The organism is Azonexus sp. GW821-FHT04F04 (assembly GCF_059420025.1).
Genome location: NZ_JBWKSX010000012.1, coordinates 55,305 through 111,850, shown reverse-complemented (window position 1 = coordinate 111,850; position 56,546 = coordinate 55,305). Strand labels below are relative to the sequence as shown.

Here is a 56,546-nt window from a genome sequence, read left to right as displayed (position 1 = left end):
TAGCCGTTCGTCGCAACGTTTGAACAACCGCTCAGGAGCCCCTACGTGCGTCTCATCCTTGCCCTATTTCTGCCTTGGCTGACCTTCTTCACGATCGGTCGGCCCTTCGCCGGCATCGCCTGCATCATTCTTCAATTCACCCTGATCGGCTGGCTTCCCGCGACCATCTGGGCCGTCTATGCGCTTGGTCAATACAAGACTGACGCCAAGATCGAAAAAGCCCTGCAGGAGCGTCGTAAATGAACCTCGCAAAAGTGAGACCGGCCGTCTGGATTCCCGTTTGCTTGGCCCTGGTCGCCGCTCCAGCAATTGGCGGTGAATCCTTCTGGACCAACCCATTGGCTGCTCTGCTGATGAAGAAGGACGCTTCCGAATTTGCCGGGAAAATGGCGGCAAGCATCCGCAATCGCTCCGACTGCATGCGTTTCAAGGATGAAATCCTGCGCCAAGGAAAAGGTAGCCCGTACGAGGGCAAAACCATGTATGCCATAAACAAAGCAAAAGCCGACGCCCGCGCCGTCGGTTGTACGACAGACTGAACCCCATTCACCCAAGAGCCAATCATGAGTCTTTTCGCAGCATTCAAAGGCTGGTTCGGCGAATCAGCGGTTTCGTTTGCCACGTGGCTGTCTCTGGATTCCGAGGTGTATTTCCCGGTCAACAATGTGACGATCGGAACGAGCAACGGTACCACCCAGATCGACCACATCATCGTCTCGCGCTACGGCATCTTTGTCATCGAGACGAAGAACATGGACGGCTGGATCTTCGGCGGAGAGAAACAAGCCCAGTGGACGCAATCAATCTACGGCAAGAAATTCCGCTTCCAAAATCCGCTGCATCAGAACTATCGCCATACCAAGGCGCTGGAAGAGTTTCTCGGACTCTCGTCCTCGTACTTCCATTCCGTGGTCTGCTTCGTGGGCGACTCCTGCAAGTTTAAGACCGAGTTCCCGTCCAACGTCATTTGCGGAGGGCCACTCCGCTACATCGATTCGAAGACGGAAGTGCTGTTGTCAGACGACCAGGTAGCTAACATTGTCGAAGCCATCCAGTCCGGAATGCGACCGAAGGGATTCCTTGGATTAACGACGGCGGAGACAAAACGCGAACACTTGGCCTCGTTAAAGGAGCGGCACGAAAGCACAACGACGTGCCCGAAGTGCAGTTCGGATCTTGTCCTGCGAACCGGAAAACGTGGTGAGCGAGCCGGCAAGAAATTCTACGGCTGCTCGACATTCCCGGCATGCCGATACATGCGTGACGTGGATCCAGCATGACGATCCAGTCCGTCCGATATCTCCCCGAGGACAAGGCAAGGGACTTCGAACCTGGGCCTGGCCACGTGCTGATTTCCATCACTGAGCCGGGCAGGGCGGCCACACTTCGACCCGGCTGGCGGAAAATTATCCGAGCCCGGTTCGTCGATACCGAATACGACGAACGCTCTCTCGCGTTCGCCGGAATTGACTGGTGGATTTCGAGCGGGGCAATCAGCCCGATACAGGCCTGCGCGCTGCGCGCCGACATCAGCGCCCTGGCGGCAGTGTCCGACCAGCTGGATATGGTCGTTCATTGCCACGCCGGCCAGAGCCGCTCGGCGGCCGTTGCTCACTTTGTCGCCGACGTCTATGGCGCTGCGCTCCCGCAAGGGCGATCGCCCAAGGCCAACAAAACCGTTCTGGCCCTTTTGCACGATCCCTGGTGTCTGATTTCGGAAGCGGATTACGAGCGCGTGATGTTTTCTTTCTGGCAACGGCTCGGGCGCTCTATCCGTCGGGCGCTTGGACGTAAAAACGCAGGCATTTGAGCGTTTCAACGCGCTCGGGGCTATCATTCCATCCGACTAAACGACAGTTCCGCCCAAATTAATGAGCCTCAACCTCACGACTATCGCCGGCGACAGCCGATTCTCGCTCGTACGCCTTATCCTGGTGGATTCCTACACGGAGGGGCGGATTACCGAATTGCCGCTGCAGGGTGGTACCGCGATCACTGGCCGAAACGGGCGGGGCAAGACATCCCTGTTGCAGTTGATACCTGCTTTCTACGGCGAGCGGCCTGATCGCATCGTGCGGCCGGTCAGCAACAAGAAAAGCTTCGCTCGCTACTATCTCCCACGGTCCACATCCTTCGTCATTTTTGAGTACCGTCGCGACGACGTATTCTGCTGTGCCATCCTGTTTGCGGATGAATCCGGCGAGGCCGTCCACTACAGGTTCATGCGCAGCGCCTACCGGCGAGATCTATTCGTCCTCGAGGACGAACGGTCGCTAGTAATGAGTGCAGGACTTCCGGAACGGATGAAGATCAAGGGTGTGACCGTATCCCGGAAAATGCCGCTCGACGAATACCGCGCGGTCATCCAAGGGAAGATGGGGCACGGCTCCGATCGAGCCAAACAGCGCCAGCTGATCGCCGATTTCAGTTTCTGCCCGACCAGCCATCCTTTGCCGCACATCGAGCGGATCGTCTCGGGCATGTTTCAACGCAAGACCAACTTCAACGACCTGCAGCGCATGGTTGTCACCTCGTTGCCTGGGGGCGGGAACCAGATCGCCCTGGGGGCGGAACGCAAGAAAATCGAGGCCTGGCCCGATGTCTATGACAGCTACACCGCGGTGATGGCCGATGCTGCCCGGATGGAAAACGTCCAAGGTGCATACGAGGCGGTACTGGCGGCCGAGCAGGAACTGCGGTGCATTCACGCGCGTTTCGTATTGCTGGACAGTCATCTAGCAGATCAGCACAGCCAGACCAAATCGGCACATGGGCAGGCCGTTGCCGCCCTTACCGAGGCGGAACAGGCCCACGATTCGGCACTACGAGCACTACAGGAAACGATTCAGGCGCTGGACCGTGACATCCGCTTCACTCAGGAGGAACTTGAGCGGCTGAAGCGGGAAAAGACCGAATTCGAACACCAGAATGTCCAGGCAAAAGCTGACCTGCTGGAAAGAGAAGAGCAAATCCAGCAAACCAAAGCGCAGCTGGAAGCGCGCAGGACAATCCTGATCGGCCAGCAGGCCGATATCGACCGTCAGTATCAAGAATTGCTCAACACGCTGGAGCGCGACCATCTGAGGCGAATGCCTAGCTTCAACGACCAACGGTCTAGACTGAATGATGGCTTCCGGAACCGCTGCCAGGCGCTTGATGCGGACCGAGAGCGGGATCAAGCGAACGCAAGACTGGCAGCGAAGCCGGCCATCGATGCCGCGCAGGAACTGGTCGACCACGCGAATCAGGCGATCGGAGCCACGAAGGCCAACCTCGCCAACCCACAACCCGATCCGGCGCTCGTTGAGGAACAGGACCGCCAGGCGAGCAAGGTCACCGCGGCGAGGAGCAAGTGGCAGGAGTCGGTCGACGCTCAACGTGCGGCGCAACAGCAATACGATGAGGCAAAGGCTGCCTATGGCCTGGCAGAGCGGCAGTTAGCCAATCTCGTTAGCGAATCCGAGCGCTTGGATCTTGAATTGAAGCAGCTCCGGGTGCGTGCCACCCCCGGCGAGTCCAGCGTTCTGTACGCTTTGCGCCTGAACAGGCCGGACTGGACCCAAGACATCGCCAAGGTGATCAGGGAGGACCTGCTGGTCCGCACTGACCTTTCGCCCGTGGTCAGGGAAATTCAGGAAGGGATTTACGGCCTGCAGTTGGATCTCGACCGCCTCGATGCGCCACTGGCCGCAGATGAAGTAGCGTTGCGCCGTGAGATCGAAACACGGGAGGAGGCGTTACAGGCATTGGCCCGCCGGATTGAAGATCAACGGATCTCGCTGGAACAGGCCGGCGAGCGGCGCCAACGAGCGAACGAAAACGCCGAGGTAAAGGGGCGCGAACAAGCCAACGCGAGAACCGCACTGGCGTCAGCCGAAACGCTGGAGAAGAGCGCCCGGCAGGCGGTAAAGCACAGCCGCGACAATGCGAAGACAAAAGCTGAAGCCGCACACTCAGAAGCGCAGCGCCACGCGCGCGAAGCCCGGGGCTTGCTCGAGCAAAAGAATCGCGACCTCGAACAAGCGCTTGCCGCATGCATGGCCGCCCATACGCAGGCCACGGCCGCCGCAAAGATCGCCCTTGATCAGGAGTTGGCAGAGGTCAAACGAAAAGAAGGCGAGGCCAAGGGCGAGTACCAACGTCAATGTCAGACGATCAATCAGGAACGGGCCGACAAGCTCAAAAGTACGGGCGTCGACACAGAGGCATTGCAAGAGCTTGAGCGGCAAATTTCGGTGGCCGGCCAAGAACTGGAAACGATCGCCGGCGCCCGGAACCTTGTCGCTCAGTGGCGCCTATGGCTGTCGTCGCAATGGTCGCGATTGCCCGGACTTGAAGCCACGCTGGCGCAAAGCCGGAACACGCGAAAAGTGAAGGATGACGAACGTCAGGCCAGCGAGCGGACGTGGAAAACCGTCAAGGCTGCCAAGGTAGAAGCGATTGGTAGCCTTTCGTCCAAATTGACCAACATCGCGGCGGAAAGAGAACGCGTCGAATCGCGCCGGCGAACCCTGGAAGGGCATGAGCCGGATGGCGATACCTTGGGCCAGGACTACGATCCCGCGTGGAACTTCAACGCTTTGGTCTCCCAGGCAAACGCTCAACTGCGCGTTGCCAAGGAACAGGATGCCAAGCTCGCGGACGACATTCGGGCAATAAAGGCAAACTTCGTATCCCGGCGCGGCACGCCGCCTGAGCATTTCTACGACACCCATCGTCAGCAGATGGGTCCGGACAAAGCGGAACACGCCAGAGAGTGGGTGCCGGTCTTCAAGGCCTGGTATTCGACCGAGCATGAAACCTACCGGAATCTACTCCGCGTTGAAGCCAGAACCATCGCCGAGGCAGTAGGAGACTTTCACGGGCGAATGTCGCGTTTTCACCGTGACGTCGCCTTGTTCAATCGCTCCCTCCAGGACAGCCTGAACGCCAATCTCGGTTTTGAGAGCATCTCAAGCGTCAGCGTGGAAATCGTGTCGTCAATTCGAGAACTCGATTACTGGTCGACCATCGAAAAAGTGGCCGATTCCCGGGTCGTGTGGATGGGAGACTCGTCGACCATGCCGCCCCCAGAGTTTGCCGCTTCGTTGCGGGAGTTGCTGGAGCATTGGCAAATCAAGGAAGGTATCCGTGCAGAATTGACCAACCTCATCCGGATCCAGGGCGAGGTTGTAGAAAACGGTACTCGGCGCCCATTCAAGAAGGCCGAGGATCTTGAAACGATTTCGTCGCATGGCCTTTCGTACATCGTGCTAGTCCTGATCTTTATTGGCTTCATCAATCGCGTCCGTGGCCCTGCACCGGTCAACGTAGTCTGGGCACTCGACGAAATTAAGGATCTCGACGTCGGCAATGTCGAGTTGCTGATGGATATCCTGGCCAGGAACAACATCACCTTGGTATCAGCCTGCCCAGACCCCGATCCGGACGTCCTGGCGCTGTTCAAGAACCGCTGCTCAATTCGGGCTGATCGTTGCATCTACGACACCGCCGGCGCCGCAGTCGAGGCCGAGGATAGCTCTTTGGGTGAGGAAGAAGCCTATGTTTGAACAAGCGATGAGCCTGCTGCTATCGGGGGAGTTTATCTGCCCGATTCGTTACCCCGATGCTTACCGCTACCTCTCGGAAGAAGCACACCAGAAGGACGTAACCGCCTATCTGGCGAGAATCGGACGGAAACTCTCGGTGACCGGACTTGGGGGCGGCTGGTATATGTCCTTCGACCAGATCGGTCAGGATCAGCGCCGTTCCGTTCGCGATGAGTTCTCCCGGATCAAACTCGACCTACGGTTTCTGGTGGAATTCTTTGTCAAAGCGATGCGCGCCTCGGAGCGCGAAGAGTTCTATTCGCGTGGCGACAAGATCGAGGCGCATGCACTGATGGCCGCCATTGATAGCAATCCAGGGCTTCGGGCGGAATTTCAGGCGTTGGCGACCGTCGGCAGGGGTTCCGGCGCTGACGGCAAGCTCAAATCCAACCTTGATCGACAACTGAAATACCTGCGGGACGAGGGTTACCTTGTCCTCTCCAATCCGGAGCGTGAAATTTATCAGGTCACCGGAAAGATCGAATATCTCTACGAAGTCGTGCAGTTCCTGATGGGCATCGACGGCATTGCCGATGATGTCGACGAGGAAGGCCCGACTACACCGCAGATGTTCTAAGCCATGGCGACCAAGACAGACCTCGTAGAAAACCACCTGGTCAAACTTTTCCGTCACAAGGAACTGCTGGCCGCAGCGTACCACCGCGGCGTGGTCAGCAAAGCCGACGACAAATTTGACGGACGCGGGCTGTACGAATTGCACCAGGCTCGCGCTCTTGTTCCGTACGCCAACGAGACTTACCGTCTGGCCTCGTCGCTCGCTCGCCATCTCGACGAAATCCTGCAGACCGAACATCTCTATGCGGCAGTGGGCGCGGATGTTGGTGATTTGGCCGCGCGTCTTCCGCTATTGTCGGATGCCGTGGCCAAGGCCGCGATCGAAGGCAGGAATGAAGATGCCGACGAATATATCGACCAGTTCGACCGCGCAGTTTTTGAGCTGGCTGACAGCATTTCCGGAGCCTTGCAGTTCCTGCGCATCCTTGCGGACAACAAGTTTGCCAACGTGGCCACCTACGCCGAGAAGAAGCGCCAAAACGAGTTCTATCTCGAGCGCGTCAGAAAAATCAGCGATGCACTTGTTGCCATCCAGACCAGCGGCCTGATCGAATCCCTGGAATCCTCTCCAGAAGGCGAGCGCCTGTTGCTCTCCTACCGGTCCCAGATCGCCGATCACTTGCCCGAGTGGCGAGCGAACCTTCTGGACATCACCGCGATTCTTCGGGAGTACCTGTTCCGGACTCGCCAGATCGAGGCAGCAGCGCGTCGCTTTCGTGCCTTCGCGCTGTTTCTCAAGCGAACGCCGGAGTATGTCCCGCCGGACATTGACACTTTGGCGGATCTTCCGGATTGGGCCTGCCGAGCGCCCGGCTTTTCGCTTCGCAGCCGGGCATCCGTCCATGATCCAGCACTGGACGATCCCTTGCTGGAAATCGCCAAGTTGATTCCGGCAGCCAAACCGATCACTGTAGTAGTGCCCAAGGCCGGAACGCTGAAAGACGATCCTCCTGCCGCCCCCGGCGAGGAGACCGGCAAACCAAAACCATGGCAAGAGGCCATTCATAGCTTGATCACCACGGTCGGCACACAACCCGTTTCCGCTATGTCATGGAAGCTGCGAACTCCATCGCTCTCAGACCTGCCGAACGACATCTGGCTACTGTGCCTGCTGCATGAGGAATCCCTGCGCCGCCGGCGAACAGAAGGCATTCGATTTGAGCAGATTCTTGAAGCGGCCGAACCGCTTTCCGGAATGCTGAAAGTTCGAGACATCCTGGTGTCGAGAATCGACCAATGATGACCAAGCAACTGGCCCAGAGCCTTCTCCGCGTTGTACAGAGTCCGGAAGATAAGGAAGCCTTCGGCGCCTCGAAGATCTTGAGTGACTTCGTTCGGGAAAGCGGCATTGGCATAGTGCGCGGCTCCCAGATTCTTTTCACGGCTGCCCAGAAGGAACGTGTCCGTGCGTGGCTCCGAGCTGACAACATTGATCCGTTAGCGCCTCCCGACGCATGGGATGGCATCGGGCGCAGTGCGGCTCTGAATCTCGGCCCCGACGAAAAATGGGCGCAGAGTCCAGTACGCGCAAATCGCATTGCCTTCAAGACTCTTTATGGAAAGGCGCTGTTCGTTGATGGACGGCCGACGTTTTTGCCTCGACGGGCAAATCTTGAGTGGCTTGTCGAAGAGGCTGCAGGCAGCCTCAACCACGATTCGGTGATTGTCGTTGAGAATTGGGAGACCTTCGACCGCGTTGATGATCTGCAGGTCGATTTTGCCCGCGCTGGCCCGAATCCGCTTGTTGTGTGGCGCGGAGGCGGGCAGCGCTCAAGCACCGGAGCGGCAACGTGTTTCTTGGAGATGTTCGGGCGACCGGTCTGGTCTGCCCCAGACTATGACCCGGAAGGACTGGCAATTGCCTCTCGTCTGCCACACTTGGCGGGAGTACTGGCCCCACCTCTTGAAGTGCTACGGACACTCCTGCAGGAGTCGAAGTTGTCCGATCGTTACCGTCAGCAGTTGCCTGGCGCCATTCCGACATTGGAAGCTGCCGCACATCCGGATATCGTTGAGTTGTGGGCATTGGTTCGCCAAAGTGGCAAGGCACTACCTCAGGAAAAGCTTTGCCCAGCAGAGTGAAGATGCGTTGCGCCCCTCGGAAATTGGCAGTAGCATTCCAACCACGGTAGCTGGCGTTACCGACACACAAGCCAGCCAATGATCAATCGCCCTGCAACGGGGCACAGGTTTCGCGATCCGACCTAATTCCAGAAGGCCTTTGTCCAAAGCGGTCACCGTTTCGGAGAAAGTCGTTTGTCGCCGATCGCGAACCGATCCAAAAGTTTGTCTGGTGGAATTGATCCGCCGCAACAGTCGCTGACAGCCTGGGCATTTCGCCGAAGTCAGCATTCAAATCTCGGGCCGAAAGGCTCTCAACCCACGCGGGGCATTATCCCGGTGGGGATGGTGCATCCGCAATTCATCAAGGAGCACCATCATGAAAAAGCTGATCGACGTCATTCGTTCTATCGTTCTGGCCATGCCTACGAAAGTGCAGCTGACCCATACCGATCGTTACATCGACAACTCGCTTGTCGTCGTGGCGGCCTTCGGACTGGCTGCGGCCTACGTCATGACCCCCGATGGAAAAGTGACAACCGCTTGGCAAAAGGGCGACCTTACCGTTGCCCGTCGCTTCGGTTATGGCATGCACGAAACCCAGTTCGGTCGCTGGATTCGTGACGCCGGTTCTGACGAGTTGCTCTGCGTCCGTGATGCGGAAGCGGGCAGTTCCGTGCCCAATCTGTCCCTGATCAATGCCATCCAGCGTGAGTTGGATCGGCGTATCGGGTACCGGATTGCTGCGTAGGGGCTATCCATGACCACAAAGGCTGAACGCGAGCCGCTACTGCAAGGCCAGGACCTGATCACCAATGCCGTCATCAGCTATCTGCTGGCGCGAGGGTGGTCTGGCGATCGCATCTTGAAAAATGTGGCTCAGAATGTGTATTCGCCCAACCGTGCCCTAGTACGCGTCGAACTCGACTCGGAAAATCAGCAATACTGGGTCACCGGCGAATACGTCAGCATGGGTGAAAATGTTTTGAGCGGATGTTTCGCCTGTATCAAGGCGACAAGCTCGCTGGAGGAGATTGGTGCCGGGATGGAGCGCTTCCTCCAAGAAGCCGAAACCCGCATCGGTCAAAGTTTTGCCGTGCGTTTCCTCGGCGATAAACCGAAAGGCACGTCCGCAAGGATGTGAATCCCATGAAAAATGCCCCGTGCCCAGATAATTTCTGGCCGGGGCATTTTTTTCGTCCGTACGACCGGCGCGTCCTACTTCACTACGCGCAGCGCCGGCGTCTTCGATTGCCGGAAAAAGGCAAACAGCCGGGCGACAAGGCCACCACCAATGGAGCGCCCGCCGGGCAGCCGGCCGCCTTCATGGGCAGACAGGTGGCCATGAACCTTCACACCTTGGGCCTGGCGCTGCAGCTTTGCTTGGATTACTTGGCTTTCCCACATGATCTGATCTCCTTCTATTTGCCCTTTTATCAGAAGGAAGCGGCACTGCAAGGGGGTAATTTTCGGCCGACGATGACAAAACCACCACCCTGTCGACCGCTTTAGACACGCGACGTCCGAACGCCATGACCGAACAATGACAACTGCGTTGGTCAGGATCGACCAGCGGTCCGGTCATCCAGTTCATGAGGGCAACAATGTCTTATCCAATCCGCAATGCATTCGCCGGCGCCGTATCGGCGTTCATCGTCATGATGGCCCCGGCATCGGCCGAGGCCGCCTTCCCGGCTGACAAGCTGGTCGCGCAGGGGGACCTTCTCGGGCTATGCAACCGCTTCGCCGACAGGATCGACCAGAACATGTGCCAGTTGCGTGTCAGCGGCACACTGCACGGCCGCCGGGTGCCGCAACCCTCAACCATCGTGCCGGCCCAGCGCAGCAGCATGCCTCAGACGCGCTCCGGGGTGCTGTTCAATGAGGACGTCAATCGCCTGGTGGTTCATGTCAGCGAGGATCATGGCTTTCGCACCACGGTCCGCCTATCCAGTGGCGAAAGTTGCTCTGCATGGGCAGCTGATCCATACCTGACCCTCTCGGCTATCGACGACGTGCGGGCCATCGAGACCTTCCTGCGGGTCTACCTCGATGTTTCCAATGAGCCGCCAGCGACCAAGGTTGCCTTCATTGCCGATGCATTGAAGCCCGCCGTCTCATTCGAGAGCACCGGCGTTCGGGCCATCTACATTCGTGATCGCGCTGCTGATGCTGCCATTTGGGCAGCCTGTAGCGGTAACCAGTCGGACACCCTGGCCAAGGCATCCAATGCCTTCTTCGCTTCCATTGTCGGCGCAGCACGCCACTACTGAAAAGGCCCGGGCATGGTTTCAGAATGGATCAAATTCGGCTTGAAATGGGGCGTGTTGGCGCTACTTGGCTACGTGCTGCTCGTCCATGTTCGGCCGGTGTATTGGGAAGCGTGGAAGGCCAAAAAGGCCGCAGACACGGTTGCCATGCAGAGTGGCGGGAAAACGAAAACCGAAGTCCGCGATGATTATCTGGCGGGCTTACAGTCAGTCGGGGTGAAGAGTATCCGTGTCGAAAACATTGACGTCTCGCGGAACGGAAATCAGTGGGACGTCGGTGCCGAGTATGCGATCAAACGGAAACTGAACGACAAACTGACCCTGAGCTTCGATTTCTCGATTGCCTCCGATCGGAAATCATTCTGGGCCGACCAAGCCACCAGCCAATAGCGCCTGCAGCATTTCTACCAAGGGACATGGCGATTTAGTTCAGCGTCGTGGCGGCCGTAGCTTTTTATCATGGATGCTTCTCCAACCTCACGAAAGGATTGTCCATGAAGAAGCTCGTATTGGTCGCTATGCTGGCGACCGCCTTTGGTGCCGGTACCGCACTTGCAGAGTCCGGCGACGACAAACAAACCTCCCTGGACAAGGAAAGCGCGCCAAAGCCGGTCTGGGAAACCGACGAGAACCTGAAAAAACAGATGAAGAGCGGCAAGTTCTCTACCTGCACGCCCGACCCGTTCACGCTTTGCTCGCACCCGCGGCCAGGAAAGAAAGACCCGATGCGCAAGTGTTGGGATGAAGTTTGCGGCTAGCACTCTGGGGGGGCCAAGTAGCCCCCCGCAATTCCACTGAAAACCACCGTGTCGTCACTCAATGACCGAATTGCCCGAGAGCAGATAGTTCGGGCAGCAGAACTTGCTGCGCTTTGGATCGCTTTCTGCATGCGAAGCAAGCAGGTAATGACGGCCCACCTCCTTGCTGCTGTGGCCGGCAATCCACAACATGCGGAAGCGATGGGTCTGATTGGCGGCAACCTCGAAGACCTTGCCCGCGAAATTCGGACCTTCCTCGATGAGCGGACCCCAAAATTCTCCCACGCGGCCCTTCCAGAACAGACTCGCGGCCTGGTCAAGGCAACGCGCAGGATGATTGGCGGCGAATCATTTCCGTCAGTGCTTGCAACCGACGTTCGGTATCAATATCTTCAGTACCTTCTGCGGAAAACGGGCTTCGCCGCCTGCCTGCCTGCACCCTCGTATTCAATCAAGCAACACGCTGCTCGACTGATCGGCCGTTCTGCGACAGTGACTTAGATCTGTGTGCCCGAACTCGTTGCAACACCAACGGGTTTCCGACCAGAAATTCTAGAAGGCGGTAGGGCGAAATCAGGTGGCGCAACACAAGTCGCCCACGCCGCCCCCGCGGAATAGCGATCATCGGAAGAGCCCCCATTTGGACCAGGCGCCGCCAAGATACGTCTGGAGCCCAATCGCGGTACAGATCGACGATATTGAACCGCTTCTGCTCTACCAACCGGCGCTTGTAGGCCCGCAGACCTGCTACCTCGGCACGGTGTCTCGCCAATACATCTTCCTGACTGAGAATTAGCGGTACTGACGCCTCAACGGACATTGCAAGGGCACGCTCGTGGTCGTAGTTGTAGCCGGCGAGCCCAAGCCTCTCCCGGTAAGCTGTGCGCCTCAATATTTCATCGATCCGCCCCAGTTGGCCCTTGGCGACCGACAGCAACCCATACCTGAGGTAAAAGCGATACTCGATGCCCGCGAGGTGGTGCCCTTCGATCAACATGGGCTTGCGTGCATAAGGACCGTGCCACTCATCAACAAGGCGATCCAACTCGAATTCGAAAAACATCGCGGCGCCTTCCGGATCTACCGTGAAGATGTCTGCCGTATTCACGTCCATCACGGTACGTTGCTCGCCGCGGGTCTTGATCGTCCGGGTGCCGACGCAGCCGCCCCCATCGAAGCCGGCGAATGCCTCGGCCATGACATCGCGCAAGCCGGTGTATTGCCAGTCTTCCGACTGGTTCCAGGAAGACCCGACATGAATGAAACGGGCAGCAGGAATCGGCACTTTGGGGAATTCGGCCACGTCCGGTACCGGATAGCGCGCCCCACGTTCGATATCCCTGTAGTGCTTCAGGGCCGTGAAAGGGTAGGCAAACCCTTGGAGGCTCCAGTGGGCAGAAATTCCCAGAAGGCTTTCCATATTGATGATCTGGAAGCGCGGAGCAATGCCAAGTCGCTTTGCGGCTTCGCGCTCCTCGATATCGATAGTCAGCGCATATTTGAGCAGGTCCTGCAGTTGTTCAGGGGAATACCCGTCGACCGCAAACCGGATGTATCCGTTTTCGTCGATCGTTCGTCCCACCCACGTCCGGCGGGACAGATCGTAGTAGGTGTTCTTCAGGTAGCTGCGGAACTTTGCCAGCGGCCGCATGTAGGCATGCCTCGGCTCGGTCACCATCTGATCCATCGAGCGATCATCTTGGACTTGGAGGCAGGTCCAGCAGCCGAAGCGCGACTGGCAAGGCTTCGATGCTTTCGCATTGGCGTCATCGGAACTGAGCAATACACATTCACCCATTGCGTCTCTGTAGGTTTCGATGACGTCGGCCATATCGCTGTAGGTCTTCTCGATTCCGTTGCTGCACAAACCGAGGTAATCGAAAACGTCGTCCCAGCTCCAGTCGATGATCGGGGCTAGGGCGACATTGCCGTCCGAATTAGTTTGTACCACCTGCGTGGCCGACTCGCGGCGGAGGGCGAGATTCCCAGCCCTAACCGAACTTTCGCTTTTGCGCACACCGGTCACAGAAATAACGAATTGTCCGGCGGCAATGTTGTTGCTACCGAGCAGCTGCTTGCGTAACCGTGAGAGAGGCGATGACTTCCAGTCGCTCGTGCAATCTCGTTTGCCTCCGAACATGCTGGGCAGCGCCCGTCCACCAATCACGGCAACGGCGAACTGGGAGGCCAGATGAGGCGTGGCTACATGCGTGGTCCCCGGCAGCTTGTAGCGAGCAATCCACGCATTGACCTTGGCCGTCTCACGCTCCGCGAGAGCTTTTATTGATGGATTTTCGACGATGGTGTCAGCGGAAAGAACCACAAACGGTTGGACTATCCGTTGTTCTTTCACCAGTTCTGCAGCCGCAGCCATCGCCAAGCCCAAAGTTGTCGAGCTATCCTTGCCATACGACACAGAAAACGATGTGCGGTAGGTGGTCATGATCCACTTCAGAACCGCCTTCGCCTTGGCGATCTTCTCTCCGATCTCCTTCTCCGGCATGGATCGAATCTCGTCCGGTGCGTCGGCAAGCTCCATAGGTTCGAACGCAGGTTTCTCGGATGGACTATTGAATACCATCGGGATGGCTTGCGGAAACAGGTCAAGCTGCGGAGAGGCGGGAGGGCGCTTTGGGTTCATAGCTCGACGATACCGAGCATCAGCCTGGTTTCTAGCCCCCAATCAATAGCTTACCGATCAGGAACTCTTGCCATGATTCATCGGATGGCTTACGATTCTGAAACGGTAGCTGGCGTTACCGACACATAAGCCAGCAGCACATACGCAGTCTCTGCGCCGGTACGATCCGGACCATTTCCCCCTGTTTTCCCCAAGATACCTGTCCAGAGCTTGATGTTCCGGAGAGGATTCTTGTATTTCTTCGCGTCAGCGAGAAACGGTAGCTGGTCATTACCGGGCATTGCGCCAAAACCAGCATGAGCCACTTCTGGCTGAAAACCCTTTCGATCAGAAGGAACTGGCTCGCCGCATGTCGCGGCAACAACTGCAGGCCTGCAAAGGCTGCGCAATTCAACCCCCGCCGGGAAACCTTTTCCCGGGAGGGATGGGTGTTTCCGGCAATTCTGGATTTCCATCAAGGAGAACACCCATGCTTAATCAATCCACCGTAACAATGGCCCCCCAGGAAATTTCTGGTGAGGTGCTGCAAGAAAAGTACGCCAAGGGCAACGAAGTTTCTGTCCTCGATGTGCGCCAGCGTGTCGCAATGGCCGTGGCTTCAGCCGAGGCCGACGACAATTTGCGTTCCATCTGGGCCGAACGTTTCCTGTGGGCGCAGCAAAACGGCTTTGTTCCTGCTGGCCGGATCAATTCCGCGGCGGGCACGGCTCTGCAAGCGACGTTGATCAACTGCTTCGTGCAGCCGATCGGCGATAGCGTCCGTGGGCACGATCCGGTGACCGGCTTTCCGGGCATCTATCCGGCCTTGGAAATGGCTGCCGAAACCATGCGGCGTGGTGGCGGGGTGGGCTACGACTTTTCCCATATCCGTCCGAAGGGCGCTCGGGTCAAGACAACCCAATCTGCTGCTTCCGGTCCGATTTCGTACATGCGGGTATTTGACCGCTCGTGCGAAACAGTCGAATCGGCCGGTGCTCGCCGTGGTGCTCAAATGGGCATTCTCCGCTGCGATCATCCGGATATCGAAGACTTCATCCACGCGAAGGATGAAGGTGACCTGACAAACTTCAACCTCTCCATTGGAGTGACCGATGCCTTCATGGCCGCGGTCGAGGCCGATGGCGAATGGGAACTGATCCATGCTGCGGAACCGTGCAGTGAACTGAAGGATGCCGGGGCTTATCAACGCAATGATGGCAAGTGGGTCTACCGCAAGGTGATGGCTCGCAGCCTCTGGGACCAGGTGATGCTGGCGACGTACGACCACGCTGAACCGGGCATCCTGTTCATTGACCGCATGAACCTGGACAACAATCTGGGCTATTGCGAAAAGATCGAGGCCACCAATCCGTGTGCTGAACAGCCGCTGCCGCCGTTTGGCTGCTGCTGTCTTGGCTCCATCAACCTGGCGCTCTTTGTCCGCGACGCATTCTCCGAGAATGCCTCGTTCGATGAGGAAGCGTTCAAGGAAGTGGCGCGGGTAGCAACTCGCTTCCTCGATAACGTCCTGGCAGTTACGCCGTGGCCACTCGAGCAACAGAAGAATGAAGCGATGAGCAAACGTCGTATCGGGCTTGGCTATACCGGTCTGGGCGATGCGTTGATCATGCTTGGTTTGCGTTACGACAGCGCGGAAGCGCGTGTTGTGGCCGGCCATATCACGGAAGTCATGCGCGACACCGCCTACCAAGCGTCTGTCGATCTGGCGAAAGAGAAGGGTGCCTTCCCGCTGTTCAAGGCAAGGCCCTATCTGGCTTCTGGCACGTTCGCCAGTCGCCTGCCGAGCGCGATCAAGGCTGCCATCAAGAAACACGGCATCCGTAACTCGCATCTGCTGTCGATTGCTCCTACCGGAACGATCTCACTGGCCTTCGCCGACAATGCATCGAACGGTATCGAACCTCCATTCAGTTGGACGTACAACCGCAAGAAACGCATGGCCGACGGGTCTTTGAAGGAATATTCGGTGGAAGATTACGCCTGGCGCCTCTACAAGCATCAAGGGGGCGATATGGAAAACCTGCCGGCGTACTTCGTCTCTGCTCAGGACATCTCCGCTGAAAGCCATCGGCTGATGGTCAAAGCGGCGGCGCCGTTCATCGACAGTGCCATTTCCAAGACGGTCAACGTGCCGGCGGACTATCCGTACGAGGACTTCAAGAGCCTCTACCTCGATGCCTGGAAAGACGGGCTGAAGGGTATTTCCACTTATCGCCCGAATGCAACGCTTGGGTCCGTGCTGTCTGTTGGTACGGCATCTCCAGTGGCTTCTACTCCTGTCACACCGGCTATCGATGACGATCCGCTCTTCAAGCGTTTCGAAAAGCGACCCGCCGGCGAGCTGGATGCGAAGATCTCCAAGGTCGAGTATTGGACGCACGAAGGGAAAAAGACGGTCTACATCGCCGTTTCGTTCCAACGTGTTGCCGGCTATATCAAGGGGAAGCATTTGGTCATCGAACGTCCGATCGAGTTCTTTATGCCTGCCGGGCAGAAAGATCAGTCGCAGCAGTGGATCACCGCCTACATGCGCAGCCTATCGCTGGTTGCTCGTACGGGAGGCTCCATCGCCGAGGCACTGTCGGATATGCGTGAAGTGGTATGGGACAAGGGCCCGGTTCGCTGTGGAACCTACACCCGTGAAGACGGGGCGGAAGTTCCTCGGTTCCATGAATCGGAAGTGGCTGCTCTCGGGTATGCATTCCAGCAGATCCTTTATCGCAAGGGTTTCCTGGACTACGACGGTGGTCAAGTGCCGGTTCATGTCCTGGCCACCCAGTGCATGGGCGAAGCGGTTGTCGGACCTGAAAAGGTCGAGAACGGCGCCGTTGAGCTTCCACAAATTCCGGCCGCGACGGGCAAGAAATGCCCTGAGTGCGGGGCACACACCCTTCGACGCGTTGATGGATGTGAAAAATGTGTCGGCGGATGTGGCTACGTCGGAAATTGCGGCTAATCACAACGGCATACGCCAAAAAACATGTGTGTGGGAACCACCAATGTTTGCAATTCTGACCCCATAGTTTGCAATCGTTGACCCCATAGTTTGCAATTCGTACCCCAAAAGTTTGCAACGGGGGTAAAGCCGGCTTTTTCGGCAAGCCCTGGTGATCTTCGGATCCCAGGGCCTTTTTTATTGCAACTTCATTATTGTCACTGCTTCAGGATGCTTGGACTTCGTTTTTGGGTTGATCAAAATTCCCCGGAAGCCTCCTTCCCCATCGCTGCCTGCGTCATACCGAGCATCTGGCCCGCTGATTTCTATAACGTGATTCCAGAAGGTATCGCGCCGCAGGCGATTCTCTGGGTCATCGGCATCCTTTCTGGTTAGCGTGCCATACAGCTGAAGCCTTCCGTGCAGTTGGGCCGGCAAGGTGTGATAAATCAGCGACCAGGCTGCTGTCCCGACGCCGCGACCGCGAAGCCTGGCGGGAAGGATAAAGTCGGTGACTTTCATCTGGTACCACTCGGACAAATACCGCTTCGACCAGTTGTCGTAGTAAACGTAGGTGTCGCGTGCAGGTCCGTACGGGTAGCAATCGGTTGGAAAATTGAAGGTGAGCTTTACCTTCCCCGAAAATAGGGGGTCCGGCAAACCGTCATTTTCGTGCTCAAGGTGGAGTTCGGTAATTTCGCTCCCGCCATGATCGAGAAAGCGATAGCGTTGGCTGAATACCTTCTGCATCGAGCGTTGTCCCAAATCGAGGTTCGTCGATTATGCCCTATGGAACAGCCTTGTCATTCCCCCCGGAGTGGCGGTAGGATAGCCACACGGTAGCTGGCGGTACCGCTTTCACAAGCCAGCATTCAAATTCGGTGGCAAGCCACCGCAAATCCCTGCCTCGGAAAATCCTGCCCATAGGCCAGTTCGCCTGCGGAGAGGATTTTCATCGCCTGTGTGCGAGAAAAGGTAGCTGGGTTCACCTGGGCATTGCGTCCTCATCCAGCATTTCAAACTGCCCCATCGGGATCAAATCCCGGTCCGGGGTTCAGCATCTCAGGGGTTCCTTTCCAAGGGGAACCAAAGTGGAAAAAATCGTCGTTCTCAACGGCTGCCGAATCAAGATGATTCTTGAAAACGGTTGCTGGATCAACGTTTCGGTTACGCCGCTTCGCTGATCCAATGTTGTTCGCACTACGGTTGCTTCGGCAATCGGAACCATATCTAACCCTCTGGGGCTCTACCCAGCAGGGTGGCGCTCCAATAATTTGCAGGAGCACCATCATGATCAAAGCATCGTTTTTTGCAGCCAACACCGCCCCCGTAACTGAAGACGGCTCCGAAAAGGCACCCGGCCAATCCCTGACTTTCGAAGGGGGTCCGGCCAAGTCCTTCCTCGGCGTCGCCAAGGCCTTTGCTGAAAAGCATGGCTTGCTGCTGACCGACAAAGGACGTACGGAGTATTCGCCGCGCTTCCCGCACGTCGAGAGCTTCGGCATCCAGGGGTCTGGTCAACGCATGTTCGTTTGGGCTGGCGCCTAATCGATTGCATCACCCGGCGGGAACCTCCCGTCGGGTGGTTTCTCAACAACGCATTATTTCAACCCGAGCGGGTACTCTCCGCGCGGGGGTGGCTTGCTCGTTCAACAGGAGTCATCCATGAAAATCCTAATCGAAGTTCCCGACAACTTTACTCTGGAAGAGGGCGATGCTTTTGACGCTGTGCAAACGGCGCTGGAGCACTTTGAGATCCCGTCGGCGATGTTGGTGGTAACGGACGATGCTGAACGGAAACGTTTTGAATTCGCCGAGCAGGTTGCCAATCTCAAAATGTGGGATTACAGCAACGATTCTCCAGGTCATTTTGGCGAATGCACGCCACCGTCGGACGGTTACGACGATTCGCACAGCTGCCTGATGAAACTCATCGAGGAAGCGCGGGTCCTGACCGGTCAGGCCAGACGCCCGATCGTCAAGCCCGATGAGCCTGCTGATAACGGAAACGAGCTCGTTGCAGCCTCCTATCTTCAACAAGCCATGTCGATGAGTACCGATGAACTGGACGACTGGTACGAGCAGCAGGTTGGTTATAGACCGTCGCAAGACGATCCTGCCTTGATTGGCAACCCGGAGCACGCGTACCTGATCGCTGAGACGATGTGCCTCCGAGAGCATGGGCCGAAAGGAACCTACGGCGATCTTTGCGTGATGCTCGAGCAGTTGCGGACAGGTTCGACCGATGGCCGGCACGACAAGTATTTCCCCGCCCCCGTTGGCTTGATCAAGCGCTTGTCGCAACTCCCTGGTAAAACGCTGGAGTCCGACTTCAAGACAGCTGTTCGTCGGCTGACCTATCCGTACTTTGAACTGTCGCAGGAGCAATACGAGCAAGTTAAAGCTCTCGCCGGCGATTCCGATGTCCTGCTTTTCGACGGCACCACACAGGTAACGTTTGGCGGGGCGCCCGGCAAGTTCGGACTGATGCCACTGTTCCAACCTCTCTAAGCCTTTACGGCATGCGCCATCGTCCTTGCGGACGGTGGCGTTTTTTTTGCCGACCCGCTGGGGCTTGAATTGCTTGTGCCAATCAGAGATCAGCTATACTGGCGACTCTCTTTTGGCGCAAGCCAAGACGGTAGCTGGAAAACACCGGGCGACATGCCAGACCCAGCCTTATATCAACCCATCGGGGCCTCTCCCGAACGGGTAGTGGCTCCGAATTCTTTTGGAGTCACATCATGGCAGCATTAGCGACCTGGGTCGTCCCGCCGACATATGAAGCAAAACTTCTCGGCGTTTCCGCAGTAGTCATCTCCGCACGCAAGGTTCGCTTGGTCGATTTGGCCGGTCACGAGATTGCATCCGTCAATCATCGACAGCAAGACGGCATTTGCGATTCCAAACCGTTCAGCGAACTGGTCTCTTTTGTGCGCGGCAAGATCTCTTCATAACCCTCGGGGGCTCGCCCTCAAGGGCGGGTTTCTCCCACCTTTTCAGGAGAAACAACTATGTTTGATAAATTTGTAGTCCATTCCCCAATCATCGCTTCTCAAGACGCTGGCAACAGCTTCTGGTCAGGTAGCGACGGTTGGACGAACCTGGTTTGTGCAAAGGTGTTCGCGATCGACGAAATGAGGGCCTTCAGCCTTACAGAGACCGGCGAAAGCGATGCTAGCTGGATGCCAGTTGCGCATGCTTACGATCCGTCGTTGATCTCGCTCTGCGATATCTACGATATCGCCCCCAGCGATCTATTGAATGCTGACGGCCTGGAGGTTCAGGGGGTTCGAGATGAAGATGGAAACTGCGAAGTCTGCAACGAACAACCTCATTTCTTCTCGGCCTACATCCATCTAAAAACTGGCGGCTGCCAGTGCATCGGGGACTTTGGTTCCTTCAAAAAGGCCAAGGCGCACGCCGACCAACTCGCCCAAACGCACGGCTGGCCGGTGTATAGCTTCGTTCCAGAGCATTTCACGCACGCATAGCCAGATGGTCGACGCTGATACCCTTCGGGATATCAGCGTCTGGCTGACCAAGGCTGTTTTCCAATGGTTCTCATTGGAAAACAGTTTTTCTTTCGCGCAAGCGAGAAAACGGTAGCTGGACCTACCGGGGCATTACGCTCGAAACCAGCACTTCAAAACCCTCGCGGGGACATCATGTTCCCATCAGGGGCTTGGTGTCTCCGCACTTTTCATGGAGAACCAAGCAAATGCGACTCACCAAGGTCTCAGAAGCCTGTTTATGGCTACCTGGCTTTGCACCAGAAGACGATCCCATCGTCTCTCTGGGAACAATCCGGCCGCCGGTCATTGCCTCAATTACGCCGGTGGTGCCGGGCTTACACAAGCCAGCGCTTCCGCGTGCAGCAGTAACAGAACCTGAGCCGGAAAACATTCTCAAGCCAACGTGGCCAAGGCTGACAGCCGAAGCTATTGGGCCGTGGGGTGGAAAGGTCACCAAGTTCGAAAATAACGTGGCGGCAATCAAGCTGCTGCGTGTGCTGGAAACGGAAGATCGTGCCCCATCCGAAGTTGAGCGCCTGGTACTCCAGCGTTACACGGGATGGGGCGGTTTGCCCGGGGCATTCAATCCGGATCAGAACGATACGGTATGGGCTGCCCGCTCGGTCGAGCTGAAAAACCTGCTGACCCCGGAAGAATGGGAATCGGCAAGGGACTCAACACCCAACGCGCACTACACGGATATTCCGGTGGTAGACGCAATGTGGGCTGCTCTGCAGCATTTCGGTTTCACCGGCGGCCGCATCCTTGAACCGTCGTTGGGCGTTGGCAACTTCATTGGCGCCATGCCCAAGGAAATCGCGGAGCGCTCGGCTGTAACGGGTGTTGAATTGGACAATCTGTCCGGGCGCCTGGCCAGAAAACTGTACGGCCAATTCGGCGTGCAGGTGCTAATCCAAGGTTTCGAGAAATCGAAGCTGCCGGAGGGGTATTTCGATGTTGCAATTTCCAATGTGCCATTTGGTGCCTACAAGGTTCCAGACGGTCGGCACAAGGTTTACGCAACATGGAACATCCACAACTACTTTTTCGGCAAAGGGCTTGAGTTGGTCAGGGCAGGGGGGATCGTGGCATTCATTACGTCCACCAGCACCCTTGATCGGGACTACCAGGACCAGCAAAGCGCCGTCCGTCGCCATCTGAACGCCCAGGCCGAATTTCTTGGGTCAATCAGATTGCCAAGCGGTGCATTTGAGCAGATCGCCGAAACGAGCGTGACGACCGACATCATCTTCCTGCGCAAGCGCGCGAAGAAGGTGCTGGAGGAAGATGCGGAATGGATCAAGGTTGGAACGGCGCCGGCGGCGTTGCGGCAGGACTCTCTGCTCTACAAGCCGATGTCGATCAACTCCTACTACGCATCCAATCCGGAAATGGTGGTTGGAAAACTTGATTGGGTGAGCAATGGCTACGAGCGCGTGCCCGGGGTGAAGTATTCCGGAAACGATTTCGAAGCCGACCTGCTGACCGCAATATACCGACTGCCGGAAGGCGTCTATAAGGCGAAGACAAAGCAACAAACATCGGGAGCAAAGGATCCTGTCCGGATTCCTGCACCCGAGTACGTCAAGCCTGGCGCCTACGTTGTTGAAGGCGATCGTGTGATGGTGTCGGAGGGGGCAACCCTGATCGACGTGCACGATGATTTGAAACCGACAACGCGTGCGCGCATCGCCGGGATGGTAGAAGTTAGAAACGCCGCGAGGCGCGTGCTGGCCACACAGGTCAGTTCTGATGATGATGCCAAGCTAAAGGTCTACCAGGTAGCTCTCAACGCGACCTACGACCTGTTCGTGAAACGCCATGGATTCATTTCGGCGCGAGCGAACGCCCTGGCGTTCAAAGGGGACCCGGATCTGCCTCTTCTGCTCTCGTTGGAAATCTATGACGAGGAAACGGAATCGGCTGCGAAGGCGGACCTGTTTCACAAACGCACGGTCAGCATGCCGAAGGTGCCAACAAAAGCGGAAACGCCGGAGGAAGCCCTCGCTATCTCGCTGCAGCAGTTCGGCCGCATCAATCTCGATTTCATTGGCGGATTGGTGAGCCAGGCTGCGAAGGAGGTAGCAAGCAAGCTGAAAGCGGACGGCAAAATCTTCCTCAATCCAGAGACGGATGACTGGGAGCCTGCCGATGAATACCTGTCGGGACACGTACGGGAAAAGCTCGAGATCGCCAGAATGGCCGGTAGCGAGTTTGCCTTGAACGTGAAGGCGCTGGAGGAAGTTCAGCCGGTCGACCTGAAACCACAGGAAATCGAAGCGCGATTGGGCGCCCCCTGGATTCCCTCGAACGACATCAAGCAGTTCATCAAGGAAGTTCTGATGATTGATGCAGATTCGGTGGAATTTGTCCCTGAAAATGGTTCCTGGGAGGTGAAGTACAGCGAGTGGCAAGCCAATCAAAATACCGAATGTTCATCTACGTACGGTACGCGACGGGCCAATGCCATGCTTCTTGTTGTGCAGGCCCTGAACCAGCAAGTAATCACGGTTCGGGATCGCGACACGCGGACTGACAAGTATTTCGTCAACCCGCAGGAAACGATGGCGGCACGTGAGAAGCAAGCGAGACTGAAGGAGAAATTCAAGGACTGGATTTGGGAAGAAGAGTCGAGGCGCGAACGTTTGGCGCGAAAGTACAACGACGAATTCAACTCGACCCGGCCGCGAGTCTTCGATGGATCGCACCTGCGCCTTCCTGGCTTTACGCAGAGCATCACCTTGCGGAAGCATCAGCTGGATGCAATCTGGCGGATTATCGCAAGCGGCAACACGCTTCTGGCCCACGTGGTCGGGGCGGGCAAGACGCTGACGATGGTCTGTGCTTCGATGGAGTTGCGCCGCCTTGGCCTAAGTTCAAAACCGCTGCACGTGGTGCCAAATCACATGCTCGAGCAGTACACCGCTGAGTTCCTCCGCGCCTATCCGACAGCTCATGTGCTGATGGCAAGCAAGGAAGACTTGGCTGGTGATAAGCGGCGCGAATTCGTGGCCAGGATTGCGACTGGTGACTGGGACGCTGTAATTTGTACCCACTCCAGTTTTGAGCGAATCAAGATGAGTCCCAGCTTCATGCAGGATTTCATCGAAGAACAGCTCGCCGATCTGGAATCCGCGTTCATGGCTGCCCGCCATGATCGCAGCAACCGAATCGTCAAGGACCTGGCGAAAGCCAAAAAGACCTGGGCCGCACGCCTGGACAAGCTGGCCAACGAGTTCAAGAAGGATGATCTGATTACCTTTGAAGAACTTGGTATCACCAGTTTGTACTGCGACGAAGCTCATCTTTTCAAAAACCTGTTCCGCGTGAGCAAGATGGCCCGGATCGCTGGGCTGCCAAGCAACAACTCGGAGCGTGCATTCGATATGTTCGTCAAAACGCGCTACATCATGGCCAGGTACAACGGCCAGCATCGCGGCGTAGTGTTTGCGACGGGCACCCCCATAAGCAACAGCATGGGGGAAATGTTTACCATGCAGAGATATCTGCAGCCGAAGACCCTACAAAAGCACCTGGTCGAGAATTTCGACGCCTGGGCTGCCTCGTTTGGGGAAACGGTCACAGCACTTGAAGTGTCGCCGGATGGCGGCGGGTACCGCCTAAACAGCCGATTCGCGCGGTTTGTGAATCTGCCGGAGTTGTTAGGTCTGTTCCTGCAGGTCGCCGACGTCCGAACCAAGGAGATGCTTCAACTTCCAGTTCCGGAAATCGCCGGCGGTAAAGCTCAAACGATATCGGTCGAAGCAAGTGCCGAATTGAAAGAGTATGTCCAAGGTCTGGTCAAGCGTGCGGAAAACATCCGCAACGGTGTTGTACGACCGAACGAGGACAATATGCTTGCAGTTACAAACGACGGTCGGAAAGCGGCCCTCGACTTGCGGCTGATTGACCCGTTTGCATTGGATGAACCGGGCAGCAAGGTGAATGCCTGTTGTTCCAAGGTCTTCGAGATCTGGCAGCGCACCGCACCTTTCCGCGGGACGCAGTTGGTCTTCTGCGACCTATCCACTCCGTCACCCGACGGGCGCTTCTCGGTCTACAACGACCTGCGCGCAAAGTGGATAGCAAAGGGGATTCCAAGCCAGGAAATCGCATTCATCCACGAGCACGATACGGATGCTGCGAAATCCAAGCTGTTCAAGGCGGTTCGTGAAGGCAAGGTCAGGATACTGTTGGGTTCAACCTCGAAGATGGGGATGGGGACCAACGTCCAGACAAAGCTCTACGCACTCCACCACTTGGATTGCCCATGGCGGCCGGCGGACGTAGAGCAGCGTGATGGTCGAATTGAGCGGCAAGGCAACACCAATGCCGTGATCGAGATCTATCGCTACGTCACGAAGGGCAGTTTTGACGCGTACAGCTGGCAAACGCTGGAGACGAAGGCGAAGTTCATTGCTCAGGTGATGACCGGAACCCTCGGCGCAAGGTCTGTTGAAGATGTCGAATTGGCTGCGCTGAGTTATGCGGAAGTGAAGGCCCTGGCCAGCGGAAATCCGCTGGTGATGGAAAAGGCCGGCATCGATGCAGAATTGGCAAAGCTCTCGTTGTTGAAGTCCCAATGGCGCAGCACCCAGTGGGAGGTAAATTCCGAGGTGGCCTGGCTACCAAAGGAAATCGCAAAGCTTCAAGCCCGGATTACAGGGCTCGAGCAGGATGAGGCGCAGTTGGCCGCATTCAATGGGAAACCGTTTGCGATTACGCTCAACGGCGCAAAAGTGACGGATCAGGAGGAAGCAGGGAAGCGATTGCTGAACATCGCAATCAATGCCTTGCGAGAATCAAGAAAGAGTGAGTTGGACCAATTCGTTGGTGAATTAGGTGGCTTCAAGATCGGCGTCTATTCGTCGCCGTACAAGGAGTTCCCGAATTTCTACATCGATGGCAGCACAGTCCAGCACCACGCGAAAGAAATGAAGTCCGCGGGTTATATCATCGAAGCGCTTCTGGCTGCCTATCGGGCAATACCAGCGCGTCTGCAGGACGATGAAAGCCTCTTGGCTACGCGTGAGCGTCGGCTTGCGGGGCTGCTGACACAGGTTGGCCAGCCTTTCGAGTATGAGGATCGTCTGAACGAGGTCCTGGCACGACAGCAGGAGATTGATGCGGCCCTCGGGTTGCATCAGGACAACGCTGGCGCTGCTGATGCTCAAGAAGCTGATTCGGTAGTTTGTGCCTAAATATTTAGCCCCGGGGAAACCCGGGGCTTTTTTTACACTTGAGGCTGACCACTTTACTTACAAAGCAATGTTCCGGGCAAAGGCAAAAATAAAAAAACCATAATGCCATATAGAACCATACCCGCTAAAGCATGTGGAATATAAAGCATCCATCTTGCTTTGCGATCAGGCGGAAGATCAGGTTCGGCAATGGCAGTATCTTCAATGCGCGTATATTCGAGTATCGATATTGCAGCAATTCCGGTGGTGTTCACAACAATCATGACCATGCCGCAAGCAAAAAAAACAGTAAATATAAACACATCTAACCCAGTAAGCGCGTACTTGCCAAACAACACTATGCTGGCATTATTGCCAAGAAAATAATATACGGCATACGAAACCAAGAAAATAACGATAAAACCTAGAATGTTGAAAATAGATTGCTCACCGGCGGCATCCCAATATCTAGATCTATGCAATATCGTTAGATCGCTATATTCGCGAAAATTACGTTTTAACGAGCCGTTACGACCGCCGATGTACCACAGTGAATTTTGTACATATTGTCCAATCATCACTGATTGATCGTAAAAGTTTGACCCCCCATGAACGTCTATCCGCAGAACGGGCCATGCCAAGCAACCGATTATCCAAGACGGCATATACGAAAACGGAAGAGTCAACAAGCTAGTTCTGACAACACGCCACAAAAAAGACAAGAACGACGCCGGCTTATCTGAGGCCTTGTCTAGTAGGAATACAGCTTTAATTGCCCATGTCAATTGAACAGCCAAGGCTGCCGGGGCTACCGTTAACAATCCCCGCGTTACGTTTTCACAGAAGTGGCTTTCGAGCGTCGCAATGGTAAAGGCAAAGTAACCGTAGCTAAGAAGTTGAATTAAACTAAATGCGAATACCAGCGGATCACCCCACGCAGGCACAAATGCGCTTCGCAGACTTGGATACGGGTCAAAATTCAGATCAAACATTTCCGTATGATTCGGAACGTCCCAGTTTGCATGTGCTGATATTCTGCGCAATGGACTTTCTTTTTTGTTCATTTGAATGGCTCTTACTTTGCTACCTGATACATCGATTCAGCAAGCGCAGAAAGATTGCTCACCCGTTGAGTTTGGTCGTAAAAAACCTTCGTCAGCAAGGCCGCGGTCGGTGACGAAAACTGATTGGTAATTGAAGTAATCTCATCGAGCGATCCAGATTTATAGCGTAACTTGGTATCAAAGAGCCCCATGATTTCAGTAGTCTTTGCATACGCGCCAGATGTATAAATATTTTCCAGTTTGAGACTGTTCGCCGTTCCAGTGATAGCCTTTCGAATAGTGCCTACGGCAGCTATACCTTGGGCGCAATCGAGCGCCTTACCGATAGTCGAAGGCTTTTCGTTTTCCGGAGTGAAAGATATGAATTTCTTCGTATCGTCATTGATTGACTTCGAGAATTGCGCATTAGCAATGCTATAGCTGAATGCCTGCATATCGGCACAACGAGCTGCTCCGTCAAGATTACCAAAGAAAGGCATAAATGCGACGGCAGCCTCAGCCAACTTCGCTCTATTGCTCGCCGTTTTCAATTTATTTACATAGTCTTGGTCCTTCAGAATAGAGTCCCAATTTTGTGCGATAAACGAATTACCTATTACAAAGGTCCTCGAATAGGTGATTTGATTCTTGTTGTCGCGGCAGCTATAAGTTGCATATTCAAGCGCATCGCCGTGGCGCACTCGAAATGAGCGATTCGAACATGAGTAGCGGAACGATATAAAATTATTGTCTTTAGCAAGATCCTCTTGCGTGGTCAGGTCAATCGCAAGTTTATAGGCTCGGTTGTTCGAATAAAGTTTTTTCACAGCCGGCAGATCTGCTGACGCCAAAGTTCCATCCGAGTACAGGAAGCCCATTTTGTCGCCAAGTCGGATTTGGTTTGGCGCAACAGAATGATGTCCGCCAATACTCAAGCCTCCCAGCGAATTAGCTTCATACTTCAATGCCTCTTCGAATAGTGCATTTATATTCCGTACGATCCGTGCAGCTTCATAACGATATTGTTCCGGCTTTTCGAGGATCGGCATGAAATTCAACTGATTTAGATCGACTTTCGTTGGAGCAGAATCTGGATTGTGCAAAATAATTCCATCGGCGGATTTTTCCACGATGTACTTATTACCCAGGGAATCACGTACCGAATAGGCCGAACCTACTGCCATTGAGCCAAGGGCTGTTGCATCCAAGCGTTGTTCGGACGGGTTCGAGGTCCCCACAGAACCGAGAATCCCTTTTATGCCATCGCCTAATGCCGCCACCTTGGGAGCATCTCCCCAGTTTGCAGTAAAACCAGTCAAGACATCTGTAGCTTCAAGCATAAAGTCATCGATGGAGGCACGTTTCTTTTTATCTGTGCCGCTCGCCGAGTCGTCATACAGCGCGTTGGGAAGAAACACTCGTGCCCCTCCCGGCAAAGAACCGATCCCGTTTTTCGTTTTGGCGAGGTTGTTCACAAAGACTTCCGTACCTGCCAGTTGCTCAAGGCGGGCAGACGCCAGTTTCTTCGACAGGTGCCAAGCAACGGCAAACGCCTCGGCATCACCCTTGGCAACAGCCTCCGTGGCCTTCGTCGCGTAAAAGCCAATGAGCTTGTCCATTGCCTCGCCATCAGCACGGCTCTTCACCGTCAATCGGGATACGCCAGGGCCGAAGGTGTCGGCCTGAAGTTCCGAGACCAGAAGACCGTTCATGCGGAAACTATTGCCAGTGCCATAGAACACATTTTGGCTCGGGCCAGTGGTTGCACAACCAGTGAGAGCGGCAATAAGGATTGCTGCAGCAACAGGACGAAGGTGGAAGCGAGTAGTCATTTGGCGTTATTCGTTGTGATTGTCGATGTGTTAATTGTCCCGGAACGGACGCTGATTTCTAGTGGCAAAAACCGAACTAACTGCTCGGGAATTGTATTTCCCCGGTGAAATTGTTCGTTTTAGCTTCGAGACTCCGGGCCATTGCCGGAAATACATTGCTCCGATGCAAATATGTTCTCAGTCTCCCGCGCCAGGTGCCAATCTGTTGATCACTCGCAAGTTCCGAGAGTTGATCCTGCAATCGGTCAGTCCAACAGATACGGCGGCTGTGCTTCGGGCTGCTCCCACTCGGCGCCGCTACGTTTCCATCGATTTATCCGACGTGCAACTTCGCAACGCCCTGGAATCAGCAACGAAGCCATATTTGAACAGGCGAAATAACGCGCATCCCCCTGCGTTGGTTGGCTCCGCTCGCAAAGTTTTCAGTGCCATTGCTGAATACGAGCGCCGCACACAAAACCTTGATCTTTTCGAAGACCAGTAGGGGAATGCGATGAATTGGAAACTGAGTACGGATTTCAACCCTGCAGCTGCTTACAAGGCCCGCGGAAAACGGTTTGCGTGTTTCGTGGCTGCGAAGCTTGCGTTTCTACTATCCGTCGGAATTATGGCGGTACTGACCTTGATTGCGCCGCTTGGAGGGGAAGCCGTCTTTGCTGCATGCTATTCCGCTGCCATGTTTGTGGTCCAGGTCGCTGGCGTGGTGATGCCGTTTCTTGCTTTTGAGTCTCTCTATTGGTGGTATCGCCTACGGATGGAACGCCAGCAGAGCAGGGTATTGCCCGGCCAATAAAACGGTGCCATCATTCGCCTGTGGATTTCGGTAGCTGACAAAACCGGCTTGTAATAGCAAAGTCAGCCTTAAAAGACATCGCTCACTCTCGATTGCAGCGAACTGTTGCCCCTCCGGGGCAATTCCCATTGATTGTGCGAATTGGTGCGCTTTCCCAAGCAATTGTGCTTCGGAAAGCAGATCTTCTCGCCCTCGGGCAAAGCGGTAGCTGGATCTACCGGGCATTGAGCCGAAACCAGCAGTTCAATTTTCAAACCCTCGGGGTGTCCTGCACCCAAGAGGGGCAGGGCTTCCCCGTATTTATCCAGGAGAAGCATCATGCAAGAAATTTCGATCCCGCTGTCTCTCATTGTTCGTGGCCGTAACCCGCGTCAGTACTTCGACCCGGTGGAAATGGCCGAACTGGAGGCTTCGATCAAAGCCCAAGGTGTTCTGCAACCGATCCTCCTTCGCCCGATCACTGACGGCAAGTTGGAAATCGTCGCTGGCGAACGCCGGTGGCGTGCGGCGACGGCTGTTGGTTTGGCCGACATTCCCGCCATGGTGAAGGAAATGACCGACGCTCAAGTCGACGAAGCTGCTCTGACCGAAAACCATGAGCGAGCCGCGATGTCGCCAACGGAGGAAGCCGAAGCTGCAGCCCGCATTTTGGGCAACTGCGCAGGGAATCGCGAAGAAGCTGCGAAGCGTCTTGGCTGGTCACCTGCAACGCTTAAACAGCGCCTGGCGCTGATGAACTGTTCCGATAGCGTCCGCAAGGCACTCAACGAACGGAAAATCAGCCTGGGCCACGCCGAATTGCTCGCCGCGGTCACCCGTGAAAAGCAAGATGACGTGCTCGGCAAGTTGTTGGGCGCTCCGTCCATGCCAACTGTTCCGCAGTTGAAGTCCATGCTCGAGCAAATTGCGCAGAATCTTGACGTCGCAATTTTCAACAAGGATCAATGTGTGAATTGCCCCCATAACTCCGGGACGCAACAAGCACTGTTCAGTGAAGCGATCGCCGGCGCCAAATGCACGAACGGGACCTGCTACCAGCAGAAGACCGATGAGGCGTTGGATGCCGTCGCCAGCTCGCTGAAGGATGAGTACCCAACCGTTCGAATCGTGCGGCCAGGGGAAAACTTCACGATCCTCAAACTCGTCTCCGAAGGCAGTTGCGGCGTTGGTGTAGACCAAGCAAACCAGTGTCGTGCGTGTGCCAACTTCGGTGCCGCAATCTCCGCTGTTCCCGGGAAAATCGGGAACGTGTATCGCGATCAGTGTTTCGATCCAGCTTGCAATGCCACGAAAGTGGCCGAGCGCATTAAGGCGGAGAAAGATGCCGCAGCGGCAAGCGCGGGGGAGAGTGCGAAAGCCAAGGATGGTGAAAAAAAGCCGGCGGGCAAGTCGGCAGCTGCTGGGAAGCAAGCTGACACTAAAAAGGGAAGCTCGAAGTCGGCTGCGAAGGTCGAGGACAGCCAGCGTATCAAGGATTACCGCGTCAAGATCTGGCGCAAGGTATTCAAGCTGGAAGCCCAAAAACCGGCCGTCAACCAAGTGATCCTTTTGGCTCTCGCCTTGGAAGGAAAACTGGGCAAGATCGGCAGCAGCGCGCTGTGCAGTGCCTTCGGCAAAATCACCGGTGGAAGCGAAAGCAGCCGGATCAATGTCCTCGAGACTGCCAATGCTGTAGCTCAGGCAGGGGAAGAGGTTCAGCAACGGCTGATCGGTGGCTTAGCAGCTTCGTGTTTTGATGGTCTGGAAGAATCCGACATCAAGCGGCTTCTGACCTTCATGCAGGCCGATCTTGGCGCACATTGGGTACTCAACTCCGAGTACCTCGATTTGCTCACCAAGAGCGAAATGCAAGTGATTGCTGGTGAAATCGGACTCAGCGCCCACCTCGGCGACAAGTTCGGCAAGCTGATGGCTGGCAAAAAGGACGAAATCATCAAGTTATTGCTTGCAGTCGATGGCTTCGACTACAACGGGAAGGTGCCCGGTCACTTGCAATACGATCGCTAACCAACTCGGCCAGGCAACTGGTATGTGAAAAACAAGAAGGCGCCCTCGGGCGCCTTTTTTTTGTCCACAAATTTGCTGTGGCCAAACTTACGGAGCAGGTAGCAACTGCCTGAGGTTGCCATATACCTTCCCGGCGTAGTTCCACTTGAAGTCGGGGGTTTTTGAGTGGTAGGTGCCTACCGCCTCCCAAGTATTACCGTAGGAGGCTTGCCGCTGACGAAGAATCCATGCCCCGACAGCAATATTCACGCACGGGTCAAATAGATGCTCTTCGGAGATTCCGTACTTTGCCAATTCTGGAAGCCACAGACTGTTGATCTGCATGACGCCAATGTCGCGGGTGCCGTTTTTGTTACGGCGAACAGCGTTGGCCTTGAAATTCGATTCCGTTTTGGCAATCGCTGCCAGTAGATATGGATTGATGTTGTACCGATTTCCGATTTCTTCCCAGCAGGCATGTGCCGGAGATCCAACTGCCACGCCAATAACTACATAAAGAAGGAGGCGGTTGAATCTCGCGGCAGCCTTGATCATTTATTGCACCAGGAAGAAGAAAAGGCCAACACCTGCAGCCAGGCCAACAATAGCGGTTGCCACGCGGCCGGCGTTCTTGCCGAAACGGCCGATGGCTTCACGGCGCTTGAACAAGAAACGGCTGGCCACCTTGAAGTCATCGGCGGCGGTGGCACCACGACCAACGAGTTTGGCCACAGCAGTGAAGGCGGTGAACACCTTCACGCGAAGGCTCTTGCCCTCGATGTGAGCCTTGGCACTGCGACGGTCAGTAGAAGCGAAATCAGCCATGAAGAGAGAATTGGTGTTGCTGTTGCGGGTAGTCATTTTGGGTCTCCTGTTGATGTCTACATCTTCTCTTTTATCAGGAGACCCATCTCGTTCAAGCCCCCAAATTGGGCTCCGGAGTCACTGTTCCGAAAATGGCTGATAAATCGTCAGCCTCAAACTGAAGAGGTGCCGCTTCCACCGGCATCTCTGTTTCAGATGTCTTCCGAGCAGGTTTCGACACGGGAGCAGCCAAGGGGGCCATCGAAGCCGAGGCTGGCTGCTGAGCGAATACCCCGCCAACCATCCCACGTTCCGCGAGCAGCCCGAGGTAAATCAATTGCCGAACCCGGTCGCCTCGAGCATATGGATCTTCAATCGAAGACAGGAATGCAAACATCGGCCCGCCGTCGTTTTTGATCCGCAAATTCAGGTCGATGAACTCTGTTGACCGAGTCTTTGCCGCAGCGCTTCCTTTCTTCGTGGGCATTGGTTAGCTCCGCTTGCTCATTTGCTCAGCGAACTGCTGGCCAGCGCGCTGGAAGCCCCGAACATTGGCAAAGACCGGATCGCTCGTAGTGATGATCTCGTGGCGAGGGAACTTGTCGGCCAAGACATCTTTGAAAAACTCGGCACCGCCGCCGGCGAGAATAATGTTTGAGATGTCGAGGGCAGAGCCAACCTTATTCACCAGAACAGAAACGAACTGTTCTGCCTTGGCCTTGCCAAGTTTCTGATGTTCGGAAATGTCGAATGGCTTGCCGTAGAAGCTGGGATTGGTGCCGGTCCGAATGGCTTCCTCGAGGATGGAGAGGTCACTGATCTGCTCTCCGATCTGCCCACCGATGGCGTCAGCCATTGCGCGGATCACTGCAGACATCCCTCCGTTGTGCGCACCAGACCGCGCATTCACCATCTTGACGCCATCCGCCACCAACCAATCGAGGGTGTAGAAACCAATATCGATGAGCAGGTTCATCTGCGAACGCATGCGGTCGTAAGTGCGTGTCTTGGTCGCGTAATCAAAGAAGGCGCCAATTGGCTGCGGAATGACGCGGCAGTTCACCACCTCAATTTCGCGTTGGCTCATCGACCCATCCTTCTCACGGAAGGGAACCGGGTGTTTCCCGATAACTCGCTTCGCCAGTTGCACGTTGTATTTCTCGAACGTGTTGACCGGCAAGCCCAGGACCAATAGATCGATCTTTGGTTGCCCCATGTAGTAGAGCGCACCGCGAATCAACGCCATGTGGGAATCGGTCATCGAATAGTCGGGGTCAAGAATGCGGCCATGGCTGGCGTCCTGTGCCAGGCGAGCATCCTTGCCGACTTCGTATTTCACGCCGTCGACTTCGACGACAACTGTATTCCGGCGCTGCATCAGTCCTGCAGCGAGGTCCGGACCACTACTCGCCTGGGGGGCAAGGGAAGGGAAGATTCCACATTGAATGTCGTTGGAAGTGACCAAAGACAGGTACTTGGTGTTGCCATAACCGACATCGATAGCGCGGACGACAGGGCTCATTGCTGACCTTTCAGGGGAAGATTGATAAGACCAGGCAACGATAGCGATATGGCCGGCGGCAAACCACGTGCTAAATCGGCCAATACCGCGTGGGAAATGCACATATCCTGGATATGTCGGGCAAGGATAGCCACCAAAGGCAGGCCCAACATCATTGTTTGCGCACATATCCGGCATGGTGTGCCGATATACCGGGGATGGATGGCACGCGAACTGTCTCGCCACACTGAACAGGCGAACAATCGTCAATGTTCGGGAAACTGTTGGGGATGCGTGACGACTTCCGCCGGAGTTACTTCATATCTGCACGCCCGACGCGCGTTGAAAGGAGTCGATTCTGGGGTGATCGCATTCAGCACTACCGCACCACCCATCCAATCCAAGACAAAAGGACGGTTGCCAACCTGAATGACGGCAGGTTTCGTGTTGCTAAACACGAATAATTCGCCGGGGTTTTCGCTCGATGTCCAATTTGCTCTGTCCGAATTTTGAAGATAGGACGGATAGGGAGGACGGCCAAAACGGCGCAATGGCGAGGGCGGCAGGACGAAAGTGGACAGAGAATCCGGGTATGAGCGCGAATACGGTCACAGAAAAAGTTGACACCATTTTCCGATGCGGAATAGGATCGGCCTTGCAAAAGGGTTGTGACCTCCACTCGATCAGCTGGAATCGGCAGCACGTCTAGCAGTAAGAACGCCGCCAATGCGGGGCCAGATACAGCTTCTGGCAAGGAAATCAGTAGCACCCCTGAAGCATCAGGGCTTAGTAATAACGAAGAGCGACCACGTGTCGCCCCATGACTCACAGCGGAGTAATCCGCCCCCCGTGATACCAAGCGTAGCGATAGTGCCGTCTTGGCTTGTCGGGGCCTCGCCATACCTGCATCTCTGGTATGGAAATCTGCTTTACCCCAATCAACTAAACCGAGCCTGACCGACGGTCCCCTGTGGCGTACTCGTACGCTAAACATCGGACGCTGCTCCCTCACGACTTCCTAGTAGGAGTCGGGCGGACAGAACAGGTCACCCCTTACCCCGTGGTCGCAGCGGGGATGGCTATTGGGGGCTCAGTTGCAAATATCTCGTTACCGGATCGGAACCGGAACACCACCCCCTGCATACGCCACTCACAACAGAGTGCCGGGATACAGGAGCTACCGCGAGGTAGTGCTTGACCAGACGGAAACGAACGGTTGAGTGGGCAGCACGATACTTACGGAACGCGTCGCCAGACACCGGCCGGGTAGGCCCCCCAACCCTGTGAGCAGACACAGAGCAGAGAAACGTACCCACACCGCAGTACCAGGAACAATCGAAGTAGGGAAGGTAGGAAAGATGGAACAGAACGTGAAGGAACCCGCAGTGCGTAACAGCAAGGACTTGCAACGCCGCCTGCCTGAGAACTTCTACACGGAACTCATGGACCTCATTCGCGAGAACGGTCGGGACGCACTGCGCCAAGACAAGATCGTCTCCCACGAAACCATGGACCATCGCCGGGAACTGCTCGTCCTATCCATGCGCGAACTACGCGGCCTCGGATTCAAGATCGAATCCCCGCGCAACCTGCAACAGCGCCATGTACGTGCGCTGGCGAAATCCTGGGAAGAACGCCGCCTCTCTGCATCCACCATCGCCAACCGCATCTCCGTCCTGCGCGCCCTCTCCATCTGGATAGGAAAGCCGGGCATGATCCAGAAAGCCGCCGACTTCGTAGCCAACCCGGCCACCGTCCAGCGCACCCAAGCCAGCGCGGACGACAAATCCTGGAGCGCCACCGGCATCGACATTCCTGCCTTGATCGGCATGATCGAACAATACGACTGGCGGGTAGGGCTCCAACTTCGGCTCATGAAAGCCTTCGGCCTTCGCCGCAAGGAAGCCGTCATGTTCCGCCCCCTCAAGGCAGACCTCAGCGTCGCCATCCGGGTACGCGACGGCACCAAGGGCGGCCGCGAGCGCATCGTCCTGGTCGAAACACCCGAACAACGCGAAGTCCTCGAATTCGCCAAGAGCAAGGTCCGGCACGTCAATGAGCACATCGGCCACCCCGACCATACCCTTGAGCAAGGCATCCGCCACTTCAACTACGTCCTCGAACGCTTCGGTGTCACCAAGCGCGGACTCGGCATCACCTCGCACGGCCTGCGGCACCAACACCTCAACGACCTCTACGAGCGGATTGCCGGCGCACCGTCGCCCGTCCGTAGCGGATCGCTCACCGCCGACCTCGACAAACTCACCCACGACATCGCCCGCGCGCGGGTCACCCAGGAAGCCGGCCATGCCCGCCTTGGTATCACCAGCGCCTACATCGGTGCCCGTACCACCCCCAAGCGGACCGACGAACAGAAAACCGATATCGCCCGCTTCCGCGAACTCGCCAAGAACGAAAACCTCAGCGATGCCGAAGCCGCCGAACTTGGGCGTCTCATCCAGAAGCTCAACACCACTCTCTAAACAGGAACAGGGAGAACAGCCAATGAAGATCAATCGAATTCCGGGCCTGAGCGCCGGCACCATTCACCTGAAAGCCCAACAGGCCACCAGTGAAGTGGACAAACTCCTGCTCAACAGCGAGGCCGCCCTGTGCGCCTTCATCGAAGGTGCGCTCAACCCCATGCGGCCGACCGTCCCGCAGCTGCTCGCCGAAGTCCCCGATCTCGCTGCCGCCTTCCTGAACGGACAACGGGAGCAGAAAAACGAATACGGCTTCGTCTATCTCGGCCGCTGGGTCTGGCACCTGCAGGATGAAGACGCCGAGCATACCGACCTTGACCACTGGCTGATCGCACCATGAACCGGGCCGCCCCCATCCTCGCGATCCTTCTCGGACTCGCAGGCTGCGACAGCAACCAACTCGCCAGCCTCCCGCGCTCGGTGTCCGCCCCCGAACTTGAACGCGCCGCTGGCAACATCACCTGCAACGCACAGCAGAATCTGGAACAGAAAGCCGAGATTGGCATCCGCGGTACCGAAACCGTTGTCGTCGCCACCGGCCTTCTCAGCGAGCGCGATATCGCCGACACCAAGGCCCAGATCGAAATGGTCGGTCGCGAACCGATCGCCGCCGCGCGCAACTTCGCCGGCGCCAACCTCGGCCAGGTGCCCGACTGCCAAACCGTCGGCCGCCAGATCGTCGAACTCGGTACCGTAGCTGCCAAGCTGGCACGGTAAGTAGGGCAGGGGAACCCACGGCGCCCGAGCTCGCCGCCCCCGATCAAGAACCACGCACTCACGGCCCGGATCGGCAGACAGCGGGCACTCGCAGTGGCACTATGTGTCCAATGTGACTGTGGCCGGCCCCGTGATCATCGCCAACGACGCTGCCACGCACAGAATTCCTCATGTGTCTTTGAACAGTGAAGGAGCGGCAAATGAAATCCACCTTTGAAAGCAGCTGCATGTTCGTGCTGGCGAGCTGTCTGATTTCCTGGCTCGGGCTCTTCATCCTCAGTGGTCAATGCTCGATGCCGGGCATCGCAATCACCATGGCCGGTCTCGCGGGAATTGCCTGGGGCATCCCGGCCGTGATCTCATCATGCGCTTCGCGGATCGCCACCAGGTTCGGCAAGGCTGAAGGCGTCGTACCCATTCCAATCTGACCATGCTTGCGCCGGCGCCAACCGCTGGCCGTCCCTATATCCAGGCAGGCGCATCGACGCCTGCTTTTTTTCGCCTGCGCGGTGGCCACGCTCGAATTGCCCCGGTAGCCGGGATGGTTTTAGGTCGACGCAATCCGCCCCCAAGCCGGGTAATGTGCAGTCAATGCATCCATCAGAAACTGCAACAACTGCAGTATTTGGCTGCAAAACGGTATCGGCGGGATATCCCATGGAAAGGAAATGTTGCGAATCGCGACCTGATGCGCCAGCCGGGGCCGCGAATTGCGACAAGCCAGCACGGACGACTTGTATTGAGCCAGCCCGCTGGTAGCTTCATCAGATCACGACAGAACACCTCGGAATGGAAGGAACAACTATGTGCATTGCAACCTGTATCGGCTGTGGCTGTACCGACACGCACGCTTGCGTCGGCGACGATGGCCCGTGCTCCTGGCTGGTCGTCGACTACGCCGCCGGCGTCGGTGTCTGTTCCTGCTGCGAAAGCCACATGGGCCGCTGGGAATCCGGCGACCGCTCGGTGGTGATGATGGTTGCCAAGATCACGAAGACAGGCGAAGTCGAGCCGTACTACCTCGAAGCGAACGACATGGGGAGCTTTGCGCACATCTTCGCCCCCGAGGCCGGCGACAAATTCACCATCGAATGGCTGGAAATGAGCGAGGCAACGTTCGAGGCGCTGCCGCAGTTCGAACATATCCGAATGGCACAACGCTGGGCCAAACTGATCAACCAGATCAACGACGCGCAAGCTAAGGGCGATTTCAATGCTGCAGATCGGATCTCCGACGAAGCCGAACAACTGCGAAGCACTGTCGCTGGAATGGGCTACAACGTCCTCGATCTTCTGGACGACGAATTGCCGGAGGCCTTGTTCCAGCCCTCAGCGAAAGAAGCCCATTGAAACAGTGCCGCCTGGTCAAGCGCTACGCCTTGTATTGGCAATGCCGGCTGGTAGCATGATTGGTGACAAACAACCAGAAAACAAAGGGAGAGTAATGAAAACCAGAATTCTGTTGGCGCTTGCTTCACTCGCAGTGATGCTCGTTGCCTGTGACAAGGTTGCGCAGCAGGCGGAAGCTGTTAATAAGGGACCTCTGGTGATGGTCTTTGCTCCGGGGTTCCAGATTCTGGCCAAAGATGCCAGCGCCGTCCCGGTTCAGGGCTTTGACGAATGCCCGGCCAATCCGTCCCAGGTGAAAATCTTCGGTGAAGGCCAAATCGACGGCAAAAAGACGTGCGTGGTCATTACCGCCTCGACCATGCAGGTTCCCGTATTGATTGGCTCGCCTGGCGGAAATGTGACCGAACAATGGACGGTCATTCGCGGCGAGAAGGATCGCATCAGCTTGCAGCGCCCGGATGGTTCGCTCGTTGTGGCTGCAACGCCCCAATAATCGTATGCGAGTCGAATTCAACCAGAAGGGCACCTTCCAGGCGCTGTACGCCGCCGAAGCTTGGTGCCGCGAAAACGGGATCTCCGTTGGTCAGTCATCGGCAACCGGACCTACGGGGCTGCTTTTCGGAAAATTCGACTGGATTGCCAAGTGGCGCAACCTCACCCCGCAAGAGAGGGCCGAACTGCACGGCACGATGGACGGTGACTTCCGGGAAGGTCCTGTGGTGATCAACCTGAAAGACTTGGCGGTAACCGCACATGCGGCATGCTTGAAGGCTCAAATCGAGGCCTCGGTGTAATAGCATGGCCGGGAATCTGAATTTGGCAGACTGTTCCCACATCAGAATCCGATTTCCGGATGACACAAACAAAGGAATCCACACAATGGAAGAGCGTCAAGTTGGCCGGTTCTTCATCCGGCAGGAGTTGTTCGAACTGGTCAAGGAGTACATGGGGATTGAGCTCAAGAGAGCCGTTTCTGATGAAGAAGCAGAGGGCTTTTTGGCGCGGAATCCGCCTTTGCTTGGCAGCATTGTTGGATACGATGAAGTGGACACCGAAGACCGCTCGCGGATTTGGGAGGCCTGCCGCACTGACCATTTGCTAGCGCGTTGACCAAGTGGCTGCCCACCACTAAATCCAGAATATCCGGAAAACCCATGCCCTTATTCCGTTGCTCAAAGTGCGGCTGCGTCGAGAATACAGCCATGTCGAATTACTGGCAGGCAGTCGACAAGGCTCAGGCATCGTGTTCCGAGTGCGATCCTGCAATCGGGCAATGGCATGGCCAGTTCCCCAAGCGTTCGGCCGTCGGCATGTTAATTGACCAGAACGGCCACCTGTGGAGCCGGGAAACGGTAGAAGCGGGGCAACTGCCAGTGTCGTATCAAATTGTGGGCGAAGTCGTCCATGATTTGCGTGATTCGGTGCCAGAACTGATGGAAAGCGCTCGAGACATGGGCATCATCGTAACGCCGAGCCAGATTGCCGCAATGAAATCTCCTGGCCAGGAAGGAAACAAGGCATGAGCAACACATGGCGCTATGTCAGCGAAGCACGGGGCCACCTGATCGAGATCTACGATCAGCTGCTTGATATGCCGTTGTGCCGTCCCCAGCGCTACCTTGTTGGAATGCAACCGCCGGCGGAATTGGTGGAGGCAAAAATGAAGGCAGACCGCGAATGGTTCGAGCGGCGGGTTGACAAGGTAATGGGCGTCGTGGGCGTTCTGGAAAGGCACAACGTTGCACAAGCCATCGCCGACTGGCGAGACCATGCGATCGCCTTCATTCGCAAGACACCTTCCGCCCGCGTGAAAATCGGGTACAGCCGATATACATGTAAAAATAGGACTTAGCGCTCAAACCAGGTCGGCTTGATCCGCTTTCCCTGCTTTCTTCTTGGTTGCCGCCGGCCGTTTCAGGGCCGCTTCCAGCCGGCTCTCCGCACCGATGGCCCGGTGCTCCAGCGATTCTATCTGCGCCGCCTGGGCGTCAAACTTGCCGGTGAGCATGGCGAGCTGCTGGATCAGTGATTCGCGCTCGGTTCGCAACTGATCCGCTGCCTGGGACGCCCTGTCCAAGTCCTCGTGGGCTCTTGCGCTTTGCTGGGCCTGAGACGCCAGTTCCGCCCTGAGTTGCTGCGCTTCGGCCGATAGCTCTTCATTCTTCTGCTGCGCCTTGGCCAGCAGTGCCTCGGCACGCTTGGTCGCCTCTCGCGCTTCGGTTACCTGAAGCATGACGTGTCTCTGCACGCCTTCGAGCCGTTCGGTCGCCTTGTCGATCTCGGCACGGAAAGCCTGCTCCTGGGCCGCCATGGTCTCCTGCAACTCGGTCTGGCGCCGCTCGTGGGCGGCGTTGGCCGCCGCCAGTCGCTGCTCCGCCTCGGCGCGCGAGGATTCGACCTGCTGCTCCAGTGCCTGGACGCGCGCCTGCGCGGCTTCAGCCGCGGCCTGCCCACGCGCGGCCTGGTCCCGCCATGCCTCGGCTTCCGCCTGGCGGGCGGCCACCTGGGCGCGCAGCCCGGTGGCCTCCTCCTGCACCTGCGCCAGATCGGTTTCGAGGGCCTGCGCCCGCTGCAACGCGGCGGCCAGCTCGCCTTCCACCTCGGCCTGTCGTTGCTCGAAGACCTTCTCTCCGTGCTCGACCGCCACGGCCCAGGCCGCCATCATGGCGTTGGCCACGGCCGGCGGCAGGGCCGCGCTCAAGGCGTCGACCTTGGCCTGCTCGTCCTTCCAGAGCTTCAGTTCGTCGTTGATGGTAGTGCGGCTGCCTTGCCGGATTTCGGCGTAGATGAGGTCGACGGTCAGCTCGTGCGGCCGACGGCCGGCGGCGACCAGGCGGGCCGCGGCCTCACGGGTACGGATTCGGGTATCGCTGACGCGGCTCATGGCGCCTCCTTTCTGCGCGGTCGGCCGGAGATCGGGAATTCGGCCGGCGAAGATCAATATACTAACGTATTACATTATAGCCGTAACCATTGCGCGCCAATATTTACGATAATCCGCATAATCGCAAGCAATTTTGCTGTACCCTGTGAAAAAGCCTTCCGAAAAATCACGAGACCCAGACACCGTGCCCGACCTGGTGCCCGCCGCCGATTCCTTGCCCGCTATCGTTCTGCCGCCCGCCCTGGACGGCAGCACCGGCTCGAACCGGGCACGGGGCGGGGTTCGCCAGATTTCCGCCGATACCGATGTGGAAGCGGTGGGCCTGTGGCTGGCCGAGTACGCGGGCTCCCCGCATACCCTGCGCAGTTACCGCAAGGAAGCCGTGCGGCTGCTGATCTGGGCAACCCGCGTCCTGGGCAAACCGCTCTCCAGCCTCACCCGGGAGGACTTCCTGGCCTATGAGGTGTTTCTGGCCAATCCGTCCGTCGAGTGGGTCGATCCGGCCTTGCCTCGCCGCGGCGGTGGGCGCCGCCTCTTCGACGGCGCGCTCTCGCCGCGCAGCGTGCGGCAGGCCCTGGGAATTCTCTCCGGGCTCTTCGGGTATCTCGTGGCGGCCGGCTACCTTGCCGGCAATCCGCTCGCATTGCGCCGCCGGCGGGGCGAAGCCAAAGCGAGCCGTCGGGCCGCGGTGGAGCGCTACCTGGATCGGGAACGGTGGCAATCCGTGCTCGACTTCATCGAGACGCTGCCGCAAGGGACGCGCCGCGAGTGTCAGCATTACGAGCGCGTACGCTGGTTGTTCCGCCTGCTTTACGGCGCCTCGCTTCGGGTTTCCGAGGCCGCGCACGCCAAGACCGCCGACCTGTCCCAGCGGCGAGGCAAATGGTGGCTGCGCGTCGTCGGCAAAGGTGGCGGGGCCGGCGATGTGCCCCTGAGCGATGAGTTGATGGCTGATTGGGCGCGCTACCGCCGGTTCCACGGTCTGCTGGCCGTCCCGACCAGCCTGGACACTTCGCCTCTCGTCATGTCCGTCGCTGGCCGCACCGACCGATTCCTTACGCCGACCGCGATCTACCTGGTCGTCAAGGAAGTGTTCCGGCGTGCCGCTGCGGCCCTCGAAGCCGTTGATCCCGCCGGTGCGGCCACCTTGCGGCGGGCCTCCACCCATTGGCTGCGCCACACCTCGGCCACGCACCAAGCTGATGCCGGCAACGACATCCGTTTCATCCAGAAGAACCTGCGGCATGCGTCCATCGAAACGACCGCCATCTATCTCCACGCCGAGGACGACCTGCGGCACGAAAAGACGACCGGCCGATGACCCCGATGCCGAATAACCCAAAATCGCACCCACTCGCTGACCAGTCCAGCCGCCTTGGCTGGATACCTGGCCGGCGCCTATCGCTGCCGGTCCTCCTGTTTGCCGCCGTCAGCCTGCTGAACGAGGTCTCGGCGCAGATGGTGACCCCGCTCATCCCGATCCTGCTGGCTTCGGTCCTCTCGGCCGGCCCGGTGGCCTTGGGCCTCGTGGAAGGCTGCGCCGACGCGGTGGCGGCGTTCCTGAAGCTCTGGTCGGGGCGCCATGCCGACATCCGCCCCGAGCGGCGCAAGGCGATGGTCCTGGCCGGCTACTCCCTGGCGGTGTTTTCCCGGCCGCTCCTGGCGCTGGCCGGCGGTTGGCTCGGCGTCGTGTTGCTGCGCAGCCTGGATCGCCTCGGCAAGGGATTGCGCGGGGCACCGCGCGACGCCATCCTGGCCGACGCCACGCCGGCCGACCAGCGCGGCCTGGCCTACGGCATCAACCGCGGGATGGACTATCTGGGCGCTGTCCTGGGGACCTTGGTGGCCGCCGCCGTCCTGGCCTGGTCCGGGCTGTCGATCCCGCAGGTGATCGGCCTCTCGGTGCTGCCGGGAACAGTGGTAGTCGCGCTCCTCGCCGTCTTGCCGAACCCGCATCCGGCCGACGCCGGTGCAAAGCCGGCCGGCCGCGCCGCGCCCGCCTTCGCCTGGGCGGCGCTCTCTCCGGCGCTGCGGCGCTACCTGCGGGTGCTGGCCGTCTTCGTCTTCGCCCGGACCTCCGAATCCTTCATCATCCTGCGCGGTCACGAGCTGGGCATGGATACGGTGACGCTGCTCCTGCTCTGGGCCTGGCTCGCCGCCGTCCAGTCGGGGACGGCCCTGGTCGGGGCGCCGCTGGCGGACCGCCTCCCGAAACGGAGGCTCACGCTCTTCAACTGGGCGAGCCTGGCGCTCGCCTACGGTGGGTTGGCCGCCATCGGCTCGCCCTTGGGGCTGTGGCTGGCGGTGTCCTTCTACGGGCTGCTGAGCGGCATCAGCGAGGGCGTGGAGCGTTCCCTGGTGGCAGAATACGCCGCCGCGGCAGAGCGCGGCACCGCCTTCGGCTGGTATTACCTGCTCACCGGCCTGGCCGCCATCCCGGCCGGCATCCTCTTCGGCCTGATCTGGAAAGCCGGCGGCCCGGCGTGGGCGTTCGGCATCGCCGCGGCACTCGCCGCCCTGAGCGCGGCGCTCCTGGCCGGAACCTTGCAAAGGGAGAATCGAGAATGAAAATTTTGGTGGTCGAGGACGAACCGAAGACGGCAGCGTTCGTCCAGCGTGGCTTCACCGAGGAGGGTTTCGTCGTCGATGTCGCCACCGACGGCCTGGACGGGCTGCATCTGGCCTTCTCCGGCGACTACGACGCCGTTGTGCTCGATGTCATGCTCCCGGAGCGCGACGGCTGGTGGGTGCTGCAGGAAATCCGCAAGGTTCGTCCGGACCAGCCGGTCCTCCTGCTCACTGCCCTCGATGCCGTGTCGCACCGGGTGAAGGGCCTCACGTCCGGCGCCGACGACTACCTGGTCAAGCCCTTCGCCTTCTCGGAGCTGAACGCCCGGGTGCGCAACCTCCTGCGGCGCGGGCCGGTCCGGCGCGCTGAGGTGTTAAGCTATGAAGACCTTGACATGGACTTGCTCCGGCATCGGGCAACGCGGGCCGCACAGCCCATCGACCTCGCGCCCCAGGAATACCGGCTGCTCGAATATCTGCTGCGCCATCCCGGTCAGGTGCTGACCCGTACCCGGCTCGCCGAGCAGGTCTGGGACATGAATTTCGATGGCGACAGCAACGTGGTTGACGTGGCGGTGCGCCGCCTGCGGCGCAAGGTGGACGACCCTTTTGAGAAAAAGCTGATCCATACGCTGCGGGGCGTGGGCTATGTCCTTGAAGCGCGGGACTGAAGGCGTGGACAAATCCGCTTCCATCGCCACTCGCCTGACGCTCTGGTACGCGCTCTTGAGCGTCGTCTTGATCGCGGCAGCCGGCAGCGTGCTGTATTGGGTGCTGGCGGAGCGCCTTCGCCACGAAGACGACCAACAACTCGCCGGACGGATCGCCGAGTTGCGGGCCATCCTGGTGCTCCATCCGCCCGGCTCCGCCGCCTTCCAGGAGGAGATTCTGCGCAAGGCGGCCCTGCTGCCGGGCATGGAGGTCCGGGTACGGGACGCTCGCGGCGGCACAGTCTTCGAGACCCCTGCGGCCCGGGTAGCCCTCGACGCTGCGCCGCTGCCTTCGGACGCGGAGCGCGGCCGGGATTGGCAGACTCCCGACGGCGCCAACTACCGTATCCTGGCGGCCTCGGTCGCGGTCGGCGCCGGGTTTACCGTCGAGGTGGCAATGAGCCGGTCAAAGGAAGAGGAGGTGCTGGCCGCCTACCGGCGCACGCTGTGGCTGGCCGTCTCCTTGGTGCTGGTGGTGGCCGTGGCGGCCGGCTACCTGATCGCCCGCCGCGAGATGCGGCCCGTCTCGAAGCTGGCGGCGCTGGTCGCCGAACTGAGTGCGGCCGACCTCCACCGCCGCGTCGGCGACAACTGGCCGCAGGAATTACAGCCGCTCGCCGGCAACTTCGACCAACTGCTCGCCCGGCTCGAAGATGCCTTCGCCCGCATGTCGCAGTTCTCGGCCGACATCGCGCACGAACTGCGCACGCCGCTCCACATCCTCCAGGGCGAAGCCGAACTGGCGCTCACCCGGGCCGGATCGGCCGAGGCGTACCGGGCCTGCATCGAGTCGGCGGCGGAGGAATACCAGCGCCTGGCTGCCATGGTCGACGCGCTGCTCTTCCTCGCCCGTGCCGAGCAGCCCGACGCCCAGTTGGACCGGCAGCCGCTCCAACTCGACCACGAGATCGCCACCGTCTGCGATTTCTACCAAGCGCTGGCGGACGAGCAGGCCGTGGCCCTGGTTGCCCAGGGAAGCGGGCAGGTCCTGGCGGATACCGCCCTGTTGCGGCGGGCGCTGGGTAACCTCGTGGCCAATGCGTTGCGCCACACGCCCGGTGGCGGGCGCATCGTCATCGCGGCACAAGAAACGTCGGATCATGCCGTCGAGATCAGCGTCAGCGATACCGGCGACGGCATCGCACCCGGCGACCTGGCGCATGTCTTCGACCGCTTCTACCGGGCCGACAGCGCCCGTTCACGGGCGTGCGCGGGCACGGGACTGGGCTTGGCCATCGTCAAGTTCATCCTGGAGCTGCACGGCGGCACGGTGGCGATCCGGAGCGAACTTCACCAGGGGACGACGGTGACCCTGACTTTCCCGGCCTGAACGGTCGCGCCGCCTTACCGGAAAAGGAAGGCGACGGCCAGCAGGAGAGCACTGAGGCAGGCCACGAGCACGGCCCCAGCAGCCATGTCCTTGACGGCGCGGATTTCGGGATGGCGTTCCGGGTGCAGGCGGTCGGCCAAGGCTTCCAGGGCGGTGTTCAGCAGTTCCGCCACCAGCACCAAGCCGACCGCAAGGGCGCCGAGCGCCCACCAGACCGGCGCGGGACGGGTCACCATGAGGACGGCCAGCACGCCGGCACCCGCCAGGCTCTGGAGGCGCAGGCTGGACTCGCGGCGAAACGCCAGGCGAAGGCCGTGGAGGGCGAAACCCAGTCGGGCGAGGAAGAATTGCCCCTTCATGGCCGACGGTCGGGGCCGAGGGCGACAACTTGGGCGGCTCCCCAGCAGGCGAGCGCCCAAGCCGCGCCGGCCGCCCAACCGGCCAGCACGTCACTCGGCCAGTGGACGCCGAGATAGACGCGGCTGACCCCCACCAGGCCGGCGAGGAGCACGGCGACCCCTAGTATGTAACCCTGCAGCCGCCGTCCGGGCACCCCGCGGGCGATCAGGGCGCCGAGGGTCAGGTAGACGACGGCCGCCAGCATGGCGTGGCCGCTCGGAAAGCTGGTCGTAAACACGGGGACGCCATGGGGAAACAGTTCCGGGCGCGGGCGGGCGAAGAACGCCTTCAAGAGGCTGGCGGTCAACGCGCCGCCGCCGCAGGCCGCGGCCACGAAGAACCCGGTGCGCCGCTGGCCGGCCAAGGCAAAGAAGACGGCGGCAAGCGCGACGATGAGGCACAACACCACCGGGCTGCCTAGGGCGGTGATGTCCCGGGCGGTCTCGGCCAGCCACGGCGGCCCGAGCGGCACCGCCGGGTCCGACGGATCGCGCAGGCCGCGCAGGAGGGCGTGGTCGAGGGCGCCGGTTTCGCCCTCGACTACGCTTTCCGCCACCTCGATGAAGACCCAGGCCGCGGAGGCGGCACCGGCAACGACGGCGAGGAGGCGCGGCTCCAGCCGGGTCCACGGCCAGCGCATCAGTGGTCCTTTCATCATGGTCGGCATGATCCCTCCCTCTATACGAGCAGCATTTTAGCCCTGCCTTCTGCAATTGCCGAGAACGACGGGAGTAGGCCGAAGATGACCAAATGGTCAGGTTGCAGTCATTTTCCGGTTCCCCTTGGTTCCCTATTCTTTCACTGCCCGAGTGCCGCCACTGTGAGGATACTCGGGTATTCCAAATGTCCATCCGCGAAGACTGGGGAACATGAAGCGCTTATCGATCACACTCCTGGTGCTGCTCACCGGCTGCGCCAGCTATACGGCCAAACCGCTGGATCCCGGCCGGCAGCAAGCCGCCTTCGAATCCCGGCGTCTTGATGCTCCAGAGGTTCGGCAATTCATCGAACACAACCTGGAACGTAAGATTTCTCCTTGGCCACCGTCGTCCTGGAATACCACGACCCTGACGTTGGCGGCCTTCTACTATCACCCCGACCTCGACGTGGCCCGCGCCAGGTTGGCCGTGGCAGAAGCAGGCAAGACAACCGCAGCGGAAATTCCCAATCCTTCCCTGGGTCTGTCGTCTCAATACAATACTGACGCGCCCAAAGATGAGTCGCCGTGGACACTGGGTTACAACTTCGGCATTCCCATCGAAACGGCCGGCAAACGCGGCTATCGTGTCGAGCAGGCGCAGCATCTTTCCGAGGCGCAGCGCTTGGGCCTGGCCACGACGGTCTGGAATGTGCGCACCAGGCTGCGTTCTCGCTTGGTCGAGCACTTGTTAGCGATTAGGAATCTGGAGGCAATAAGTGCGGAAGAAGCCTTGCGGGCAGAAAATGTCCGGCTTCTGGAAACCCGCTTCTCTCTGGGCGATGTGCCTACCCAAGATGTGGATGTCGCCCGCATTGCCCTGAATCAAACGGCGATGCAGGTCCGTGTGGCCGAGGGGCGTATTCACGAGTCTCGCGTACTCCTCGCGGACGCCATCGGCATTCCGGTGTCGGCCCTGGCGGGCAAGGAAGTCACGCACGCCGGCCTGGATTCCCCGACGCCCTTCGTGGAGATTCCTGCCGAGGTGGTGCGAAGCGAGGCACTGCACAACCGGCTCGACATCCGACGCTCGCTCGCAGAGTACGCGGCCAGCGATACCGCCCTGAAGCTGGAAATCGCCAAACAGTATCCCGATCTTCGGCTCGGGCCGGGCTACACCTGGGATGCCGGCACGGTGAAATGGTCGCTGCCCCTGTCGTTTATTTTGCCGATTTTCAATCAGAACCAGGGGGCCATCGCGGAGGCAACAGCCCGCCGCGAGTTGGCGGCGGAAAACTTCTCTGCCCTGCAAACGGCCGTCGTCGCCCAGGTAGATGGCGCACTGGCGCGTTACCGTGCCGCGGATCAGGAGTACGAAGCCGCAGGAAATCTGGTTGGTCGTGTCGAGGGGCGACTCCGTGACATGGGGGAACTGTTCGCTGCCGGCGAGGTGGACCGCTCCGCGGTCGTTGGCGCCCAGGTCGAGGCTGCCGTGGCACGTCGGGCGCGGAATGACGCCCTGTTGAAGGCGCAGGCCGCACTGGGTGCCCTGGAAGACGCTGTGCAGAAACCCCTGGGCGGCGAACCGGCACCCCTACCCGCTGTGCGCGCCAATCCGCGCCAGGAAATTACTGAAAAGGAGAATAACCGTCCATGAAAACATGGCTGAAACAACACCACGGATTACTTCCGCTCCTGCTGGTCGGTGGAGTCACGGCGACATTGTTCGTTTACCCCTACCTTGCGCAGAAGATCGCTTCGCCGATTGTCCAAAAGCAGAAAGGTCCAACTCCCGTGACCACCGCCAAGGTGAGCAAGGGCGATCTGGTCGAAGCCTATCAGTCGATGGGCACGGCAGCAGGCTGGTCTGAAATCAAGCTCGTCTCGCAGATCGAAGGCGTACTGATGAGTGCAGATGTGGCGCCCGGCACGGTGGTGCGCAAAGGACAGGGACTGGCCACCCTAGATGCCCGCTTATTGCGGGCGAGCCTGGAGCAGGCCGAGGCGTCGCTCAGGCGCTCCACCGAAGAACGTTCCCGGGTGGAGCAGTTGGCCGAGAAGCAACTTGCCAGCCAAGCGCGGCTGCAGACCGTGGTGGCGCAACACCACGCCGACAAGGCAGCGGCGGAGCGGCTGAGCACGCAAATTTCCCTCAGCCAGTTCCCGAGTCCGATCAACGGTGTAGTCACGGCGCAGCATCTCTACCCGGGCGACACCGTTCGGCCCGGCTCCGCTCTTTATTCCCTGGCGGACATCTCCCGTATCCGTATCGTGGCCAAGGTGCCGGAGCACATCGCGGCTCACCTCAAGGCCGGCGATGCCGTTAGCGTGACTTCCGACGCTGCCGGCGGAAATGAGCGGCAGGCGGTGGTCGCTCGCGTGCATCCGGCTGCCGATCCCCTGTCGCATCAGGTGACGGTCGAACTCGACGCCGGTGCGGCATTCCCGGATCTCAAGCCGGGCTATCTAGTGACGGTGAAATTCACCACGGCGGCACGCAAAGATGTGCTGACGCTGCCGCGCACGGCTATTCGTGACGATCCAGCGCAAGGCAATGTGAAGCTGCGTGTCGTGCGCGAGGGACATGTTGAGGTGAGGAAGGTGAAACTGGGCCTAGTGCTTGAGGATAGTGTCGAAGTCCAGAAAGGACTCGAAGCGGGGGAGCAAGTGATCGTCAGCGGCGGGGACAAGCTCAAGGATGGGGCCGAGGTTGTGCTGGCCGATGGTGCCGTTGAGAATTCCAAGAAGGTGAAATAAATGTCTGAAACCGCTCGCAGGTCCCTTCCACAACTCTGCCTCGAACGGCCCATTGGGACGCTGGCCGTGATGGCAGCGCTCTTGGCGGTGGGCATTATCGCCTTGCTCCGGCTCCCGGTATCCCTCATGCCCGAGATCGTCTACCCGCTGGTCCGGGTACAGGTGAGCGCCGGCCAGACGCCTCCCGAGGTTCTGGCCCAAACGGTCACCCGCATCCTGGAACAACAGTTGTCCCAGGCGGAAGCGATCGAAACGATCGAGTCGACCACGCGCCAGGGTTTGGTGCAGATCACGCTATCATTCGACCAGAAGCGCAACGTAGACGATGCTCTGCGGGATGTTTCCACCCAGGTCGATCGCGTCAAGGCCCGCCTGCCTGCCGACGTCGATCCCCCGATTATCTTCAAGTTCGATCCGCAGAACCTACCGGTGATCGAGTTTGCGCTATCCGCCGACCGGATCGATCCCATCGCGCTTCGCCAGTTGGCGGACAACGATTTGTCCTATCGCTTCGTCGGCGTGCCCGGCGTGGCCGTAGTCCGGGTGGCCGGCGGGAAGCCGCGGGAGATTCAGGTCCGCGTCGATCCGGTCAGGTTGCGCAGCCATGGCCTGGTCCTCGCGGATGTCGCCAATGCCTTGCGTGCCGCCAATATCCAGGTCGCCGCCGGCCGCATCGATGCCGCCGGGCAGGAGTTCTCCGGGCAAGTGATTTCCTTGTTCGGCAATGCCCGGGAGGTTGGCAATGTCCGGCTCATGGCGCCCAACCGCGATGCAGTCAGGCTGCAGGATGTGGCGGAGGTGGTGGATACCCATCGCGAACAGCGCCTGATCGTGAATATCAATGGCAAGGAATCCATCAAGCTCAGCGTATTCAAGTCGCCCCAGGCCAACTCCGTCGAAGTCGCTCAGGCGGTTCGGACGCGCCTTGACGAGTTGCAGAAACAGCACGTCATCCCCGAAGAGGTCGCGGTGGCCGTCACCAGCGACGAATCGGTCTATATCGACCAAAGCATCCAGAACGCCCAGCATGCGTTGTTCCTGGCCATGTCGCTGGTGGCGCTGGTGGTCCTGCTTTTCCTGCGTGACTGGCGCTTTGCTGTGATCGTTCTGTCGGTGCTGCCGGTGGCCCTGCTGGCAACCGCATTGTTGATGAAAGCATTCGGCCTCAGCCTCAACCTGATGTCCATAGGCGGGCTGATACTCGGCGTGGGCCTGCTGGTAGATTACGGCATTGTGCTGCTGGAAAACATCACTCGCCACACGGCCACCGGCAAGAGCGTCCGCGAAGCCGTCGCCGAGGGCGCGCAGGAAGTCACGCAGGCGCTCACCGCCTCGCTGGCGGCGTTGACCGCCGCCGTCCTCCCTTTCCTGTTCCTCGGCGGATTAGCGCTGCTCTTCTTCAAGGAGTTCATTGTCACCATCATTTTTGCCACGGTCGGCGGGCTGGTGGCGGCATTGGCCCTGATCCCGGCGCTCTACCCACTGATCGTCCGCTCGACGGCACATGGGCATATCGAGCAGGGTACTGCTTACTACGCTGTCCTGGAATATTACGAGCGCCTGCTTGACGTGTGCCTGCGCCATGGCCGCTGGGTCATTGCCGGCGCGGTGTCGCTGCTCCTGGTGGCGGTATTCGCCATGAGCCAACTCGGCTACCTGTTCCTTCCCGAAATCGACGACGGGAAAGTGAGCATCTCGGTACAGGGCGAGCCCGGTACGCTGCTCACCAGCCTCCAAGCCCAGGTGCAGCGTATCGAGGAAGCGGCGCTTGCCGAGCCCGAAGTCGAGCTGGTCGATGTCTCCACCGGCGGTCGGATTGGCCAGACGATCCAGGAGACGCCCGCCGAGGCCGACATTCAATTGCAACTGGTCCCCAAGGCAGCCCGGAATGTGTCGGTACAGCAATGGATCGCGTCGTTCGACAAGAAAGTGAAGGCCCTGCAGATGGCCGGCCTCAAGGTCCGGGTGAAGAAGGCACGCATCCGGGCCATCCGGACATTTAAGGGACAGGCGGCAACGGGCGACTTTGACGTGGTGGTCAATATCGAAGGACAAGACACCGCGGTTTTGGCCGACTTGGCGGACAAAGTACGCGAGCAATTGCGTTCCGTTTCCGGCCTGACTGATCTGACTTCAACGCTAATCACGAATCAGCCGCTCGTCAATGTCGCCGTCAACCGGGAAAGAGCCGCCACCTTCGGTATCTCGCCGCAGACGATTGCCCAAGCAGTACAGACGGCGATCAACGGGGCTATTCCAACGCGGATGCTCGATAGCGGCTTCTACTACGACATCCGCCTGATGAACAACCGTCAAGCCGTCTACGGGCACTTGCTCGATCTACCGACGCTGCCATTGCGACGCTTGGAAAACGGCGATCTTCTCCTGCTCGGACAAGTCGCCGACATTCAAATACGCAAAGGCCCGCTGGCCATCGACCGGGTCAACCAGGCGACCGTCAACATGGTCAACGGCACGGTGCGTGGCCGCACGCTTGGCGAAGTGGCGCCCGAGGTCAAGCAGTCGCTGGCGGCACTGGAGCTACCCCCCGGCTACACGCTTTCCTATGGCGGGCGTATGGCGACCTTGAGCGAAGGAGGCAGCGGCCTGCTGTGGATCGGCGGTTTGGCGCTTTTCCTCATTCTGATCGTCCTGGCGGTGCAGTACGAGTCGCTCGTCAATCCGCTGATTGTGGTGGGGGTGCTGCCGATGGGACTGGTCGGAGCCGCGGTCGCTCTGCTGCTTACCCAGACGCCGATTTCGGCGACGGTGTTTATCGGCTTGGTCCTCATGGTCGGCATCGCCGCCAACAACTCAATCGTGCTCGTGGCTTACGTGGAACAGTTGCGAGAGTTGGGGCACTCATTGGCCGAAGCCGTGCGCATGGGGGCCGCCACCCGGCTACGTCCGATTCTCATGACCGCAACTGCCGCCATTGCCGGCATGGTGCCTCTAGCAACCGGAGGGCAGGAAGGCGGCGAGATACTGCAGCCACTGGCGATCACCGTCATCGGCGGCATGACCGCCTCCTTGGTGGCGACGCTTTTCGTATTGCCGGCAATCTACTCGGCGATCCATCAGCGCCGGGCTGCACGTCCACTTCCCTTGGCGACACCGTGAATATCCGCCGCTATTTCTCCACCGGGCGGACCAGGCATTTTTGCGAAGGATGCGAAAGATGAAGCGCCTTTCCCTTGCCCTCGCGCTGCTGCTCACCGGCTGCGCGAGCTTCACGCCCCAACCGCTCGATCCCGGCCAGCAGCAGGCGGCCCTCGAAGCCCGGCGGCTCAACGCCCCGGAAGTCCGGCAGTTCGCCGAGCGCAGCCTGGGTCATGAAGTCACGCCCTGGCCGCCCCAGTCCTGGGACCTCGATGCGCTCACCCTGGCCGCCTTCTACTACCACCCCGATCTGGACCGGGCGCAGGCGCAACGGCTCGCAGCCGAAGCCGCCACGATCACGGCCGGTGCACGGCCCAACCCGACGGGCGGGGTTTCGTTCCAGCGCAATATGGATGCGCCGGCGGGTCAATCGCCCTGGACCAACGGCTTCACCCTCGACATCCCGGTGGAAACCGCCGGCAAGCGCGACATTCGCATCGAGCAAGCGCAGTATTTGGCGCAGGCGGCGAAGCTGCGGGCGGCCGAGGCCGTCTGGCAAATAAGGAGCCGCGTGCGCGCGAGCCTCTTGGCCGCCTACCCGACCGAGGCGCTGGTGTGCCGCCAGCGCGACCTACAAGAGGAAATCACGCGCATGATCGAGCGGCGCTTTGCCGCCGGCTTCGCCTCCCAGCCCGAACTCACGCAAGCGCGCCTGACGCTCAACCGCGCCATGCTCGCGCTACGCGAGAACCAGAAACAGGGCGCCGAGAACCGCGCCCGGCTGGCCGCCGCCGTCGGCGTGCCGGACGCGGCCCTGGACGGGGCGGAGATTTCCCATCAAGCCTTCGAGCCACTGCCGCCGGTCTCCTCCCTGCCGCCCGCCGAAGCGCGACGCCAGGCGCTGCTGACCCGGCCCGACGTGTTCGCGGCCCTGGCTGACTACGAGGCCGCCCAATCGGCCCTGCAACTGGAAATTGCCAAGCAGTACCCGGACCTCTCGATTGGCCCCGGCTACACCTGGGACGCCGGCCAGGTGAAATGGTCGCTCGGGCTCTCGCTGGTGTTACCGCTTTTGAACCGCAACGAAGGCCCCATCGCCGAGGCCAAGGCACGGCGCGAGGAGGCAGCCGCCGCATTCCTCACGGTGCAGGCCAAGGCCGTCGCCGAGGTCGATGAGGCGCTAGCCGGCTACGGCCATGGCGTCGAAATGTTTGAGATTGCCGATGCCCTGCTACAGGCCCAGCGGAAGCAGGAGCGCAGCACCGGCGCCGCCTTCCAGGCGGGGGAAGCCGACCGCCTTTCCTGGGTCTCCGCCCGCTTTGAAACCGCCGCCGCCGAGTTGGCGCGCATCGGCGCGCTCTCGCAAGCGCAGGCGAGCCTGGGGCGCCTGGAAGATGCCCTGCGCCGGCCGCTGGGCGCCCAGGGGCCGGCCCCGACGGCGGAACAAGTCCTGTCGTCGAAAACCCTCCGCAACGGAAACCAACCATGAGAAGAAAACCGATCATCCTGGCCGCCGTCGGCGCGACCGTGGCCGGCCTCGCCATATGGGGCTTCATCGAAGGGCGCAAGGAACTCGCCCTGGAAGCGGAGCGGGAGCGCCCCGTCCAGGTGCCCTCGCGCCTCGTCGCCCAGCCGGACGGCACGGTGGTGGTCTTTGACGCCGACACCCAGAAGCGGGCGGACATTGCCGTCGCGCCAGTGGCGGCATCGACCCGGCGCGGGGAGGCGGAAGCCCTGGCCGCCATCCAGCCGGCGCAGGAGCTGATCGACCTGCGCAACGCCTTCGTGACAGCCCGCAGCCAGGCGGACCGGACCCGGGCGGCGGCGCAGGCGTCCCGCCGGGAGTACGAGCGGATCAAGGCGCTGCACAGCGAGGACTTCAACGTCTCGACCAAGGCCCTGGAGGCCGCCCTGGCTCAGGGGCAGGCCGACGAGGCTGCTGTCCGCGGCGCCGGCGAAGCCCTGTCGGCGGTGGAACAGGGCGCCCGCCAGAAGTGGGGAAGCGCGCTCACTGCCGCCGTCCTGGGCGATGCGCCGAGCTTCAAGCGCCTCACCGAAGGGCGGGAGGTCCTGCTGCGGGTGGCGGTGCCGGCCGGCACCGCGCTGGCCAAGGCACCCGCCGCGGCCCGGGTGGCGGCCAGCGACGGCAGCTTCCGCACGGCCGCCCTGGTTTCCGCTTCCCCTGTGGCCGATCCCCGCATCCAGGGGCCGACCTTCTTCTACACCGCCCCGGCCGAGGGGCTGCTGCCCGGCACCACCGTCACCGCCTACCTGCCCGCCGGCGCGGAGCATAACGGCGGCCTCATCCCGGCCGAGGCGGTGGTCTGGTGGCAGGGCAAGGCGTGGTACTACGTGCAGAGCGCACCCGACCGCTTCGTGCGCCGCGAACTCGCCGGCGCCCTACCGGTGGACCAAGGCTGGTTCGTGGCCGGGCTGCCAGCGATCCGGGTGGTGGTGCGCGGTGCCCAGACGCTCCTGTCGGAAGAACTGCGCAGCCAGATCCAGGTCGGCGAGGAGAACAAATGACGAACAACGACGTGCGGACCGGCTGGCTCGCCGCCATCGTCGGCTTCTCCTTGCGCTACAAGGGCGTGGTGATCGCGCTCGCCATGCTGCTCGCGGGCTACGGCTTCTACGCCTTCAGCGGCGCCAAGTACGATGTCTTTCCCGAGTTCGCACCGCCCCAGGTGACCATCCAGACCGAAGCCCCGGGTCTCGCTCCGGAGCAGGTGGAAGTGCTGGTGACCCAGCCCATCGAGAACGCCATCAACGGCGTGGCCGGGATCGAGGCGCTGCGCTCCCAGTCCATCCAGGGCCTATCGGTCATCACCGTCACCTTCGATCCGAAAAGCGACATCTTCCGCGACCGCCAGAACGTGAATGAACGACTGACGGCCCTCGCAACCCAGTTGCCGCGCGGGGTGCAGGCGCCCGCCATGTCGCCCCTCACGTCCTCCACTAGCATCGTCATGGCCATCGGCCTCACTTCCGAGCGGCAATCCCTCATGGACCTGCGCACCTTGGCTGACTGGACCCTGAAACCGCGCCTCCTGGCGGTGCCCGGGGTATCGAAGGTGGCCGTGTTCGGCGGCGAGAGCAAGGAATTCCAGGTGCAGGTGAAGCCGGAGCGGCTGACCAAATACGATCTGGCCCTCTCCGAGGTCCTGGACGTGGCCCGGCGCGCCACCGGCGTGCGCGGTGCCGGCTTCATCGACAACGCCAACCAGCGCCTCGTCCTGCGTACCCAGGCCCAGTCGCTGACTGCGGAACAACTCGCCCGTACCGTTGTCCGCCAGCAGGCGGGGGCCAACCTGACGCTGGGTGATGTGGCCGAGGTGCGCGAGGCCCCCGAGCCGCCCATCGGCGCCGCCCGGGTGGCAGGCACGCCGGGTGTGCAACTGGTGATTTCTGAGCAGTACGGCGCCAACAGCATGGCGGTCACCGAGGCGGTGGAGCGCGCCCTGGGCGAGATGCGGGCGGGCCTCGAAGCCCAAGGCGTCGGCCTCCATGGCGACATATTCCGGCCGGCTAACTTCGTCGCCATTGCGACGCAGAACGTCCAGCACTCGCTTCTCTTCGGCGCCGCGCTGGTGATCGCCGTGGTGGCGCTCTTCCTCTTCAACTGGCGCACCTCGGCCATTGCGCTGACCGCCATCCCGCTCTCGCTGCTCGCGGCCGTCACCGTGCTGGAGAGCCGTGAGATTAGTCTGAACACGATGACACTCGGGGGCCTCGCCATCGCCATCGGCCTCCTGGTGGACGACGCCATCATCGTGGTGGAGAACATCTATCGGCGCCTGCGGGAGAACCGCCAGCGCCCCGACCCCGCACCGATCCTCGACGTGGTGCTCGATGCGGCACTGGAGGTGCGAAACGCCGTGGTCTACGCCACCTTCGCCATCGCCCTGGTCTTCCTGCCGGTGCTTACCCTGCCAGGGATCGCCGGACGGCTCTTCTCGCCGCTGGGCATTGCCTACCTGCTGGCGACGCTGGCCTCGCTCCTGGTCGCCATCACCGTCACCCCGGCGCTGTGCCTCACCTTGCTCCCTCAAAGCGATTTGCCCGCGCACGATCCGTCGGTGGCCGCGTGGCTGAAGGTGCGATACCGGACCCTGGTGGGCGCTGTCGA

At 59.3% G+C, this 56,546-nt stretch carries 56 protein-coding genes (1 of these 56 only partly in view); 42 read left to right on the top strand and 14 right to left on the bottom strand.

Features of this window, described 5'->3' with window-relative positions; all coding sequences use genetic code 11:
* Positions 1–45: 45 nt before the first annotated feature.
* From AC07TV_RS19580 to AC07TV_RS19535, 10 genes are all read left to right on the top strand, one after another.
* Entirely contained in the window at positions 46–243 is a 198-nt protein-coding gene (locus tag AC07TV_RS19580) for a YqaE/Pmp3 family membrane protein (RefSeq protein WP_494650056.1), read from the top strand.
* Positions 240–539 carry a hypothetical protein gene (locus AC07TV_RS19575; protein ID WP_494650055.1) on the top strand — a complete coding sequence of 100 codons (300 nt, stop codon included), beginning with the start codon at positions 240–242 and terminating at the stop codon, positions 537–539. The genes AC07TV_RS19580 and AC07TV_RS19575 overlap by 4 nt, the downstream gene beginning before the upstream one ends.
* Positions 540–563: 24 nt before the next feature.
* Positions 564–1,280, top strand: a complete 717-nt coding sequence (locus tag AC07TV_RS19570; protein WP_494650054.1) for a nuclease-related domain-containing protein — start codon at positions 564–566, stop codon at positions 1,278–1,280.
* Complete coding sequence (locus AC07TV_RS19565; RefSeq protein WP_494650053.1) at positions 1,277–1,810, top strand: hypothetical protein; 534 nt, start codon at positions 1,277–1,279, stop codon at positions 1,808–1,810. Before AC07TV_RS19570 ends, AC07TV_RS19565 begins: the two co-directional genes overlap by 4 nt.
* Before the next feature lie 61 nt (positions 1,811–1,871).
* Complete coding sequence (locus tag AC07TV_RS19560) at positions 1,872–5,549, top strand: ATP-binding protein (protein ID WP_494650052.1); 3,678 nt, start codon at positions 1,872–1,874, stop codon at positions 5,547–5,549.
* Complete coding sequence (locus AC07TV_RS19555) at positions 5,542–6,165, top strand: condensin complex protein MksE (RefSeq protein WP_494650051.1); 624 nt, start codon at positions 5,542–5,544, stop codon at positions 6,163–6,165. The genes AC07TV_RS19560 and AC07TV_RS19555 overlap by 8 nt, the downstream gene beginning before the upstream one ends.
* Positions 6,166–6,168: 3 nt before the next feature.
* Positions 6,169–7,404, top strand: coding sequence for a hypothetical protein (locus AC07TV_RS19550; protein WP_494650050.1), 1,236 nt, complete (start codon positions 6,169–6,171; stop codon positions 7,402–7,404).
* Positions 7,401–8,246 (top strand): DUF7281 domain-containing protein, encoded by an 846-nt coding sequence (locus tag AC07TV_RS19545; RefSeq protein ID WP_494650049.1) that lies wholly within the window; start codon positions 7,401–7,403, stop codon positions 8,244–8,246. The genes AC07TV_RS19550 and AC07TV_RS19545 overlap by 4 nt, the downstream gene beginning before the upstream one ends.
* 358 nt (positions 8,247–8,604) lie before the next feature.
* The gene (locus tag AC07TV_RS19540; protein ID WP_494650048.1) at positions 8,605–8,976 is read left to right on the top strand and encodes a hypothetical protein; all 372 of its coding nucleotides are present in this window, start codon (positions 8,605–8,607) and stop codon (positions 8,974–8,976) included.
* A 9-nt stretch (positions 8,977–8,985) separates the two neighbouring features.
* Positions 8,986–9,369: a hypothetical protein gene (locus AC07TV_RS19535; RefSeq protein ID WP_494650047.1), complete on the top strand. Its 384-nt coding sequence runs from the start codon at positions 8,986–8,988 to the stop codon at positions 9,367–9,369.
* Positions 9,370–9,443: 74 nt separating this feature from the next.
* Here the strand turns inward: AC07TV_RS19535 and AC07TV_RS19530 are convergent, their stop codons facing one another.
* The gene (locus AC07TV_RS19530; protein ID WP_494650046.1) at positions 9,444–9,632 is read right to left on the bottom strand and encodes a hypothetical protein; all 189 of its coding nucleotides are present in this window, start codon (positions 9,630–9,632) and stop codon (positions 9,444–9,446) included.
* A gap of 197 nt (positions 9,633–9,829) precedes the next feature.
* On the opposite strand from AC07TV_RS19530, the gene AC07TV_RS19525 reads away from it, so the two are divergent.
* From AC07TV_RS19525 to AC07TV_RS19515, 3 genes are all read left to right on the top strand, one after another.
* Positions 9,830–10,498 carry a hypothetical protein gene (locus AC07TV_RS19525; protein ID WP_494650045.1) on the top strand — a complete coding sequence of 223 codons (669 nt, stop codon included), beginning with the start codon at positions 9,830–9,832 and terminating at the stop codon, positions 10,496–10,498.
* 12 nt (positions 10,499–10,510) lie between these two features.
* Complete coding sequence (locus AC07TV_RS19520) at positions 10,511–10,885, top strand: DUF4845 domain-containing protein (protein WP_494650044.1); 375 nt, start codon at positions 10,511–10,513, stop codon at positions 10,883–10,885.
* A 104-nt stretch (positions 10,886–10,989) separates the two neighbouring features.
* Positions 10,990–11,253 (top strand): hypothetical protein, encoded by a 264-nt coding sequence (locus AC07TV_RS19515; RefSeq protein WP_494650043.1) that lies wholly within the window; start codon positions 10,990–10,992, stop codon positions 11,251–11,253.
* Between the two features lie 54 nt (positions 11,254–11,307).
* On the opposite strand, the gene AC07TV_RS19510 is transcribed toward AC07TV_RS19515, so the two are convergent.
* From AC07TV_RS19510 to AC07TV_RS19500, 3 genes are all read right to left on the bottom strand, one after another.
* A complete protein-coding gene (locus tag AC07TV_RS19510; protein WP_494650042.1) occupies positions 11,308–11,538 on the bottom strand; it encodes a hypothetical protein in 231 nt (76 codons plus the stop codon).
* Positions 11,539–11,704: 166 nt separating this feature from the next.
* Positions 11,705–13,894, bottom strand: coding sequence for a phosphoadenosine phosphosulfate reductase domain-containing protein (locus AC07TV_RS19505; protein WP_494650041.1), 2,190 nt, complete (start codon positions 13,892–13,894; stop codon positions 11,705–11,707).
* Positions 13,895–13,983: 89 nt separating this feature from the next.
* Positions 13,984–14,352, bottom strand: a complete 369-nt coding sequence (locus tag AC07TV_RS19500) for a hypothetical protein (RefSeq protein WP_494650040.1) — start codon at positions 14,350–14,352, stop codon at positions 13,984–13,986.
* An 11-nt stretch (positions 14,353–14,363) separates the two neighbouring features.
* Here AC07TV_RS19500 and AC07TV_RS19495 point away from each other — a divergent pair, with 11 nt between their 5' ends.
* Positions 14,364–16,850 carry an adenosylcobalamin-dependent ribonucleoside-diphosphate reductase gene (locus AC07TV_RS19495; protein ID WP_494650039.1) on the top strand — a complete coding sequence of 829 codons (2,487 nt, stop codon included), beginning with the start codon at positions 14,364–14,366 and terminating at the stop codon, positions 16,848–16,850.
* A gap of 177 nt (positions 16,851–17,027) precedes the next feature.
* On the opposite strand, the gene AC07TV_RS19490 is transcribed toward AC07TV_RS19495, so the two are convergent.
* Positions 17,028–17,579, bottom strand: a complete 552-nt coding sequence (locus AC07TV_RS19490; protein ID WP_494650038.1) for a hypothetical protein — start codon at positions 17,577–17,579, stop codon at positions 17,028–17,030.
* Positions 17,580–18,119: 540 nt separating this feature from the next.
* On the opposite strand from AC07TV_RS19490, the gene AC07TV_RS19485 reads away from it, so the two are divergent.
* The 5 genes from AC07TV_RS19485 (at position 18,120) to AC07TV_RS19465 (ending at position 25,545) form a co-directional block, all read left to right on the top strand.
* A complete protein-coding gene (locus tag AC07TV_RS19485) occupies positions 18,120–18,377 on the top strand; it encodes a hypothetical protein (RefSeq protein ID WP_494650037.1) in 258 nt (85 codons plus the stop codon).
* 117 nt (positions 18,378–18,494) lie between these two features.
* Positions 18,495–19,340 carry a hypothetical protein gene (locus AC07TV_RS19480; RefSeq protein WP_494650036.1) on the top strand — a complete coding sequence of 282 codons (846 nt, stop codon included), beginning with the start codon at positions 18,495–18,497 and terminating at the stop codon, positions 19,338–19,340.
* 233 nt (positions 19,341–19,573) lie between these two features.
* The gene (locus AC07TV_RS19475) at positions 19,574–19,786 is read left to right on the top strand and encodes a hypothetical protein (RefSeq protein WP_494650035.1); all 213 of its coding nucleotides are present in this window, start codon (positions 19,574–19,576) and stop codon (positions 19,784–19,786) included.
* A gap of 57 nt (positions 19,787–19,843) precedes the next feature.
* A complete protein-coding gene (locus AC07TV_RS19470) occupies positions 19,844–20,323 on the top strand; it encodes a hypothetical protein (protein WP_494650034.1) in 480 nt (159 codons plus the stop codon).
* Positions 20,324–20,550: 227 nt separating this feature from the next.
* The gene (locus tag AC07TV_RS19465) at positions 20,551–25,545 is read left to right on the top strand and encodes a helicase-like domain-containing protein (RefSeq protein ID WP_494650033.1); all 4,995 of its coding nucleotides are present in this window, start codon (positions 20,551–20,553) and stop codon (positions 25,543–25,545) included.
* A 53-nt stretch (positions 25,546–25,598) separates the two neighbouring features.
* Here AC07TV_RS19465 and AC07TV_RS19460 read toward each other — a convergent pair whose 3' ends face one another.
* Together AC07TV_RS19460 and AC07TV_RS19455 are read right to left on the bottom strand one after the other, a co-directional pair.
* Positions 25,599–26,588 (bottom strand): hypothetical protein, encoded by a 990-nt coding sequence (locus AC07TV_RS19460; protein WP_494650032.1) that lies wholly within the window; start codon positions 26,586–26,588, stop codon positions 25,599–25,601.
* Positions 26,589–26,599: 11 nt separating this feature from the next.
* Positions 26,600–28,399 (bottom strand): hypothetical protein, encoded by a 1,800-nt coding sequence (locus AC07TV_RS19455; RefSeq protein WP_494650031.1) that lies wholly within the window; start codon positions 28,397–28,399, stop codon positions 26,600–26,602.
* 61 nt (positions 28,400–28,460) lie between these two features.
* Between AC07TV_RS19455 and AC07TV_RS19450 the strand changes: the two genes are divergently transcribed.
* The 3 genes from AC07TV_RS19450 to AC07TV_RS19440 all read left to right on the top strand — a co-directional run bounded on the left by AC07TV_RS19450 (position 28,461) and on the right by AC07TV_RS19440 (position 31,199).
* Positions 28,461–28,883, top strand: coding sequence for a hypothetical protein (locus AC07TV_RS19450; RefSeq protein ID WP_494650030.1), 423 nt, complete (start codon positions 28,461–28,463; stop codon positions 28,881–28,883).
* A 9-nt stretch (positions 28,884–28,892) separates the two neighbouring features.
* Positions 28,893–29,192, top strand: coding sequence for a hypothetical protein (locus AC07TV_RS19445; protein WP_494650029.1), 300 nt, complete (start codon positions 28,893–28,895; stop codon positions 29,190–29,192).
* Positions 29,193–29,510: 318 nt separating this feature from the next.
* Positions 29,511–31,199 carry a PRTRC system ParB family protein gene (locus AC07TV_RS19440; protein ID WP_494650028.1) on the top strand — a complete coding sequence of 563 codons (1,689 nt, stop codon included), beginning with the start codon at positions 29,511–29,513 and terminating at the stop codon, positions 31,197–31,199.
* A gap of 87 nt (positions 31,200–31,286) precedes the next feature.
* Here the strand turns inward: AC07TV_RS19440 and AC07TV_RS19435 are convergent, their stop codons facing one another.
* The 4 genes from AC07TV_RS19435 to AC07TV_RS19420 are packed head-to-tail and all read right to left on the bottom strand — an operon-like array spanning position 31,287 to position 33,504.
* A complete protein-coding gene (locus tag AC07TV_RS19435) occupies positions 31,287–31,733 on the bottom strand; it encodes a lytic transglycosylase domain-containing protein (RefSeq protein WP_494650027.1) in 447 nt (148 codons plus the stop codon).
* Complete coding sequence (locus tag AC07TV_RS19430; RefSeq protein WP_494650026.1) at positions 31,734–32,039, bottom strand: hypothetical protein; 306 nt, start codon at positions 32,037–32,039, stop codon at positions 31,734–31,736. It abuts the gene before it with no gap.
* A gap of 55 nt (positions 32,040–32,094) precedes the next feature.
* Positions 32,095–32,469 carry a hypothetical protein gene (locus AC07TV_RS19425; RefSeq protein ID WP_494650025.1) on the bottom strand — a complete coding sequence of 125 codons (375 nt, stop codon included), beginning with the start codon at positions 32,467–32,469 and terminating at the stop codon, positions 32,095–32,097.
* Positions 32,470–32,472: 3 nt separating this feature from the next.
* A complete protein-coding gene (locus AC07TV_RS19420; RefSeq protein ID WP_494650024.1) occupies positions 32,473–33,504 on the bottom strand; it encodes a PRTRC system protein D in 1,032 nt (343 codons plus the stop codon).
* 1,349 nt (positions 33,505–34,853) lie between these two features.
* Here AC07TV_RS19420 and AC07TV_RS19415 point away from each other — a divergent pair.
* The 10 genes from AC07TV_RS19415 to AC07TV_RS19370 all read left to right on the top strand — a co-directional run bounded on the left by AC07TV_RS19415 (position 34,854) and on the right by AC07TV_RS19370 (position 39,885).
* Positions 34,854–35,966, top strand: a complete 1,113-nt coding sequence (locus AC07TV_RS19415; RefSeq protein WP_494650023.1) for a phage integrase N-terminal domain-containing protein — start codon at positions 34,854–34,856, stop codon at positions 35,964–35,966.
* Between the two features lie 22 nt (positions 35,967–35,988).
* Positions 35,989–36,306: a hypothetical protein gene (locus AC07TV_RS19410; protein WP_494650022.1), complete on the top strand. Its 318-nt coding sequence runs from the start codon at positions 35,989–35,991 to the stop codon at positions 36,304–36,306.
* Positions 36,303–36,683, top strand: a complete 381-nt coding sequence (locus tag AC07TV_RS19405; RefSeq protein ID WP_494650021.1) for a hypothetical protein — start codon at positions 36,303–36,305, stop codon at positions 36,681–36,683. Before AC07TV_RS19410 ends, AC07TV_RS19405 begins: the two co-directional genes overlap by 4 nt.
* A gap of 200 nt (positions 36,684–36,883) precedes the next feature.
* The gene (locus AC07TV_RS19400) at positions 36,884–37,111 is read left to right on the top strand and encodes a hypothetical protein (protein WP_494650020.1); all 228 of its coding nucleotides are present in this window, start codon (positions 36,884–36,886) and stop codon (positions 37,109–37,111) included.
* 376 nt (positions 37,112–37,487) lie between these two features.
* A complete protein-coding gene (locus AC07TV_RS19395; protein ID WP_494650019.1) occupies positions 37,488–38,033 on the top strand; it encodes an ACT domain-containing protein in 546 nt (181 codons plus the stop codon).
* 94 nt (positions 38,034–38,127) lie between these two features.
* Positions 38,128–38,526 (top strand): hypothetical protein, encoded by a 399-nt coding sequence (locus tag AC07TV_RS19390; RefSeq protein ID WP_494650018.1) that lies wholly within the window; start codon positions 38,128–38,130, stop codon positions 38,524–38,526.
* A 4-nt stretch (positions 38,527–38,530) separates the two neighbouring features.
* Positions 38,531–38,827 carry a hypothetical protein gene (locus AC07TV_RS19385; RefSeq protein ID WP_494650017.1) on the top strand — a complete coding sequence of 99 codons (297 nt, stop codon included), beginning with the start codon at positions 38,531–38,533 and terminating at the stop codon, positions 38,825–38,827.
* Between the two features lie 85 nt (positions 38,828–38,912).
* Positions 38,913–39,143: a hypothetical protein gene (locus AC07TV_RS19380; RefSeq protein WP_494650016.1), complete on the top strand. Its 231-nt coding sequence runs from the start codon at positions 38,913–38,915 to the stop codon at positions 39,141–39,143.
* A 92-nt stretch (positions 39,144–39,235) separates the two neighbouring features.
* Positions 39,236–39,556 (top strand): hypothetical protein, encoded by a 321-nt coding sequence (locus tag AC07TV_RS19375; RefSeq protein WP_494650015.1) that lies wholly within the window; start codon positions 39,236–39,238, stop codon positions 39,554–39,556.
* Entirely contained in the window at positions 39,553–39,885 is a 333-nt protein-coding gene (locus tag AC07TV_RS19370) for a hypothetical protein (protein ID WP_494650014.1), read from the top strand. The genes AC07TV_RS19375 and AC07TV_RS19370 overlap by 4 nt, the downstream gene beginning before the upstream one ends.
* Positions 39,886–39,888: 3 nt before the next feature.
* Here AC07TV_RS19370 and AC07TV_RS19365 read toward each other — a convergent pair whose 3' ends face one another.
* Positions 39,889–40,917: a DNA-binding protein gene (locus AC07TV_RS19365; RefSeq protein ID WP_494650013.1), complete on the bottom strand. Its 1,029-nt coding sequence runs from the start codon at positions 40,915–40,917 to the stop codon at positions 39,889–39,891.
* A 184-nt stretch (positions 40,918–41,101) separates the two neighbouring features.
* Between AC07TV_RS19365 and AC07TV_RS19360 the strand changes: the two genes are divergently transcribed.
* From AC07TV_RS19360 to AC07TV_RS19345, 4 genes are read left to right on the top strand one after another with little or no spacing between them, the layout of a single operon-like run.
* The gene (locus tag AC07TV_RS19360) at positions 41,102–42,238 is read left to right on the top strand and encodes a tyrosine-type recombinase/integrase (RefSeq protein ID WP_494650012.1); all 1,137 of its coding nucleotides are present in this window, start codon (positions 41,102–41,104) and stop codon (positions 42,236–42,238) included.
* Complete coding sequence (locus tag AC07TV_RS19355) at positions 42,235–43,485, top strand: MFS transporter (RefSeq protein WP_494650011.1); 1,251 nt, start codon at positions 42,235–42,237, stop codon at positions 43,483–43,485. Before AC07TV_RS19360 ends, AC07TV_RS19355 begins: the two co-directional genes overlap by 4 nt.
* On the top strand, positions 43,482–44,156 hold the full coding sequence (locus AC07TV_RS19350; RefSeq protein ID WP_494650010.1) for a heavy metal response regulator transcription factor: 675 nt from the start codon (positions 43,482–43,484) through the stop codon (positions 44,154–44,156). Before AC07TV_RS19355 ends, AC07TV_RS19350 begins: the two co-directional genes overlap by 4 nt.
* The gene (locus tag AC07TV_RS19345) at positions 44,134–45,525 is read left to right on the top strand and encodes a heavy metal sensor histidine kinase (protein WP_494650009.1); all 1,392 of its coding nucleotides are present in this window, start codon (positions 44,134–44,136) and stop codon (positions 45,523–45,525) included. The genes AC07TV_RS19350 and AC07TV_RS19345 overlap by 23 nt, the downstream gene beginning before the upstream one ends.
* Positions 45,526–45,539: 14 nt before the next feature.
* Here AC07TV_RS19345 and AC07TV_RS19340 read toward each other — a convergent pair whose 3' ends face one another.
* Positions 45,540–45,884, bottom strand: a complete 345-nt coding sequence (locus AC07TV_RS19340; protein WP_494650008.1) for a diacylglycerol kinase — start codon at positions 45,882–45,884, stop codon at positions 45,540–45,542.
* Positions 45,881–46,591, bottom strand: coding sequence for a phosphatase PAP2 family protein (locus AC07TV_RS19335; protein WP_494650007.1), 711 nt, complete (start codon positions 46,589–46,591; stop codon positions 45,881–45,883). The genes AC07TV_RS19340 and AC07TV_RS19335 overlap by 4 nt, the downstream gene beginning before the upstream one ends.
* A gap of 202 nt (positions 46,592–46,793) precedes the next feature.
* Between AC07TV_RS19335 and AC07TV_RS19330 the strand changes: the two genes are divergently transcribed.
* The 6 genes in view from AC07TV_RS19330 to AC07TV_RS19305 are tightly spaced (at most 58 nt apart) and all read left to right on the top strand, a layout consistent with a single transcriptional unit that may run on beyond the window.
* Positions 46,794–48,218 (top strand): TolC family protein, encoded by a 1,425-nt coding sequence (locus AC07TV_RS19330; protein WP_494650006.1) that lies wholly within the window; start codon positions 46,794–46,796, stop codon positions 48,216–48,218.
* Positions 48,215–49,318 (top strand): efflux RND transporter periplasmic adaptor subunit, encoded by a 1,104-nt coding sequence (locus AC07TV_RS19325; RefSeq protein ID WP_494650005.1) that lies wholly within the window; start codon positions 48,215–48,217, stop codon positions 49,316–49,318. The genes AC07TV_RS19330 and AC07TV_RS19325 overlap by 4 nt, the downstream gene beginning before the upstream one ends.
* Positions 49,319–52,438 (top strand): efflux RND transporter permease subunit, encoded by a 3,120-nt coding sequence (locus AC07TV_RS19320; RefSeq protein WP_494650004.1) that lies wholly within the window; start codon positions 49,319–49,321, stop codon positions 52,436–52,438.
* A 58-nt stretch (positions 52,439–52,496) separates the two neighbouring features.
* Entirely contained in the window at positions 52,497–53,906 is a 1,410-nt protein-coding gene (locus AC07TV_RS19315) for a TolC family protein (protein WP_494650003.1), read from the top strand.
* A complete protein-coding gene (locus AC07TV_RS19310) occupies positions 53,903–54,943 on the top strand; it encodes an efflux RND transporter periplasmic adaptor subunit (RefSeq protein ID WP_494650002.1) in 1,041 nt (346 codons plus the stop codon). The genes AC07TV_RS19315 and AC07TV_RS19310 overlap by 4 nt, the downstream gene beginning before the upstream one ends.
* Positions 54,940–56,546, top strand: the 5' portion of a protein-coding gene (locus AC07TV_RS19305; RefSeq protein ID WP_494650001.1) for an efflux RND transporter permease subunit. 1,510 nt of this gene lie beyond the right edge of the window; 1,607 of the gene's 3,117 nt are visible here — the first part of the coding sequence; it begins with the start codon at positions 54,940–54,942; its stop codon lies beyond the right edge, outside the window. The genes AC07TV_RS19310 and AC07TV_RS19305 overlap by 4 nt, the downstream gene beginning before the upstream one ends.

Coding starts and splice junctions, on each gene's coding strand:
- AC07TV_RS19575 (WP_494650055.1), top strand. CDS start 240: ATGAACCTCGCAAAAGTGAGACCGGCCGTCTGGATTCCCGTTTGCTTG.
- AC07TV_RS19570 (WP_494650054.1), top strand. CDS start 564: ATGAGTCTTTTCGCAGCATTCAAAGGCTGGTTCGGCGAATCAGCGGTT.
- AC07TV_RS19565 (WP_494650053.1), top strand. CDS start 1,277: ATGACGATCCAGTCCGTCCGATATCTCCCCGAGGACAAGGCAAGGGAC.
- AC07TV_RS19560 (WP_494650052.1), top strand. CDS start 1,872: ATGAGCCTCAACCTCACGACTATCGCCGGCGACAGCCGATTCTCGCTC.
- AC07TV_RS19555 (WP_494650051.1), top strand. CDS start 5,542: ATGTTTGAACAAGCGATGAGCCTGCTGCTATCGGGGGAGTTTATCTGC.
- AC07TV_RS19550 (WP_494650050.1), top strand. CDS start 6,169: ATGGCGACCAAGACAGACCTCGTAGAAAACCACCTGGTCAAACTTTTC.
- AC07TV_RS19545 (WP_494650049.1), top strand. CDS start 7,401: ATGATGACCAAGCAACTGGCCCAGAGCCTTCTCCGCGTTGTACAGAGT.
- AC07TV_RS19540 (WP_494650048.1), top strand. CDS start 8,605: ATGAAAAAGCTGATCGACGTCATTCGTTCTATCGTTCTGGCCATGCCT.
- AC07TV_RS19535 (WP_494650047.1), top strand. CDS start 8,986: ATGACCACAAAGGCTGAACGCGAGCCGCTACTGCAAGGCCAGGACCTG.
- AC07TV_RS19530 (WP_494650046.1), bottom strand. CDS start 9,632: ATGTGGGAAAGCCAAGTAATCCAAGCAAAGCTGCAGCGCCAGGCCCAA.
- AC07TV_RS19525 (WP_494650045.1), top strand. CDS start 9,830: ATGTCTTATCCAATCCGCAATGCATTCGCCGGCGCCGTATCGGCGTTC.
- AC07TV_RS19520 (WP_494650044.1), top strand. CDS start 10,511: ATGGTTTCAGAATGGATCAAATTCGGCTTGAAATGGGGCGTGTTGGCG.
- AC07TV_RS19515 (WP_494650043.1), top strand. CDS start 10,990: ATGAAGAAGCTCGTATTGGTCGCTATGCTGGCGACCGCCTTTGGTGCC.
- AC07TV_RS19505 (WP_494650041.1), bottom strand. CDS start 13,894: ATGAACCCAAAGCGCCCTCCCGCCTCTCCGCAGCTTGACCTGTTTCCG.
- AC07TV_RS19495 (WP_494650039.1), top strand. CDS start 14,364: ATGCTTAATCAATCCACCGTAACAATGGCCCCCCAGGAAATTTCTGGT.
- AC07TV_RS19490 (WP_494650038.1), bottom strand. CDS start 17,579: ATGCAGAAGGTATTCAGCCAACGCTATCGCTTTCTCGATCATGGCGGG.
- AC07TV_RS19485 (WP_494650037.1), top strand. CDS start 18,120: ATGATCAAAGCATCGTTTTTTGCAGCCAACACCGCCCCCGTAACTGAA.
- AC07TV_RS19480 (WP_494650036.1), top strand. CDS start 18,495: ATGAAAATCCTAATCGAAGTTCCCGACAACTTTACTCTGGAAGAGGGC.
- AC07TV_RS19475 (WP_494650035.1), top strand. CDS start 19,574: ATGGCAGCATTAGCGACCTGGGTCGTCCCGCCGACATATGAAGCAAAA.
- AC07TV_RS19470 (WP_494650034.1), top strand. CDS start 19,844: ATGTTTGATAAATTTGTAGTCCATTCCCCAATCATCGCTTCTCAAGAC.
- AC07TV_RS19465 (WP_494650033.1), top strand. CDS start 20,551: ATGCGACTCACCAAGGTCTCAGAAGCCTGTTTATGGCTACCTGGCTTT.
- AC07TV_RS19460 (WP_494650032.1), bottom strand. CDS start 26,588: ATGAACAAAAAAGAAAGTCCATTGCGCAGAATATCAGCACATGCAAAC.
- AC07TV_RS19455 (WP_494650031.1), bottom strand. CDS start 28,399: ATGACTACTCGCTTCCACCTTCGTCCTGTTGCTGCAGCAATCCTTATT.
- AC07TV_RS19445 (WP_494650029.1), top strand. CDS start 28,893: ATGAATTGGAAACTGAGTACGGATTTCAACCCTGCAGCTGCTTACAAG.
- AC07TV_RS19440 (WP_494650028.1), top strand. CDS start 29,511: ATGCAAGAAATTTCGATCCCGCTGTCTCTCATTGTTCGTGGCCGTAAC.
- AC07TV_RS19435 (WP_494650027.1), bottom strand. CDS start 31,733: ATGATCAAGGCTGCCGCGAGATTCAACCGCCTCCTTCTTTATGTAGTT.
- AC07TV_RS19430 (WP_494650026.1), bottom strand. CDS start 32,039: ATGACTACCCGCAACAGCAACACCAATTCTCTCTTCATGGCTGATTTC.
- AC07TV_RS19425 (WP_494650025.1), bottom strand. CDS start 32,469: ATGCCCACGAAGAAAGGAAGCGCTGCGGCAAAGACTCGGTCAACAGAG.
- AC07TV_RS19420 (WP_494650024.1), bottom strand. CDS start 33,504: ATGAGCCCTGTCGTCCGCGCTATCGATGTCGGTTATGGCAACACCAAG.
- AC07TV_RS19410 (WP_494650022.1), top strand. CDS start 35,989: ATGAAGATCAATCGAATTCCGGGCCTGAGCGCCGGCACCATTCACCTG.
- AC07TV_RS19405 (WP_494650021.1), top strand. CDS start 36,303: ATGAACCGGGCCGCCCCCATCCTCGCGATCCTTCTCGGACTCGCAGGC.
- AC07TV_RS19400 (WP_494650020.1), top strand. CDS start 36,884: ATGAAATCCACCTTTGAAAGCAGCTGCATGTTCGTGCTGGCGAGCTGT.
- AC07TV_RS19395 (WP_494650019.1), top strand. CDS start 37,488: ATGTGCATTGCAACCTGTATCGGCTGTGGCTGTACCGACACGCACGCT.
- AC07TV_RS19390 (WP_494650018.1), top strand. CDS start 38,128: ATGAAAACCAGAATTCTGTTGGCGCTTGCTTCACTCGCAGTGATGCTC.
- AC07TV_RS19385 (WP_494650017.1), top strand. CDS start 38,531: ATGCGAGTCGAATTCAACCAGAAGGGCACCTTCCAGGCGCTGTACGCC.
- AC07TV_RS19380 (WP_494650016.1), top strand. CDS start 38,913: ATGGAAGAGCGTCAAGTTGGCCGGTTCTTCATCCGGCAGGAGTTGTTC.
- AC07TV_RS19375 (WP_494650015.1), top strand. CDS start 39,236: ATGTCGAATTACTGGCAGGCAGTCGACAAGGCTCAGGCATCGTGTTCC.
- AC07TV_RS19370 (WP_494650014.1), top strand. CDS start 39,553: ATGAGCAACACATGGCGCTATGTCAGCGAAGCACGGGGCCACCTGATC.
- AC07TV_RS19365 (WP_494650013.1), bottom strand. CDS start 40,917: ATGAGCCGCGTCAGCGATACCCGAATCCGTACCCGTGAGGCCGCGGCC.
- AC07TV_RS19355 (WP_494650011.1), top strand. CDS start 42,235: ATGACCCCGATGCCGAATAACCCAAAATCGCACCCACTCGCTGACCAG.
- AC07TV_RS19350 (WP_494650010.1), top strand. CDS start 43,482: ATGAAAATTTTGGTGGTCGAGGACGAACCGAAGACGGCAGCGTTCGTC.
- AC07TV_RS19345 (WP_494650009.1), top strand. CDS start 44,134: ATGTCCTTGAAGCGCGGGACTGAAGGCGTGGACAAATCCGCTTCCATC.
- AC07TV_RS19340 (WP_494650008.1), bottom strand. CDS start 45,884: ATGAAGGGGCAATTCTTCCTCGCCCGACTGGGTTTCGCCCTCCACGGC.
- AC07TV_RS19335 (WP_494650007.1), bottom strand. CDS start 46,591: ATGCCGACCATGATGAAAGGACCACTGATGCGCTGGCCGTGGACCCGG.
- AC07TV_RS19330 (WP_494650006.1), top strand. CDS start 46,794: ATGAAGCGCTTATCGATCACACTCCTGGTGCTGCTCACCGGCTGCGCC.
- AC07TV_RS19325 (WP_494650005.1), top strand. CDS start 48,215: ATGAAAACATGGCTGAAACAACACCACGGATTACTTCCGCTCCTGCTG.
- AC07TV_RS19320 (WP_494650004.1), top strand. CDS start 49,319: ATGTCTGAAACCGCTCGCAGGTCCCTTCCACAACTCTGCCTCGAACGG.
- AC07TV_RS19315 (WP_494650003.1), top strand. CDS start 52,497: ATGAAGCGCCTTTCCCTTGCCCTCGCGCTGCTGCTCACCGGCTGCGCG.
- AC07TV_RS19310 (WP_494650002.1), top strand. CDS start 53,903: ATGAGAAGAAAACCGATCATCCTGGCCGCCGTCGGCGCGACCGTGGCC.